At 49.3% G+C, this 41,919-nt stretch carries 34 protein-coding genes and 1 riboswitch; of the genes, 24 read left to right on the plus strand and 10 right to left on the minus strand.

The window, feature by feature from the left end; translation table 11 throughout:
• Nucleotides 1-108: 108 nt before the first annotated feature.
• The 3 genes from GCU44_RS20670 to GCU44_RS20680 all read right to left on the minus strand — a co-directional run bounded on the left by GCU44_RS20670 (nucleotide 109) and on the right by GCU44_RS20680 (nucleotide 4,181).
• Nucleotides 109-1,275, minus strand: coding sequence for a cysteine desulfurase family protein (locus tag GCU44_RS20670; RefSeq protein WP_154859240.1), 1,167 nt, complete (start codon nucleotides 1,273-1,275; stop codon nucleotides 109-111).
• A 33-nt stretch (nucleotides 1,276-1,308) separates the two neighbouring features.
• Nucleotides 1,309-2,967, minus strand: a complete 1,659-nt coding sequence (locus tag GCU44_RS20675) for a S8 family peptidase (protein WP_154859241.1) — start codon at nucleotides 2,965-2,967, stop codon at nucleotides 1,309-1,311.
• Nucleotides 2,968-3,122: 155 nt separating this feature from the next.
• On the minus strand, nucleotides 3,123-4,181 hold the full coding sequence (locus GCU44_RS20680) for an acyloxyacyl hydrolase (protein ID WP_154859242.1): 1,059 nt from the start codon (nucleotides 4,179-4,181) through the stop codon (nucleotides 3,123-3,125).
• A gap of 125 nt (nucleotides 4,182-4,306) precedes the next feature.
• Nucleotides 4,307-4,416: riboswitch (SAM riboswitch) on the plus strand.
• A 179-nt stretch (nucleotides 4,417-4,595) separates the two neighbouring features.
• Here GCU44_RS20680 and GCU44_RS20685 point away from each other — a divergent pair.
• From GCU44_RS20685 to GCU44_RS20705, 5 genes are all read left to right on the plus strand, one after another.
• Nucleotides 4,596-5,900, plus strand: a complete 1,305-nt coding sequence (locus GCU44_RS20685; protein ID WP_092169002.1) for an O-acetylhomoserine aminocarboxypropyltransferase/cysteine synthase family protein — start codon at nucleotides 4,596-4,598, stop codon at nucleotides 5,898-5,900.
• Between the two features lie 9 nt (nucleotides 5,901-5,909).
• Nucleotides 5,910-6,965 (plus strand): homoserine O-acetyltransferase family protein, encoded by a 1,056-nt coding sequence (locus GCU44_RS20690; RefSeq protein ID WP_154859243.1) that lies wholly within the window; start codon nucleotides 5,910-5,912, stop codon nucleotides 6,963-6,965.
• A gap of 20 nt (nucleotides 6,966-6,985) precedes the next feature.
• Nucleotides 6,986-7,375 (plus strand): VOC family protein, encoded by a 390-nt coding sequence (locus GCU44_RS20695; RefSeq protein ID WP_154859283.1) that lies wholly within the window; start codon nucleotides 6,986-6,988, stop codon nucleotides 7,373-7,375.
• Nucleotides 7,376-7,511: 136 nt separating this feature from the next.
• On the plus strand, nucleotides 7,512-8,291 hold the full coding sequence (locus GCU44_RS20700) for a glycerophosphodiester phosphodiesterase (protein ID WP_241685050.1): 780 nt from the start codon (nucleotides 7,512-7,514) through the stop codon (nucleotides 8,289-8,291).
• 7 nt (nucleotides 8,292-8,298) lie between these two features.
• Nucleotides 8,299-9,903, plus strand: coding sequence for an alkaline phosphatase family protein (locus GCU44_RS20705; protein ID WP_154859244.1), 1,605 nt, complete (start codon nucleotides 8,299-8,301; stop codon nucleotides 9,901-9,903).
• Nucleotides 9,904-9,937: 34 nt separating this feature from the next.
• Here GCU44_RS20705 and alr read toward each other — a convergent pair whose 3' ends face one another.
• From alr to GCU44_RS20720, 3 genes are read right to left on the minus strand one after another with little or no spacing between them, the layout of a single operon-like run.
• Nucleotides 9,938-11,095 (minus strand): alanine racemase, encoded by a 1,158-nt coding sequence (alr, locus tag GCU44_RS20710; RefSeq protein ID WP_154859245.1) that lies wholly within the window; start codon nucleotides 11,093-11,095, stop codon nucleotides 9,938-9,940.
• The gene (locus GCU44_RS20715) at nucleotides 11,089-13,086 is read right to left on the minus strand and encodes a hypothetical protein (RefSeq protein WP_154859246.1); all 1,998 of its coding nucleotides are present in this window, start codon (nucleotides 13,084-13,086) and stop codon (nucleotides 11,089-11,091) included. The genes alr and GCU44_RS20715 overlap by 7 nt, the downstream gene beginning before the upstream one ends.
• A 25-nt stretch (nucleotides 13,087-13,111) precedes the next feature.
• Nucleotides 13,112-14,332: an ATP-grasp domain-containing protein gene (locus GCU44_RS20720; protein ID WP_154859247.1), complete on the minus strand. Its 1,221-nt coding sequence runs from the start codon at nucleotides 14,330-14,332 to the stop codon at nucleotides 13,112-13,114.
• A 537-nt stretch (nucleotides 14,333-14,869) separates the two neighbouring features.
• Here GCU44_RS20720 and GCU44_RS20725 point away from each other — a divergent pair.
• From GCU44_RS20725 to argH, 8 genes are read left to right on the plus strand one after another with little or no spacing between them, the layout of a single operon-like run.
• Complete coding sequence (locus GCU44_RS20725) at nucleotides 14,870-15,571, plus strand: GNAT family N-acetyltransferase (RefSeq protein WP_154859248.1); 702 nt, start codon at nucleotides 14,870-14,872, stop codon at nucleotides 15,569-15,571.
• A gap of 45 nt (nucleotides 15,572-15,616) precedes the next feature.
• Entirely contained in the window at nucleotides 15,617-16,813 is a 1,197-nt protein-coding gene (gene argG / locus GCU44_RS20730; protein WP_154859250.1) for an argininosuccinate synthase, read from the plus strand.
• Nucleotides 16,806-17,768 (plus strand): N-acetyl-gamma-glutamyl-phosphate reductase, encoded by a 963-nt coding sequence (gene argC, locus GCU44_RS20735; RefSeq protein WP_154859252.1) that lies wholly within the window; start codon nucleotides 16,806-16,808, stop codon nucleotides 17,766-17,768. Before argG ends, argC begins: the two co-directional genes overlap by 8 nt.
• A 41-nt stretch (nucleotides 17,769-17,809) precedes the next feature.
• Nucleotides 17,810-18,967 (plus strand): aspartate aminotransferase family protein, encoded by a 1,158-nt coding sequence (locus GCU44_RS20740; protein WP_154859254.1) that lies wholly within the window; start codon nucleotides 17,810-17,812, stop codon nucleotides 18,965-18,967.
• The gene (locus GCU44_RS20745; RefSeq protein ID WP_154859256.1) at nucleotides 18,964-19,905 is read left to right on the plus strand and encodes a Rossmann-fold NAD(P)-binding domain-containing protein; all 942 of its coding nucleotides are present in this window, start codon (nucleotides 18,964-18,966) and stop codon (nucleotides 19,903-19,905) included. The genes GCU44_RS20740 and GCU44_RS20745 overlap by 4 nt, the downstream gene beginning before the upstream one ends.
• Before the next feature lie 11 nt (nucleotides 19,906-19,916).
• Complete coding sequence (gene argB / locus GCU44_RS20750; protein ID WP_154859258.1) at nucleotides 19,917-20,717, plus strand: acetylglutamate kinase; 801 nt, start codon at nucleotides 19,917-19,919, stop codon at nucleotides 20,715-20,717.
• Between the two features lie 25 nt (nucleotides 20,718-20,742).
• The gene (locus GCU44_RS20755; protein ID WP_154859260.1) at nucleotides 20,743-21,828 is read left to right on the plus strand and encodes a M20 family metallo-hydrolase; all 1,086 of its coding nucleotides are present in this window, start codon (nucleotides 20,743-20,745) and stop codon (nucleotides 21,826-21,828) included.
• Nucleotides 21,825-23,153 carry an argininosuccinate lyase gene (gene argH, locus GCU44_RS20760; protein WP_154859262.1) on the plus strand — a complete coding sequence of 443 codons (1,329 nt, stop codon included), beginning with the start codon at nucleotides 21,825-21,827 and terminating at the stop codon, nucleotides 23,151-23,153. The genes GCU44_RS20755 and argH overlap by 4 nt, the downstream gene beginning before the upstream one ends.
• Before the next feature lies 1 nt (nucleotide 23,154).
• On the opposite strand, the gene GCU44_RS20765 is transcribed toward argH, so the two are convergent.
• Both GCU44_RS20765 and GCU44_RS20770 read right to left on the minus strand, forming a co-directional pair.
• The gene (locus tag GCU44_RS20765; protein WP_154859264.1) at nucleotides 23,155-23,376 is read right to left on the minus strand and encodes a hypothetical protein; all 222 of its coding nucleotides are present in this window, start codon (nucleotides 23,374-23,376) and stop codon (nucleotides 23,155-23,157) included.
• A 120-nt stretch (nucleotides 23,377-23,496) separates the two neighbouring features.
• Complete coding sequence (locus GCU44_RS20770; protein WP_154859265.1) at nucleotides 23,497-24,777, minus strand: MFS transporter; 1,281 nt, start codon at nucleotides 24,775-24,777, stop codon at nucleotides 23,497-23,499.
• 297 nt (nucleotides 24,778-25,074) lie between these two features.
• Here GCU44_RS20770 and GCU44_RS20775 point away from each other — a divergent pair, with 297 nt between their 5' ends.
• The 4 genes from GCU44_RS20775 (at nucleotide 25,075) to GCU44_RS20790 (ending at nucleotide 29,274) form a co-directional block, all read left to right on the plus strand.
• Nucleotides 25,075-25,506: a hypothetical protein gene (locus GCU44_RS20775; protein WP_092168955.1), complete on the plus strand. Its 432-nt coding sequence runs from the start codon at nucleotides 25,075-25,077 to the stop codon at nucleotides 25,504-25,506.
• 12 nt (nucleotides 25,507-25,518) lie between these two features.
• Nucleotides 25,519-25,734 (plus strand): DUF3820 family protein, encoded by a 216-nt coding sequence (locus tag GCU44_RS20780; RefSeq protein WP_092168952.1) that lies wholly within the window; start codon nucleotides 25,519-25,521, stop codon nucleotides 25,732-25,734.
• A gap of 148 nt (nucleotides 25,735-25,882) precedes the next feature.
• A complete protein-coding gene (locus GCU44_RS20785) occupies nucleotides 25,883-28,204 on the plus strand; it encodes a TonB-dependent receptor (RefSeq protein WP_154859267.1) in 2,322 nt (773 codons plus the stop codon).
• 113 nt (nucleotides 28,205-28,317) lie between these two features.
• Entirely contained in the window at nucleotides 28,318-29,274 is a 957-nt protein-coding gene (locus tag GCU44_RS20790) for a DUF4625 domain-containing protein (protein WP_092168946.1), read from the plus strand.
• Between the two features lie 347 nt (nucleotides 29,275-29,621).
• Here GCU44_RS20790 and GCU44_RS20795 read toward each other — a convergent pair whose 3' ends face one another.
• Nucleotides 29,622-29,831, minus strand: a complete 210-nt coding sequence (locus GCU44_RS20795) for a hypothetical protein (RefSeq protein WP_154859269.1) — start codon at nucleotides 29,829-29,831, stop codon at nucleotides 29,622-29,624.
• 189 nt (nucleotides 29,832-30,020) lie between these two features.
• Nucleotides 30,021-30,539 (minus strand): hypothetical protein, encoded by a 519-nt coding sequence (locus GCU44_RS20800; protein ID WP_241685051.1) that lies wholly within the window; start codon nucleotides 30,537-30,539, stop codon nucleotides 30,021-30,023.
• Nucleotides 30,540-30,643: 104 nt separating this feature from the next.
• Between GCU44_RS20800 and GCU44_RS20805 the strand changes: the two genes are divergently transcribed.
• The 7 genes from GCU44_RS20805 (at nucleotide 30,644) to GCU44_RS20835 (ending at nucleotide 41,579) form a co-directional block, all read left to right on the plus strand.
• Nucleotides 30,644-32,236 (plus strand): ATP-dependent DNA ligase, encoded by a 1,593-nt coding sequence (locus GCU44_RS20805; RefSeq protein WP_154859271.1) that lies wholly within the window; start codon nucleotides 30,644-30,646, stop codon nucleotides 32,234-32,236.
• The gene (locus tag GCU44_RS20810; RefSeq protein WP_154859273.1) at nucleotides 32,226-34,670 is read left to right on the plus strand and encodes a ligase-associated DNA damage response DEXH box helicase; all 2,445 of its coding nucleotides are present in this window, start codon (nucleotides 32,226-32,228) and stop codon (nucleotides 34,668-34,670) included. The genes GCU44_RS20805 and GCU44_RS20810 overlap by 11 nt, the downstream gene beginning before the upstream one ends.
• A gap of 70 nt (nucleotides 34,671-34,740) precedes the next feature.
• Nucleotides 34,741-35,868 carry a PQQ-dependent sugar dehydrogenase gene (locus GCU44_RS20815; RefSeq protein WP_174238282.1) on the plus strand — a complete coding sequence of 376 codons (1,128 nt, stop codon included), beginning with the start codon at nucleotides 34,741-34,743 and terminating at the stop codon, nucleotides 35,866-35,868.
• Between the two features lie 80 nt (nucleotides 35,869-35,948).
• A complete protein-coding gene (betA, locus tag GCU44_RS20820; RefSeq protein WP_154859275.1) occupies nucleotides 35,949-37,616 on the plus strand; it encodes a choline dehydrogenase in 1,668 nt (555 codons plus the stop codon).
• A complete protein-coding gene (locus GCU44_RS20825) occupies nucleotides 37,616-39,094 on the plus strand; it encodes an aldehyde dehydrogenase family protein (protein ID WP_154859277.1) in 1,479 nt (492 codons plus the stop codon). The genes betA and GCU44_RS20825 overlap by 1 nt, the downstream gene beginning before the upstream one ends.
• A gap of 69 nt (nucleotides 39,095-39,163) precedes the next feature.
• Nucleotides 39,164-40,633, plus strand: a complete 1,470-nt coding sequence (locus GCU44_RS20830; protein ID WP_262885338.1) for a sodium:solute symporter family protein — start codon at nucleotides 39,164-39,166, stop codon at nucleotides 40,631-40,633.
• Complete coding sequence (locus GCU44_RS20835) at nucleotides 40,614-41,579, plus strand: nucleoside hydrolase (protein WP_154859281.1); 966 nt, start codon at nucleotides 40,614-40,616, stop codon at nucleotides 41,577-41,579. The genes GCU44_RS20830 and GCU44_RS20835 overlap by 20 nt, the downstream gene beginning before the upstream one ends.
• The last annotated feature ends 340 nt before the right edge of the window (nucleotides 41,580-41,919 follow it).

The following is a 41,919-nucleotide window of genomic DNA, read 5'->3' on the forward strand; positions in this document are numbered from 1 at the left end:
CATGAGTTCATCAACCTCATCTTTCAATAATTTAATAGTGTACCTCTTCATAGTTTCTTTTAAAGGTACAAAATTAATACGTCATATCATAATTAACTTAACACTAATTCAGTGTTCGGCTGGGGATCGTTCGTTTAGCTGGTTATGGGCTTCGCGAATGTAACAAATCGCTTGCTTGACATCGGTCAAGGTACTGCCCCTACCCAGTGAAAGCCGTAAGGTAGCAATAGCGGTCTGGGAATCCAAACCCATGGCTAGCAGTACATGGGACGGCTTGTCGGAAATACTGCTGCAAGCGGAACCGGAACTCACCGCCAGTTTTTTGTTGATTCGAAGCAGGAATTGCTTACCCGGAATTCCGCGAAAAGAAATGTTGCTGACATGGGGCAACCTGGAATCGACGGATCCGTTACGTTGGGCGCCGTCGATTTTCAGCAACGCGTGTTCCAGGGAATCCCGAAGTTGCATTAACCGCATCGACTCTGCATCCATTCCTTGCTGCGCTATTTCGGAAGCCTTGCCAAGGCCCACGATGCCGGGCACGTTTAGCGTACCACTTCGCCGACCAATTTCCTGCCCTCCTCCGGTAATCTGAGGTTCCAGACCGACACCTCCCTTGTTTTTTCGCAAGTACAATGCCCCTACCCCTTTGGGTCCGTACATTTTGTGGGAAGAAAGTGCCAGCATGTCTACGCCCAAATCACGCACATCAACCGGCACCTTGCCCACTGCCTGCACCGCATCTGTGAAGAATACGATCCCCCGTTCGCGGGCGACTGTGGCCATTTTGCGGATGGGATGCAGGTAGCCCGTCTCGTTATTGGCCAGCATGCCCGCGATCAAAACGGTATCTGAGGTGATGCTTCTTTCCAGCAAATCCAACGATACCGAACCATCCGGTTGGCTGGGAAGAATCGTTAGTGAACAACCCTGACTTTCCAGAGTTTTTAGGGTGTCCAATACCGCCTTGTGTTCCGTCGCAAAGGTAATCAGGTGATTTCCCTTGGACCTCAACCGGGCCACTGCTCCCCTCAAGGCCAGATTAATGGCTTCTGTGGCGCCACTGGTAAAAACGATTTCCCCGGCAGAAGCTCCGATCAATGAAGCTACTTGTTCCCGCGCATTTTCCACAGCCTCCTCCGCTACCCATCCGTAGGGATGTTGGCCGCTGGAGGGATTACCAAAATGTTCGGTAAAATAGGGCACCATTTCCTCCAGTACTGCGGGATGGCAGGGCGTGGTTGCATTGTAGTCCATGTAAATGGGGTAGTTCATACCATGTGCAGTTTTCCGGGTAATGCGGTACTTCTAGTCGTATTTGCTTCGCTGTGCCGCCAGTTGCAGGGCCTGGTAAGCGTTTACTACGCCTCCAGTAGCACTAAGCGTGTCAAATCCAATCAGCTCCTCTTGTCCCGGGAGCTGCACCTGCTCCGTTGTTGGCTTGTAGACGGATTGGATCAGGATTTCCCGAAGATCTTTGGGTTTCAAGTCCGGGTAGTACGCCCAAACCATGGCAGCAACACCGGCAACCGTCGGCGCCGCCATACTGGTACCGCTGTTGGTTTCGTATTCCGAGCCGGGAACAGTAGAGTAAATATCCACTCCCGGGGCAAATAGATCCACTCCCTCGTTACTAAAATTAGAGAAATCGGCGGCCAAATTATCCGAATCAATCGCAGCGGACGCACCTACTTCCAGCCAGGCATCAGAGGAACCCCTTCGTCCATACCAACGGTTGGGGAAGTTGTTGTCCGGATTGATTTCTTTGGAACTATTCCCGGCCGCATGGATCAGGAGAACGCCCTTTCTTCGGGCGTATTTTACGGCCTTGTCCACGTATTTTTTTCCCGGGGAATAGGATTTTCCAAAACTCATATTGATAATATGAGCGCCGTTGTCCACGGCATACCGAATGGCGTTTGCAATGTCTTTATCCCGTTCGTCACCATTGGGAACTGCACGGACCGGCATGATCAGCACGTGCTCTGCAATGCCGTCTATACCCAAATCGTTGCCACGTTTGGCCGCTATAATTCCGGCTACATGGGTGCCATGCGTAGCATCCGGACCGGTAGGGTCGTTGTTGCCGTAATATTTCTCTTTGTAATCCTCCGGGTCGTCTCCAACAATATCGCGGGGATCAAAATCGGTATTGTAGGCATAATTGGCCTGCACTTCAAAATGCTCTACGGCTCCATCCAGTACTTCCAAAATCTCATTGACACTAGGATCCGGCATATTAATCATCGAAAATAACTGCGAAAGCATTTCCAAGGCATTGCTGATTTCCTCCTTTTCGGACTCCATTTCGCTTAGATCTTTGAGCGTGAAGTCATCCAACCCGAATTCCTCCTTCACCAGCCTCGCCATGTTTGTGAAGCCATTTAGCATATTGCCGTACATGTTATAATTCATCTCGGCTTCTTTTTTGCTTTCTTCAAAATTTTCGTTGACCCGCTGCCAGTAGGCATATTCCTCGCGGTCTCTTTTTTTCACATCCTCCGCTGCCATCTCGCCGAATTTGGCTTTCAGTCGGTTGTATTCCCTGGTCAACTCGTGTGAATCTTCTTCCACATGGCTGCCATCGGCACCCCCAATAAAATTCCATCCATGGACATCATCGATGTATCCGTTTCCATCGTCATCAATGCCATTTCCCGGAATTTCCCCAGGATTTTCCCAAATCTTATCCTTCAGATCCTCGTGTACAATATCCACTCCCGAATCGATAACCGCCACTACCACGGTACGTTTTGCACGCTTTCCGGCTAAAAACTTTTCGTGGGCTTTTTCAGCTCCCGTCCCTAGATACCCGTCCTCGATCGGATCCAATAAAAACCAATTTGTCGGCGCCTCAAGGCTATCCTTTTCGCTAGGAAAAGTCGTTTCACCGAAGCTAATAAGCGGGAAGCCAAGACAGATTCCTGTCAGTAGTATCCAAAAAGAAATCATCGAATGTATTTTCATGAAAGTAACCGTGTATTAAAACGAATAAATAAAATTAATGGGATTTTTTATCAAATCCCTTACACCTAACGAAGGAAAGGTAGTAAAGATCCAATTTGCATCAAATTTCAAAAACGTTTACGGCAAGAATACCTTTTGTTTGGTAGCTTTTGTAGCTAAAACAGCCAACCCAAACGCAAGCCGATGTTTTCCGCCACATGGCCGTGGGCCTTCAGATCTACCCCCAAAACAAATCCCGTTGGAAACCAGTAGCTCAATGCATAACGTTGAAAGAAGCGGTGATTTTGGCCGATGAGCGCTGGGTCGGTCAAGTACAGGCCCATCCGCTGGCTGAAATCTACCCGTCCGAAAACCAAATGGTGCGAAAGAAAGGCAGCCGGAACAAAACCCTGGGTTTCTGCACGGGAAGAAAGCGACTGATCCCAGGAAAGTTCGGTCCCCAGCCCCAGCTGATTGATACGCGTCAGGGTATGGATTAGATCCATTGAAATTCCGAGTGCGGGTACCCTACCAGTGTCGGCGGGATTGTCCCTAAAGGTGCCAAAGCTTTCCAAAAGAAAAGAAAGGCGGTGTCTTAGCACGGGTTTTTTATGCGCAGGGAAGACAGGTTGTTCTAACCAATACCCGACCCCTAAACCAAAGCCCGGAAAATTCATGCCTCGATTGGGCTGTCTTTGCCCTCCATTGGAAATATGGTTGTAGTATCCGGATAGGAAAACCTCCCAGTTTTCGGACACCTGATAGGATACTTTCGGAGCCACTGCAAGCAAAAAGCTAAGCGGACTACTAAAAAAGGTGTTTTTCGGATTGCTATTTACATCGTAAACCTTCGTCAGGTAGGTCATGCCCAGGGTAGCTTTTAGGCGTAACTGCCAGTCGGCACGGCGCCAGAGTACCGGTTCAAAAAAACCAGAAAAGAAAAACGCATCTCCCAATACGGTCGGATTATTGAAATTTGTATAGCCCAACTCCCCTCCCCAGAGGTAAAAACAATTGCAATTCTCCCAGGTGGATTTCTCCAGGGATAGTTTTTCGTAGGACAAGCGGATTCCCTGCGGATGGCTTTGGGATATAGGAACCAACTCTTCCGAGTGCGGGAGAATCCAACTTGTTTGTCCTTCCATGGCGAATCTCGTGAGCCTTTGCCCCCGGGCGTCCGGAAAAACAACGAATCCGACCAGTAGAAATAGACCGATTGCTCGTGTGTGCCTCATCCGATTATCTCACTGATTTTCTGCGATATTGTTTCAAAAAAAGAAAAAAATTCACCAAATAAATTGGAAAATACTCCTTTCTGGGCTTATTTTGCTCCATCCTTTAACTTTTTAAAAGTGAAAAGGATTTATAAAGAAGAGGTAAGAGACAGGCTCGTAGACCCTCTGGCAACCTGGAAAATCCAAGGTGCCAATTCCTGCCAGGTGTGAATGGTTCCATCTGGGAATATAAATTCTACAAAATGAGGCCATTTCCGGTAAACCTAAAGGATAAAATTTCCACCAAACGTATCAAAAAATGGCTCCACGCGTGCTATCAGGGCACGGAGCGGTTTTGCATGCGTTTCTAAGCGCCAATTCATGCGTATTCATCCCATCATTTTCATAAAAACATAGACCTAAAACACAACAATCATGTCAAAAACGTACCGATTCGAAACATTACAAATTCACGCAGGACAGGAAGCTGACCCAACCACCAACTCACGGGCGGTTCCCATTTATCAAACCACTTCCTACGTATTTAATTCGGCCGAGCACGGAGCCAATTTATTTGCCCTGAAAGAATTTGGCAACATCTACACCCGGATCATGAATCCGACCACGGATGTTTTTGAAAAAAGAGTGGCTGCATTGGAAGGTGGAGTGGCAGCGGTCGCGACGGCTTCCGGACAAGCAGCCCAGTTTTTGGCCCTCAACAACTTCCTGACGGTTGGGGATAATTTTGTCACGTCTCCCTTCCTGTATGGCGGAACGTACAACCAGTTTAAGGTTTCCTTCAAACGAATTGGCATTGAGGCCCGATTTGCTGCATCCGATAAGGCAGCCGATCTGGAAGCAAAAATCAACGACAAGACAAAGGCGATTTACGTGGAAACCATCGGCAATCCGGAATTCAATGTGCCTGATTTTGAAGCCGTGGCCTCACTTGCGAAAAAATACGATATCCCATTGGTGGTAGACAATACCTTCGGTGCGGGCGGCTATCTTTGCCAGCCCATCAAACACGGGGCGACTATTGTGACCTCTTCCGCCACAAAATGGATAGGCGGGCACGGTACCTCAATTGGGGGAATCATCGTCGACGGTGGCAATTACAACTGGGGAAATGGTAAATTTCCTCAATTCTCCGAACCTTCGGAAGGCTATCACGGGCTTAATTTCTGGGAAACCTTTGGCGATAATAATCCGCTGGGCCTACCCAACGTGGCCTTTGCTATCCGTGCACGGGTGGAAGGCCTTCGGGATTTCGGTCCGGCCCTAAGTCCGTTTAATTCCTTTTTGTTGTTGCAAGGCTTGGAAACGCTTTCTCTACGGGTGCAGCGAACCGTCGACAATGCACTGGCCCTGGCAGAATGGCTGGAGCAACATCCAAAAGTGAAAAAGGTAAATTATCCCGGATTGGCTTCCAGCGCCTATCACGAGCAGGCAAAAAAATACCTCCCCAATGGCTATGGCGGGGTGTTGAGTTTCGAGCTGAAAGGTGAAAAAGAAGGAGCATCGGAGTTTATCAATAACCTCGAATTGATCTCCCACCTGGCGAACGTAGGAGATGCAAAAACGCTGATAATCCAACCTTCCGCTACCACCCATCAACAACTTTCCGAGGAGGAACAGCTGGCTGCGGGTGTTACGCCTACCCTGTTGCGGATTTCTTGTGGAATCGAACATGTGGAAGACCTAAAAGCAGACCTCAGCGCAGCTTTTGACAAACTATAATTTCATCAAATGAACCTTCAATCGCCGCATTTGACCATTGAAATGACCCGAGATATTTTTTATTGCAAGGAAGCACTCCCCTTGGAGTCTGGAGAAATATTGCCTGAGTTTCAATTGAGTTATACCACACAGGGACAGCTCAATGTCGAAAAAGACAACGTGATCTGGATCATGCATGCATTGACCGGAGACGCCAACCCACAGGAATGGTGGTCGGGCCTGGTAGGAGAAGACAAGTTTTACGACCCTGCCAATTATTTCATCATTTGCGCAAACTATCTCGGATCTTGTTATGGATCCACGCAGCCATTGAGTAGCCGTCCGGATACCGGAAAGCCGTATTATTACGATTTCCCAAACCTGACCACCCGAGACATTGCTGCGTCCCTGGACCGGCTGCGGCTGCATCTCGGCCTGGAAAAAATAAATACGGTGATTGGAGGTTCTTTGGGTGGTCAAGTGGCTTTGGAATGGGCCTATTCCCTGCAAAATCGCTTACAAAATGCCATTATCATCGCGTCCAATGCGAAAGCATCTCCCTGGATTATCGGTTTTAATGAGACGCAACGTATGGCCATCGAATCCGATGAAACCTGGGGAAAAGAACATCCAGACGCTGGAAAAAAGGGCCTGGAAACAGCTCGGGCGATTGGCATGCTCAGTTACCGGCACCCGCAAACCTTTGTCCAAAGCCAAAGTGAGACGGAAGAAAAAACAGACAACTTTAAAATAAGTAGTTACCTGCGTTACCAGGGGCAAAAGCTTGCCAATCGCTTCAATGCGCTGTCTTACTGGATTCTTTCCAAGGCCATGGATAGTCACGATTTGGGAAGAGGCAGGGGCGGTACCCCCAATGCCCTCGCCCGTATCCACTGCCGGGTACTTTCAATCGGTGTCGATACCGACGTCTTGTTTACCTGCGACGAATCCCGGTATATCGCCCGCTACGTAGCCAAGGGTACCTATCGGGAAATCAAATCCGCCTACGGACACGATGCCTTTCTGATTGAATACGAGCAATTACATTACATCCTGCAGTCCTTTTACCTGGAAAATAATCAATAATTGCCAAACAACCCCTCATGATTCCGTACAACCGTATCAAAGAAACCTGCCTTTACATCCCTAATCTGGATAAAGCGGTGGCGTTCTACAACGGCTTATTGGAAATGCCCCTCATTTCGAAGGTTGAAGGAAGGCATGTTTTTTTTAGATGCGGGGATTCGGTTTTGCTGTGCTTTTTGCCGGAAGTAACCGGAAAGGAGAGCAGCCTCCCTCCGCATTATGCCCATGGGAAGCAACACATTGCCTTCGAAGTACCGGAAGCCGATTACCTGGCTACCCGGGCGCTTCTTCGTGAAAAGGGCATCGAAATCACCCACGAACAAGACTGGGGCCGCGATCGAAATAGTTTTTATTTTGAGGACCCCTTCGGACACGTACTCGAAATCGTTCCCACTGGCATCTGGGAGTAGTCCTGGTCTCCTTTTCCATCCCATCGTTTTCCGGAAACCTTCTGCTCATCATTTGGTAACCGTTTATTTATCCCCAAGTATTGGTGATTCCCATTTCTTTTCGAATATTGCGTAAAAAACCAGCAACGTTATACCCATGGTACACCGCATTCTTCTTACCTTTCTGCTACTAGGAACCGTGTTTTTGCAGACTAATGCCCAACAAATGAACTTCCACCGCAATAAAGTAATCGCTCACCGGGGAGCCTGGAAAGCCGCTCCGCATCCTCAAAATTCGCTGGCCTCCCTGCAACAGGCAGTAGACATGGGCTGCGAAGGATCGGAATTTGATGTATGGATGACTGCCGACGGAGTGCTGGTAGCCAATCACGATGCGGATCACGAAGGAATGGTTATTGAAGAGGTAACCTATGCCGAGCTGCTAAGAAAACCATTGCCCAACGGAGAAAAAGTCCCTACTGCCGAAGAATACATTCGGCAAGGAATGACCCAGCAGGGAACCAAACTGATCTTTGAGATCAAACCATCCCGGATATCCAAGGAAAGAGGGCAGGAATTGGCGACAAAATCGGTGGAACTGGTGAAAAGATTAAATGCCGAAGAATGGATCGACTACATCACCTTCGATTATGACATCGGATTGCGCGTATTGGCGTTGGATCCCAATGCCAACGTGGCCTATCTAATGGGAGATAAAACACCGAAACAACTAAAAGATCATGGTTTTTTCGGTTTTGATTACAACATAAAAACCGTGAAGGAAAACCCACAATGGATCGACGAAGCACACGAATTGGGCTTGACAGTCAATGTGTGGACCGTCAATAAGGAAGAAGACATGCAATGGCTGCTGGAAAAAAACGTGGATTTCATCACAACAGATGAGCCGGAAAAACTATTCTCCCTGATCCATTGAGCCCATCATGAAACCCAATACTCCCGTATACCTGCACCTGCTACTGGGAAACCTACTGTTTCTCGCCTGCTGCATCGGGTGCCAGCCAAAGGTCCCCGAACGAAAAGTAACCCACGCCATTCTCATCGGTCTCGACGCCTTTGGGTCCCGGGGTTTCCAAAAGGCCGAGACGCCCTATATGAATCAACTGGTTGCAGAAGGCGCCATCGCCCCCTTTGCCCGGGCCGTATTGCCGACCAACTCCTCCCCCAACTGGACCTCCATGCTCACTGGTGCCGATCCGTTGCAACACGGGGTCTATGACAATGCCTGGGAATTAGACAAGCAGCGGTGGCCGCCCGTGCTGACAACCGACAGTGGTCGGTACCCCAGTTTGTTTAACTGGATGCACGAGCAACTACCAGATGCCAACATGCAGCTGTTTTACGAATGGGGAGGACTTGCCCGTCTCTACGATTTGGACGCCGCAAAGCGGGTATACAAAGGAAGCAGTGGAGACGATGTTTTTTCGAAAGCCGTACAGGCATTTTTCGAAGAAAAACCAGATTTTTTATTCATTGATATCGACGAAATCGATCATTTCGGCCATCAGGACGGGCACGACTCCCGGGCCTATTTTAACTCCATCTCGCATTACGATAGCCTAATTGGTGACTTTGTGCAAAAATTGGAAGACGCGGGTATCATGGACGAAACATTGATTCTGATTACCGGAGATCATGGTGGTATTGGCAAAGGGCATGGGGGAACCAGTCTGGACGAATTGGAAATCCCCATTATCCTATACGGAAAAGGAATCCAGCCCGGCCGAGTAATTGACAAGCCTTGCTATCAGTACGACGTGGCTCCTACCCTGGCATACGCCCTGGGGATAACCCCACCCAAAGCTGGCGTGGGAAGGCCGATTGTCGAAGCGTTTGATCCCTCGGTTCCTGCCGATTCATTCGCTCCCATGCCGCTGATTTTTCCTACCGGAGGATTTTTCAAACAGGACACGCTTCTGTTGGAAGTAAAATCGGATGCACCCCATGCAGAAATACGCTATACCCTGGATGGCACGGTTCCTACGGCTACCACTGGCACCGTCTATCAGGAACCCATCCACTTAAAGCGGAGCGAATTGGTTACGGCAATTTCGGTGGTCAATGGAGAGGAAAGCCGGCCTGAAATCCAACAATACCGCCTGACCACGAAGCCGGGCCGGGTCAATTGGGAATACCTGGAAGGTACGTTTTCCCGGGTCCCTGACTTCCAGGGCCTTGTCATACAAGCCAGTGGAAAAAGCTCGGAGATCAGCCTCGAAGAAATCCCACACCGGGAAGACCACTTCGCTGTACGCTATACCGCCACACTTGTGGTCCCGACCGAAGGTCAGTATACCTTTTACCTACAATCCGACGATGGAAGCCTTTTGTACGTGAATGGGGAACTGCTCATTGATAACGACGGCTCTCATTCTGCAGCGGAAAAAAGTAACACCCTTGAACTGGTTGCCGGCAAACAAGAACTGGAAGTTCGTTATTTCGAGGACATCGCAGGAGAAACACTCCAGTTGTTTATTTCCGGCCCCGGTATTCCCCGACAGCTGGTATCTGCAGACTTTTTTGAGTAAGTCCCGATAGTGAAATTGATCGGTGCGGTGCTCGTCAGCGAACCACCGTACGTGGAATGGCTGCAGGGAGGCGACTAAGCATCTCGTTGTTTAGCAATTGCGTGACATTGGTAAAGCTGGAAACGTTGATCACGTTATTGTTTTGCCGCCCGATCAATACCACTTCTTCGCCTACATTCACTCCTGTGATGTGGCTAATATCAACCATAAACAAGTTCATGTTAATCAAACCCACGATGGGTGCTTTCTTTCCACGGATGAGCACCTGCCCACGGTTGGATAAGGCCCTGGGGTAGCCATTGGAATATCCCAGCGGAAGCACCGCAATCGTCATTTTTTGTGTGGCCTGAAATGCGGTACCGTAGCCAATAAATTCCCCTTCATTCACTTCCCGAATATCCATCACATCTGTCTTCCAGCTGAAAATCCGTTTCAAAGAAGTATCGGCTTTTTTGTTGGTCTCGTGCAAATGGGAAAAATAGATATCCGGACTGGGCCAGAATCCATACTGGGCCACACCTATCCGAACCAGGTCGTAGACGGTATCTTTCATCGCCAATGCAGCCGCCGAACAGGCAATGTGCCGCAACTGAGGCAAGAATTTTTTTTCTTTGCACTGCCGGAGAAATTCCTTGTAGCGTTTGTGCTGCCGATCGATTTTAAATTGATTGCTTGCACTTTCCGCTCCACCAAAATGGGTACACAAGCCTTCAAAAATGAGCCAGTCGGTATTTTTTTTGAGGTAGGCAAGCGCTTTGGGAAACTCCTTGGTGTGCATTCCGGTTCGATTGGCGCCCGTTTCTACCTCCAGGTGTATTTTTGCTTTTTTCCCAACCCGCTTTGCGGCTTCCAATGCCTTCGGCAAGCGGTCAAAGTAATAGACAAAAAAAGCTATTTCATGAGATATTGCCCACTCCAGATCCTCTTCGTAGATGATACCCATGATCAGAATCTCACTTTCCAGCTTGCAAACCTGCAATACCTGTTCTGCCTCAAACGAGGAAGCCACGCAAAAATGATTGATTCCACAGCGTTCGGCCATAGGTACGAAGGACTCAATCCCGTGGCCATAGGCATTTGCCTTGACCACAGAAGAGAGTATGGGTTTCTCACCTATTTTTTTACGGATAAAGTTAACATTGCTCTTATAGGCACTTTGTTTTAATTCAATTCTTGACGAATGTTTTACCATTGTTTTTTAATTTCCAACCATGTATAAGATTTCCCCCAGCTATCTTTGGCCAACTTTCTGACTTTGTCCACTTCCTTCTGAGGAATTGTTTCCATTTTGGAAGCAGCTTCCAGGTTATTGTAATGAAAGGCATACACCCTGGCGGCAAACTGATAAATAGGCAGGGACGATTCTCCGTGAATTTCTCCCTTTCCGTACACTGAGGGCTTGATCTCCTGTCCCCAATCCTGTCGGCCTTCGTTGTTGGGGTTTAGGAAATAGGCGCGAACAACGCCGGAAGGATCCTCGTCCACCCGAAGAAGCGAGACGGCGTGGAAGCCCAGCATTTCGCCTTTGGCCGAGGTGATAAAAATCCCGACGGGATTGGGATATACCAGGCGGTGGCCACCGTTGAAACGTGGATGGCACATCGTGTAAAACACACGCACAAATCCATCAAAATCGACAATGGCATTTGAAAGGTAGTCGTAAGCGGAGGCAAATCCGATTTGGATCCATTGTCCGTACAATCCTGGATTTACCCATTTATGTGGATCCTCTCCCCGCCCGGACGCCCTTCGCATCATCTCGTTATACACCCTGTCAAGCATGGGCACCAGTGTTACGGATACCGCATCCAGGTGGTGATCCAGGTTTTGAACCAATCCGGCAGGCGTGGTGGAATAGCTGATTTCCTGACCCTCAAAACGGAAACTGAGATTATCGTATACCGCTGCCGTTTGTACCATATGAATCAACTTTGCCGGGGCATGCTGGCTCCACATGCTTATGCCCCGCGCACTCTGACATGTGGGGTTATTTCCCTGTCCTACCCCGAGCGGCTGTCCCAGAATGCGAAAAAGGGCTCCAATCAAGTACTGTTTGGGCGTTACTTTTTCGTGGGGTGTTCGGGTGGATTTCAGGATGCGACGGGCGACTTCGGGATGAACGGTGATCTTGGTCAAGTTGAAAAGACCGGAGCGAACCGCTTCCCGCGAAATAATACCATTCTCGAGCATTTTCGCCAGACCAAAAATACATTGGGCGTTGAAGGGATGAATTACCTGTAAAATCAAGAAACAGACAAAATCCTTGAACTCATTAAACCGCGCAAGACCGGTTGGATTCAGGCCCAAACAAACCGGTATCAATTCCTGGTAATCCTTTTTCACCAGGTGCACCAATAACACCGCCTGGTAGGTACTGACTAATCCGAACTGCAACATACTGTTTCCCAACGCACTGGCCTCTTCCTCGAGTGTTTCAATTTTCATTCGGTTAAGCGCTTTTCCATAAGCCAGGTGATCCTTTCCCGCTACTCCCGGGGAGGGTTTGTAAATCACTCGCTGGAAAGCCAATAGTTCCATATCGGCCGGATCATCCGGATTCAGCTCAATTTTCTCCTTCACCAACGCAATGATTCGACGCTGTTTTTCTGTAACTACCGGGCGCTGTTCACAAATAAGGGTTAACTCTTCTACCAACTTGGACTTTACTTTTGAAAGCTCAATTTTTTCCAAAATAAACTGGAAAAGTGCATGAACCTTGGTGAGTTCATGCGCACTCATGGCGAGGCGGGTCTCCTCTTGGGGTTCGTTGAAGACAAACTCCAAGTTGTGCACCAGTACTTCCTGGAGGTAGCTGTCCGCTTCCTCCTGCTGTTCCTCACTGCCTGCGATCTCTCCTTCCAGCAATGCAAGCATACGCAGCTCGCTCAGGAGTTCGATGGTAGAATTGGGGTGACCACTTTTGTAGGTGCCATTGACCAATTGGGGCACCAGCTTATCCGGGTGTTCCCAGGGACCGCCTTTGAAAATTCCTGCTTCGGTTAGGTCAGGAATGCGTTGGTAAACCTCACGGATTCCCTGTAGTGTCCCACACCAGGTATCCAATTGCCCCATAATTTTCTGGGCTTTCTCCCCTCTCGTCAGCGATGTAGCCGACTTATAATTCTCAAACAACTCGTCAAAAGACGCGAGATTGCTTTCTGAGATCACTCCTTCTTCTTGCATAAAATTGGTTTACTTAAACTCGATTCTAGTGATAAAAATCCACATTTTCGTAATGCAGCAATAATTCTGTCATCCGATCGGGATCCTCTCCCTTAAAATTGACTGTTCCAAAATGGTTGCCAAAGCCTTCCCGATCGCTAATTTTCTGGCTGCTTAATGGCGGTACCAGGTTGTGATCCAGAAAATAGGACTCTTCCTTCAATTCTTCTGGAATCACCAATTTGGAAATCTGATTTTTATGTGGGTAAATCATCACATTTCCATAGAACGTTTCGGGCCGCGCATCCAACGGAGGCAATAGTTGTTGCAATTCCTCTTCGGTAAGCTCGGGATCGTGGCACATAACGAACGCAGCCAGTGCATCAAAGCCATAGGCCTGACCGCAAAGTTCAAGAATGTGCCCGCCGGGAATCCGGCATGCCACCTCTCCAAAGCTCAATTCATCGTTTTCTGTCAAAAACCATTCGGGATGGATCATGCCGTATTGAATACCAAATAAATCAACCAGCTTTTGCATTTCTTTCAATATCTTCTCCCTTTTGGTATGTAGGTAATTTCCCTCGGGGATAAAGTTGGAGTACCCAAGCTTTACGTATTCGGTGATATTCATAAACCGGATTTTCCCACCGTGGATAAATGCCTCACAGCTGAATTCTCGTCCGGGCAAATGGCTTTCCGCCAGACAGGGGAATTCATCGTCCTGGCATTTGGTATCGATATCGGATTGTGAGCGCAGCAACCGGTGTCCGACCGTTCCCGCCGAAGCAAATGGCTTGATGTGAACCCAACTGTCCTCTTCTCCGTCAATTTGCAGGTTGGCCTGGTTGAGCCTATTCATGAAGTTTTTAACACCCTCTTTGTTGTATACCTCTTCAAAAAGTCCTACCCGCAATCCGCCGATCAACGCTTTTCTTTTCATCATCGCTTTGTTTCGAAAAAGGAAAGCCCGATTCAACACCCGGGGATCATCCCGGTACAGGGAATTCAGTGCCCCAGCCCATTCCACCGTTTCTTCAAAGAGAGGAACCGCCACGTCTGCACCGAAGGCATCCAATTTTACCTTTAAATCCAGCGAATTCGACGAATCGCTCCATTCATTAAACGCGTAAGAAACAAACGGAATGCTGTGCTCCTTCGCATATTCCTCAAAATCCGGGTAAGAAACTACCACATACGGTTTGTTGAGCTTTTGCATACTTTCTATGACGGGCAAACTCCAGCCCATTAATGCAAAACATTTTGCCATTTCGTTTTATCTGTTTGGTTCAACTAGTCCATGCAACAAAAAACAGGCTAAAGTCAATTTATAGAAAAATTTAAAAAAAACTTCCTAATAAAATGAATAAATGTCTTTAAATAATTAAAAATATAACCATTAATTTAAATTTATACCTTTAATTAATCCTGAGAAATTCAAGAAGCAAAACGACTGGCATTGCATAGAACAAGACCGCTGCATGGCCGACTGCAATATCTGGGTCCAAAATTTGTATATTTGATCAAATAAATAAATATTTGTATGGTTTAAAATGAAAAAAGAAACGCACATAGCATCCAACCCCTACCTGGCCCATACGAATCTTTTTGGGTATCCGGTTCTGTTTCCTTTAAAGACCTTTCGGACTGTTTTCAGGGCATAGTCCCTGTCTTATTTTTATGTATCCTACGTGGATGCATCCATTTCGAAAGCACGTATACACTCATTTCAACCAAACCTTCTTCGGGCTGTTCGCCGGAAAGCACTTCAAAATTGAAATGCGAATAAGCCCCAATCCATGTTGCCATGTCGAACCAGAAATTTACAATAAAACCCGCATCGGGAGAGCACGGTCATTACGCTGAGATCATTACTCAGGAAATGGAACGTTCGGCACAAGCCCGGGGTACAGGAATCGCCAAAAGGTCTCCCGAATACATTCGGACAAAAATGAATGAAGGAAAAGCAGTAATCGCACTTACCAAATCGGGAGAATGGGCGGGGTTTTGCTACATCGAAGCCTGGGGACACGGAAAGTTCGTGGCCAATTCGGGGCTGATTGTTGCGCCGGAATTCAGAAAGCACGGATTGGCCAGAGAAATAAAACGAGAAGTCTTTAAGCTTAGCCGAAAAAAATACCCCGATGCCAAGATCTTCGGGCTCACAACCGGGGCAGCCGTTATGAAGATCAACTCCGAATTGGGCTACTATCCGGTAAGTTATTCGGACCTTACCACCGATGACGATTTTTGGAAAGGATGCCAAAGCTGCGTGAATTATCCCATTCTCATGAGCAAAAACCGATCAAACTGCTTGTGTACGGCCATGCTCTACGAACCTAAAAGCGTAAAAAAGGCGGAGCAAAAGAAGCTTTCCTCGGAATTTAAAAAGAATCTCAGCCTTTTTGAACGATTGATTAAAATCAAACGGGCCATGTTTCTTAATATTGCCAAAGGAAAGCGAAATGCACTGGCGAAGGTCAAAGGAAAAGTAAATCAATCATCCTAAGTCAAAAGTTGCTCGCGGCGACGTTTGCAAACAGTAAGATACATTATGAAAAAAGTAGTTTTAGCATACAGCGGTGGATTGGATACCACATTTTGTGCCATTTATTTGAGTCAGGAAAAAGGCTACGAGGTACATGCGGTACTAGTCAATACCGGTGGTTTTGCGCAAGAGGAATTGGAACGTATTGAAGAGCGGGCCAAAAAATTAGGCGTAGCTTCGTTTAAAGTATTGGATGTAACCCAAACCTACTACCAGGAGGTACTCAAGTACCTGATTTTCGGCAACGTACTGAAAAACCAAACCTATCCGCTATCGGTCAGTGCCGAACGGATCCTACAGGCCAAAGCACTGGCAGAATACGCCAAAAGCATCGGAGCAACCGCTGTGGCTCACGGAAGTACCGGGGCGGGTAATGATCAGGTTCGGTTTGATATGATCTTTCAAACCATCCTTCCCGAGGCGGAAATCATAACGCCCATCCGGGACCTCAAATTGAGCCGGGAAGAGGAGATCAGCTACCTCAAGGAGCATCAGGTGCACATGAATTTTGAAAAAGCGGCCTATTCCATCAACAAAGGGATTTGGGGCACGTCTGTGGGGGGTAAGGAGACACTTACCTCGGATCAGGCCCTGCCGGAAGAAGCCTACCCTACCCAGGTGAGCAAAACCGATCCCGAAATTCTTCGCATTGGTTTTGAAAAAGGTGAGATCAACCGGGTGAATGGAGCGTTTTTCGCAGATCCGGTAGCCGCGATAATAAAAATACAGGAAATTGCCGGTCCTTTCGGTATCGGGCGAGACATTCACGTAGGCGATACGATCATCGGCATCAAGGGCCGTGTGGGTTTCGAAGCAGCTGCTCCACTTGTCATTATTAAAGCACACCAGCTGCTGGAAAAACACACCCTGACCAAATGGCAGTCCTTTTGGAAAAACCAGCTGTCGGAATTTTACGGAAACCACCTGCACGAAGGCCATTACCTTGATCCGGTGATGCGAAATCTGGAAGCATTTATGGCAGCGACCCAAACCTATGTAACCGGGGAAGTGAACGTTCAATTGATGCCCTACCGCTTTAGCATGATCGGTATTCATTCGGACCACGATCTCATGTCGGCAAAGTTTGGCAGCTATGGAGAGATGAATAAAGGCTATACAGCGGAGGACGTGAAAGGATTTACCCGAATTCTTGGCAATCAAACCGCTATTTTTCACAGCGTAAACCAGGAAAAGGATGATTAAAACCGGAATCGTTGGAGCCGCTGGCTATACCGGAGGTGAACTCATTCGCCTGCTCGTTCACCATCCCCAGGTGTCGTTGGAATGGATCCATAGCAATAGTCAGCAGGGCAAACCGGTGGTGGCCGTACATCCGGATTTAATTGGCGATTCGGAATTGGTTTTCACAAATCAGATTGATACCAAAGGTCTGGATCTGGTTTTTCTCTGCTTGCCCCATGGTGAAGCCCGGCCTTTTCTGGAGCAGCATACCTTTGGGCAAGAAACAGTCATCATCGATCTAAGTACCGATTTTAGGGACGAGTCGCAGGGCTTTGTCTATGGATTGCCCGAGGTGAATGCCTCCCGTATCAAACAGGCGAAGCGAATTGCAAACCCAGGTTGTTTTGCCACGGGTATTCAGCTGGCTCTGGCACCAGCAGTGAAGGAAGGTTGGTGCGCGGGCCCCTTACACGTCACCGGCATCACGGGAAGTACCGGCGCCGGCAAGAAACTTAGCCCCACTACCCATTTTAGCGAGCGGACCCAAAACGTATCGGTATACAAACTGTTTACCCACCAGCACCTGAAGGAAATCAACCAAACCTTTGGCCAGTTGGACTCCGATTTCCATGGACAGGTGTTCTTCGTTCCGTACCGGGGAAATTTTGCCCGGGGCATTTGGGTGACGGCGTATTTTCCTTACAGCGGCACAGAAGAAGCAGCCCTAGAAGCTTATGCCCATTTCTATAGTCAAGCTGCCTTTACCCATGTGACCCAGCAGGACCTGGACCTCAAGCAAGTAGTCAACACCAACAAATGCCTCGTCCACCTCAAAAAGGAAGCGGGACAGTTGGTGATTTACTCGACCATTGATAACTTGTTGAAAGGAGCCTCCGGGCAGGCGGTCCAAAACATGAACCTGGCCTTTGGGTTGGACGAGAAACTGGGATTGCAATTGAAAAGTGTGGCGTTTTGAAAAACGACGTCAGTACCAAATAAAAACTTAACCTTCGACCAATGAAGCCATTTGATGTATATCCATTGATGCAGGTAACGCCTGTAAGAGCGGAGGGCGTGTACCTTTGGGATGAGGACGGAAACCGGTACCTGGATTTGTACGGCGGACATGCTGTCATTTCTGTAGGGCACAGCCATCCTCACTTTGTGGCAAGTCTGCGCAATCAGCTGGAAAAAATTGCCTTTTACTCCAATTCGGTACGCATTCCCCTACAAACCGAATTTGCCACCAAACTGGGGCAGCTATCCGGATACGAGTCCTACGATCTTTTCTTATGTAATTCCGGGGCTGAAGCCAATGAAAATGCGCTCAAACTTGCCTCGTTTCGAACAGGAAAAGCAGGCGTCATTGCCTTTAAAGGAGCCTTCCACGGAAGAACGTCCGGAGCAGTGGCGGTCACCGATAACCCAAAAATTGTTGCCCCCTTTAACGCCGGACATCGGGTGTTTTTTGAAGAAATGGATGATCTCGAGGCGGTCGAACATCGCCTGAAAACCGAAGAGATCGCTGCCATTCTTATCGAAAGCATACAGGGCGTGAACGGCATTCACGTTGCTCCCCCTGACTTCTTGCAGGGGCTTTCCGCATTGGCCAAAAAATACGACGCCTGCTTTATTGTAGACGAAGTGCAGGCGGGTTATGGAAGAACCGGTAAGTTTTTTGCCCACCAATGGACAGCTGGACTGGAGCCGGACTTAATTCCGATCGCAAAAGGGATGGGAAACGGATTTCCCATTGGAGGGGTTTTGATCCATCCCGATTTTCAGGCCCGCCACGGGTTGCTGGGGACTACTTTTGGTGGAAACCACCTGGCCTGCGCGGCAGGGCTGGCGGTATTGGAAATCATCGAACAGGAAGATTTAATGGAGAACGCAATACAGCAGGGGGATTTCCTGACGGAAGCCCTGTCCACGGAGTTTCCTGCTATTTCTTCGGTGCGCGGCAAAGGCCTGATGATCGGGTTTGATCTCCGGGAAGAAGCCGCACCCTTCCGCTCCAAACTGGTCAAAAATCACCGCATCTTTACCGGCAGTGCCGCCAGCAAAGAAACCATTCGTCTCTTGCCTCCTTTGGGCATTCAACGGTCGGATTTACAGGAATTCCTCAGCAGTCTTAAACAAGTAACCGAACAAAAAGCCGACCCGATAAAACCATGAAGAACTTTACACAATTTGATACACGTACCCTCGCCGACTCCCTGATCGATAAAGCCCTGGCATGTAAAGCATCTCCCCTGGAACATCAGGAAAAGGGGAAAGGGAAGCGTCTGGGATTGATTTTCTTAAACCCCAGCCTACGGACCAGGGTGAGTACGCAACTTGCCGCTTCCAATCTGGGGGTGGAGAGTTTTGTACTAAACATGGACAAAGAAACCTGGGCTCTGGAGATGCAGGATGGGGTATTGATGAATAAAAACAAGGTGGAACATATCAAAGACGCGGCGGCTGTGTTGGGCGGCTATTTTGATTTTCTGGCCATTCGTGCATTTCCCTCCCTGACGAATAAAGAAGAAGATACCGAGGACTTTATCATCAATCAATTTATCCGCTACTCCGGCATCCCGGTGATCAGTTTGGAAAGCGCCATCCGACACCCCTTGCAAAGCCTGGCGGACATGGTCACGATTCGGGAGAATTTTCAGGAAAAAAGAAAGCCAAAGGTGGTACTCACCTGGGCTCCACATATCAAATCCATCCCACATGCCGTCGCTAATTCCTTTTCCGAATGGGCGCTGGGCTGCGGCCATGACCTGACCATCACGCACCCGGTGGGCTACGAGTTGGACGAGCAATTTACCCAGGGGGCGACCATTGAATACGACCAAAACAAAGCCCTGGAAGACGCCGATTTCGTCTATGTGAAAAACTGGAGCGCGTTCAATCCTTATGGGAAAATTCTGAAAGTAGACGAAAACTGGCTACTCAAAGAAAGTAAGTTCAAAAAAAATTCCAAGGCCAGGGTCATGCATTGCTTACCCGTGCGCAGGAACCTGGAACTCAGCGACGAAATACTGGATGGTAGCCGAAGCCTGGTACAGAATCAAGCCAAAAACAGAATATTCGCCGCACAGGCGGTAATCGATTCGCTGCTATAAATCCCCATACCATGGAAATCAGTGTTATCAAAATTGGGGGAAACGTCATCGACCATCCGGAAAACGCCAGCCGTTTCCTCCAGCTTTTTGCAAAATTTCCGGGAAAAAAAATCCTGGTTCATGGAGGAGGGGTGCTGGCCAGCCGGATCGGAAAGGCTATGGGTATCGAACCTCAAATGTACCGGGGACGACGCATTACCGACAGGGAAACACTGGACCTGGTCACCATGGTATATGCCGGACTAATCAACAAAAACCTGATTGCCGAATTGCATACGTACGGCCAGCAAGCCATCGGACTTACCGGAGCAGACGGCAATGCCATACAGTCGGTCAAAAGACCGGTAACGGACGTGGATTATGGCTATGTGGGGGACGTGGTGCAGGTAAACACGCAGCTATTGGAGTCTCTTTTGCAACCATCCATTGCACCGGTGTTTTCTGCGATAACGCACGACGGCAAGGGGCAGTTGCTCAACACAAACGCCGATACAATTGCCTCCGAGATCGCAACCGCTTTGGCCCGAAAACACAAAGTAAACCTCTACTACTGTTTTGATAAAACCGGCGTACTCATGGATGCCAACAACGATGCTTCACTGATTCCCCTTATCAACGAGGACATATACAAAGAATTACTGCGGGATCAGATCATTCATTCCGGCATGATACCCAAACTGGAAAACGCATTTAATGCACTGGCCAAAGGGGTTGTCCACGTATGGCTGGGCTTGCCGGAAAACCTGCTGCTGGCATCCAAAGGTAAAAATGCCGGCACCATCATTGAGTCCCAAAAGTACGGGCTATACTGAGCCCGCCACCTAAACAACTGCCTCATTGGAATCCATCGAACAACTGTATACCGAAGCCATTCACTTACTCAAAGACCTGATCCGCACCCCGTCGCTGAGCCGGGAAGAAGACGGAACGGCGGCGATTATCCGATCCTATCTTGAAAAAAAGGGAATTAACTGCCACCAAAAAGGGAACAATATATGGTGCTATGCGACGAAATACAACCCAAGTCTACCGACGGTCCTCCTGAATTCCCACCACGATACGGTCAAACCCAATCAGAGCTATAGCCTGGATCCATACGAGCCCCTGGAAAAAGAAGGGAAACTATTTGGCCTGGGATCAAACGATGCAGGAGGCCCCTTGGTCGCACTTATTGCTACATTTATATACTTTCACGAACAGCAACTGCCGGTAAACCTCCTGCTGATTGCGTCGGCCGAAGAAGAAATCAGCGGAAAAGGCGGAATCGAATCCCTGATCCCGGAATTGCCGGAAATGAGCCTGGCCATCGTAGGCGAACCTACACTACTAAAACTGGCGGTGGCAGAAAAAGGGCTGATGGTCATTGATGCCCGGGTAAAAGGCCGTCCCGGCCATGCGGCCAGAGAAGAAGGACTGAATGCCATTTACGAAGCCCTGGACGATTTACTGGCCATACGGGACTTTCGCTTTCGCAAGGTTTCTCCATACCTGGGACCCAGCAAGGTCTCGGCCACCATCCTACAAGCGGGCTCCCAACACAACGTGGTCCCCGACGTATGCACCTATACCCTGGATGTGCGGGTGACCGATGCCTACACGCTGGAAGAAGCACTGGAGGAAATCAGGCAAGTGGTAAAGGCCGACCTTCACCCCCGCTCCATGCGCTTGCGCCCGTCCCGAATCAGCCAGACACACCCCTTGCTGCTGGTGGCCAGGTCCATGGGATTGGAGACCTATGGCAGCCCTACCCTGTCAGACCAGGCCTTAATTCCCTACCCATCTGTGAAAATAGGGCCGGGAGATTCCGCGAGATCCCATACCGCCGACGAATACATCCATACCGACGAAATCAAGGAGGGTATTTCCCTGTACATTTCACTATTGGAAAATTATTTTTCCCACCTAATCCAGACAAACGCATGAAGCTTTGGCAAAAAGACAAAACGAGCAAAAAAGAAGTTGAAACGTTCACCATCGGACGTGACCCGGAGTTTGATTTGATCCTGGCTCCTTTCGACGTCACAGGCTCCATGGCACACGCCATCATGCTCGCTTCCATCGATCTATTGACTGCCGAGGAATTGGAAGTGCTAAAAAAAGGTCTCAAAGAGATTCGGCAGGAGATCGCAGAAGGAAGGTTTTCCATAGCACCGGGGGTTGAGGACGTACACAGTCAGGTAGAGTTTCTGCTTACCGAACGCTACGGAGACGTGGGCAAAAAGCTACATAGCGGACGATCAAGAAACGATCAGGTACTCGTAGATCTCAAATTGTACTACCGGCAGGCCATCCGCCAAACCATGGAGGAGGTTGAAAAGCTATTTGCGCTATTGTTGCGATTGGCGGAAAAGCATAAAGGAGACCTCATGCCAGGCTACACCCATACGCAGTTGGCCATGCCTTCCTCCTTCGGCCTATGGTTTGGATCAATGGCGGAGGGTTTGGCCGAAGACATGTACCTTTGGCAGGCAGCCTACGCATTGGTGAACCGCAACCCACTTGGGTCTGCAGCGGGCTATGGCTCTTCCTTTCCCCTGAACCGCACCCTGACGACCGAATTGCTTGGCTTTGCGGACATGCATTACAACGTACTGAACGCACAGAATAGCCGGGGAAAAACCGAAAAATCCCTTTCCTTTGCGATGGCCGCTACGGCAGGAACGCTAAACCGTCTCGCTACGGATGCGATCCTTTTTATGAACCAACATTTCGGGTTTATTCGGTTCCCCGACGAACTCACTACGGGCTCGAGCATCATGCCACATAAGAAAAACCCGGACGTGTTTGAATTGGTACGTGCCAAAACCAACCAGATCCAGAGCTATCCCCAAACCATCACCCTGCTATTGACCAACCTGAGTACCGGTTACCACCGGGACTTGCAATTGTTGAAAGAAACCATTTTTCCCGCGTTTGAGCAGCTACGGGATTGCTTATCCATCACCCAACTCATGTTGGAAAACATTTCCGTGCAGAAAGATTTGCTCGAAGATGAAAAGTATGCCTATCTCTTTAGTGTGGAAGAAGTCAACCGACTGGTACTCGAGGGAATGCCCTTCCGAGATGCCTATAAAAAAGTAGGACTGGATATTGAAAACCGGCAGTTTTCTCCCGGAAAAAGAGTCCACCATACCCACGAAGGCAGTATCGGAAACCTTTGTCTCAACGAAATCCAACAAAAAATGGAAGGTCTTACAATCGACTTCAAACCCGTACTGGATGCGGAAGAGCGTCTCTGGAAAGACTAAATCAGATAGAATCCCGGATCAGGTAAACCATGACGGAGGCCAACAAGTAGCCCCCCAAAAAGGATAAAAAATACGGCCAGGTCAAATCGTACTGGCGGTAGAGGGCTTTCTTCGCAGAATGGGTGATTTCGTTAAATTTTTTGAACCTTTTTACAGGGAACATGGACAAGAACAACAGTCCATAGCAAAGGGTAAATAACAGAAGCGCCACGAATGTTTGCATAATTTTCAATCGTTGAAACAAAGGTACGTGCTGTGCTAAAAAGGTCCAACACCTACCCTTGAAAAGGCCTGTTTTTTTTTAATTATCTGCTGAAGTCGATTCAAACCAATGTGTTAGTAATCAATGCTTTAAATTAAAGATGTTGAAAAAATCAAACCGGCGATGCCTACGCTTGAATTTGTATTTCATTTTAGCATAGGTATAATTCGGAACGATTCGAAATGAGAGCAAAATGATGACTAATAGAAGCACGATCGATCCGATAAACAGCGCATCGAAGCTGTAGCCAGCATCCACCACCAGCCCGTAGATAGCAGGACCTATCGCCGAACTAAGTACCATCACCGAGGCAAAGATGCTCCGTACCTTTCCAATAAAGCCCGCGCCAAACAATTCCACCTGAAGCGCCGAAATAATCGCATTTCCAAAACCCGCGGAAGCGCCCATAAGGATCATGTACGGAAAGATGACCAGGGAATCGTTTACCAACCAAATAAAGACGATGGCGATTAGAAAAGGAATCAGGTAAAATGGAAAAAATTTTCTCGCCGTATACTTATCAATCAGCGGACCAGCAAACAGAATGGCCAGGGAACCGGCGAGGGCATAAAAGGTAAGCCCAACGGCCATCCACTCCAGCGTCCATCCTTTAAATTCAGCAATGGCAAACTGGTAAAAAAACAAACCGGTTACGGTGAACGAAAGCACAAAGAGATTTGGTGCCAGCAACCAGAACTTGCCGGATTTCAAAATCTCCCATTGAGAAACTTCTTTGGTCAAAGAGACCGCTCCTGCGCTGCCGCCCTCTTCGTGAACGACCAATTTTTTTTCGTCGATAAATAGCTTTAGGTATACCGGAACCACGATCAGGACGATCAATGCATTCACCAACAGCGATTGCCTCCACCCAAACAAGTTGATCAGGCCTACCACCATGATGGGTAGCGCCGCCTGTCCTACCGGATGCCCCAGCGAAGCCAGGCTGATGGCCTTTCCCCTTCCTTTTAAAAAATACTTTGACATGCTGGTGATGGCAATGTGGCTGAACAATCCCTGTCCAGCGATGCGAAGTCCAAAAAACGCCAGCGGTAACAAGTACCAATGTTGGTTAAAACTCATCAAGACCATGGATAAAATGAAGATGACCGTGGCCATAAGCGTGTATTTCACCAGGCTTGTCTTATCGATGTATTTGCCCAACTGAGGCAATAGCAAGGCACTAGCGATGGTAGCGATCATGTAGTAACCACTAATCTGCGCGTTTTGTAACGAAAACTCCTCGATTAGATACGGCACATACAGGGCCAGCAGATACGTTTGTCCGTAGCCGGAAAGACTGGTCATCAGTAACCCAAAAGTCAGCAGTTTTTTGTTCTCCAATACAAAGTTCAAATAATTCATGAAGTGAGAAAATTTTGCTGGTGTGTAAAAAAAACAAGCATCCGAATGGCAAAGATAATTTGTAAAATCAGGGATTGCTAATTTTCACCCGAGGCAAGCTCCGTTCAGGGGAAAGATAATTTCCCCTCCCGTTCGTTTGCAGCGCATTTCCGACCCATTCTACTGCGGATATTCTCGGGAGGGCAGCTATCTAGAGCAACAAAAACGTAGCTTTCCCTCACAAAGACCATTTGATTGGCAGAATAGTCGCATTTTTTTCTTTATTTAGCCTTTTGAAAAATTGAAAATAAACAAACCATGACCACCGGATTTCAGCACCTTCATTCGTTTCTTGCCTACCTTGTTCTGGCGGGCTTGTTGTTTAGTATTTTCGCCGCCCTTTTTGGGGCTTTGGGCAACAAGGCCTTTAGTGAGAAAGACCGAAAATTCGGTTTGATTGGAATGATCCTCGCGCACGTACAGTTACTCATTGGCATTGTGTTGTACTTCCTCAGTCCGCTTGGTTTTTCCAACCTTAGCGGAGAAGCCATGGGGGACTCGATGAGTCGACTCTACGCCCTGGAGCACCCGCTGATCAATATTCTTGCCGTCGCATTGATTACCGTTGGATACAGCCGCGCCAAAAAACTAACGGAAAGCAAAAGCAAGTTTCGAAGCATCTACCTCTTCTATGGTATTGGATTCATCCTCATTCTCAGCCGTATTCCCTGGGATTCCTGGTTAAACTAATCGTTTAAACCAATGGATTCGAGCATTTTACTTGATCTGGTGTCCAAAAAAATGCCCTTTGGAAAATACAAAGACCGCCTGATCTGTGATATTCCGGAACATTACCTGATTTGGTTCAAGCGCCAGGGTTTTCCCGAGGGAAAGTTAGGCGTTTGGTTGGAAACCATGTATGAAATTCGGCTTAACGGATTGGAACACTTGCTGGACCGGATAAAACCCAAGCGCTAGTGTTTCCCAATTTCTGCCATACTGTTGCAATGATGGATTAATACTGGTATCTTCGTATCCTGTATTTCACTCGTATCATCCAATTCCACCATTCGTGCGGACACTCCTACTCTCAGGCTATTTATTCTTTTTCGTAACCCTTTATTCTTTGGCACAGGAAAAACGTTCCCTGTCCATAACGGGAACGGTTCGGAGCGAGCAGGGCGATGGTCTACCGGCCTTGATCGTTGTGCACGAGTTGGGCAAGGGAACGGCTGCTGATTTGGATGGTCGTTTTCGCTTGGAAGGCCTGAATCCCGGCAACTACCACTTGCACGTGACACACCTGGGATATAAGGCGCTGACTCGCACCATTACCCTGACCACGAATGACCTGGAACTTGACCTGCGGCTTTCCGAATCCGCCATTACCTTGCAATCCCTCACCATCGAAGCCAACCCCTTCAAAAATGGCCCGGTGGAACAATCCCAAACCATCGAGGTGGTGGATAGGGAATTTTTGGAAAAAAATAACGCCGGAACGTTTGCCAATGCCCTGGAAAAGTTGCCCGGCATCAGTACCATCAATACCGGGGTAGGCATCAGCAAACCGGTGATCCGGGGAATGAGCTTTAACCGCATCATGGTCAACGACCGGGGAATCAAGCAAGAAGGCCAACAGTGGGGCGCAGACCACGGGCTGGAGATTGACCCCTTTGATGTGGACCGGGTAGAAGTAGTCAAAGGACCCGCTTCCCTTATCTACGGTTCGGATGGGATGTCGGGGGTTATCAATATCTCTCCTGCCCCGCTGCCTCGGGAAGGGACCATTCAGGGCCATTTGATCAATAGTTACCGAACCAACAATGCCATGCGCAGCCATTCGGCGATGGTGGAAGGCAACGAAAAGGATTTTGTATTTAAAGGTAGGGTCACGCTGCAAGATTACCAGGATTACCGGGTACCTGCAGATCGATTCGTTTACGCTGGATTTGAATTACCCGTATTCGATTCCCGATTGAAAAATACGGCCGGAAAAGAAAGGCATTTCTCGTTCATGACGGGGTTGCGGAAAAATTGGGGAAAAACGACCGTTACGGTTAGCCGGTTTCACCAGAAAGCGGGGATTTTTACGGGAGCCGTGGGTATTCCTAACAGCTACAACCTCCGCCACAACGGCGAGTACGGCAATATCGAATTTCCAAGGCAAAACAATACACACCTCAAGGTGATTTCAAATACCACGGTGCAACTGAAAAAAAACTGGTTGGAAATTGATCTGGGGTACCAACGCAACCAACGAAGGGAGGAATCACTGCCACATATCCACGGTGTTGGTCCTACGCCGGAAGGCAATCTGGCACTCTACCTGGACCTTGACACCTACACTGCAAATGCCCGATTTAACCATTACATAAACGCCGACCACCAATCCATCATTGGTATTCAAGCCTCCTTTATGGACAATCGGTTTGGTGGCTTTGAATTTTTATTGCCCATGTTTCAGTCCTGGAACGCCGGCATGTTTTACTTTCACGAATACCGATGGAAGGAAAACGTCATCCTAAATGCAGGGATCCGACTCGATGGTGCCCGTCATCAGATACAGGCGCACGAACAACCCGTTTACGATGCCTCCCTCAACCCAACCGGGGAAACGGTGCAGCGAAACCCGGACATCGACCGGGACTTTGCCAACCTAAGCGGATCTGCCGGCATGTCCTGGATTTTCAATGAACACACGAATTTCAAAGCGAATCTGGGTAGCAGCTACCGCATTCCTACGCCCATCGAACTGTCCACCAACGGCATCCATCACGGCAATTTCCGGCATGAAATAGGAGATGCCAATCTCACAAGCGAGCGAAGCTACCAGGCAGACCTAAACTTTACCCATTCCCTGGAGAAGCTACTGGTTGGGTTCAGCCCCTTTTTCGCCTATTACCAGGATTATATTTACCTGGCACCTACCGGAAGATTCTCTACCCTTCCCGGGGCCAGTACCCTCTGGGAATACCGCCAAAACAATGCGGTGTTTGCCGGAGCCGAATTGAAGTTTCAATGGGCACCGATCCCAGGTGTGCAAGCCTCGCTGGCCGGAGAATACGTATACAACCAAAACCTGGATACCCGCTTGCCCTTGCCCTTAACCCCGCCGGCCAGTCTGCTAGGCAGCATCGAATTGTCCCTTCCTCAAACTACCCGGATCCTGGAAAATGGCTACCTATATTTGGAATACCGGCAAGTGGCCAGCCAAAACCGAGTGGACCGAAACGAACGCGTCACCGGTGGCTATGGCCTACTGCATGCGGGATTGGGATGGGAGTTACTGGTAGCAAAAAGCCCCTGGAAATTCCAGTTGAGTGGGCAAAACCTGCTGAATACGTATTATTTCAACCACCTTAGCCGCTACCGGCTGCTAAACCTACCCGAACAAGGGCGAAATATCAACCTCCACCTCAAAATCCCCATCACCCTAAAAAGTAATTGAGATTTTCTTCGCCAACTTTTAGGAACTGTTCTACGTTTCTTTTATTATTGCAACAACAATGCATCTGCAATAAAATTGAATTAGGTACTACCACTGTAATTGCTACTAGATTTATGAAAAAGAACGGAATACTGCTCTTCGCCTTTGCCTCTACCTTTTTTCTTGCCTGTGGAACCGGAGATGAGCCCCCTCAAGATTTGGAGGCCCCGGTCATCGACCATGCGGATGGGCACGACTACATCGAACCCGAAAATGGCGAAATTTTCAGTGAAACAGCTGATCACACCCATATACGGTTTTCGGTAGAAGACGCATCCGGTATTGGGCAGGTACGGGTCAATATCCATGCTAATTTTGACGGCCACAGCCATGCCCGAATGAAAAACGACTTTGTTCGTTTGGACGTAAATGACATTTACAGCCCCGAAGCGTCGAACCCGGATTTTCGCTTTCCGGAGGGAAGCACACGTATCAATATTGACGGAACGGGTACGGACATTTATTGGACCGGGGCTAACTCCCGCCTCTCTGACCCGGTGATTGCCGGATCGTATGATTTTTCGATTGAAGCGACCGATGTGCATGGCAACCAAACCGGATTTGCCGATGGTAGTAGTTACCTGGCAACCATACAGATCCGCACGCCTTACGCGCCTGCTATCGACGTCACCAACCTCCACGATGATGAGTTAGAAGGAGCAGCCGGTTCGCCACTCGATGTACAGGGTACCGTCAGCAAAACCGATCATACACTAAGTGCGCCGATCGCGTTTCTATGGGTTCGTTTGATGGAGGAACACGAAGACCATGGAGGCGGAGACGATGGACACAACCATCGAATCGCCGATGAAGAGTATTTTTACGAAAAAATGTGGGGAACTTCTGCCTGGTTGGAAGAAGGAAGCGGACCCGATTTACCCCATAACGAAATGATCGACCTGTCCAAGGTCCTGACTGGAGACGATGCCATTATGGTGCCTTCCGGAGAAGACCACCTGGACTTGGTTATTTTGGCCGAAGATACCAATGGAAATACCACTGAAATGAAATTTACCGTTCACATTGAGTAGGATAGAATCGATAAAATGTGAGAGAAAGTAGCCTATTGATGAGGAGAATAAGCGGCAATCATTTACTTCATCTTTTACCAAAGCCACCGGAAAGTTGCCGGTGGCTTTTGGTTCCTGAATCGTACTATACCTGCCCGTGGGACAAAGAGACCGACACCTATCCGAATGGAGAACGCACCTCGCAACACGTGCGTTACAGATAACGGCGCTTTATAGTTTTAATCACCTGTAGGTAACTGGCGCCTTGTTCTACAATTAAAAAAAAAACGCCTTCAGTTGGAGGCGATTTTTTTTGTTAGATAACGTTGGTTTAGCTTTGGTATGTATTGTAGTCTGTAGGTATTAAATCAATTATCAAAAATTTGCGTATGTGGCAGGTCCATTGCGTGTTTGGATACGTCCTGTGCAAATCCAGCGAACAATTCCTGAAAGAATGCCACCATTTGTGCCGTTCTGAAACCAACAGCCCCATCCACCTCTACGGACACCGATGCGCCTTGATGACTTAAAACAAGAAATGCGAAAATTATAAGTAGGTATTTGGCTGATAACTTCATAACAATTTCGTTTAATAATATACAAACACACATTAAACAAAAATGTTTTTCAGTAGCTAAATTATTTGCGGCATTACCTAAAAACCGGTGTCGATTAACCAGCCAAATTTACCAATAATCAGCTAAATAAACCCAATTTAAGGGAAAACCGGACGTTTTTGACCGGTTTTCACAGCTAAATAAATTTGATTAATAATTAGGGTAGGAAGGTGAACAAAGCGCTAATTTATTGGAATTGAAATTCTCGAGTGAGGTATCGTTGCTGCCAATATTGCCACTTACCAGGATGATGTCGTAATCCGGCCCCTGATCGGCCAGGTGGATCTTGATGTGCCCGTCAAAATTTTTAAGGGACTCAAAGTCGATCGCTTTACCGTCAGTGAGTTTGCCAAGTTGAGTCCGGCTTTCTAAGGTGCGGCTGTCAATCGGGCTCAGTACTTGCGCAATGGACGCGTCTGCTTCGTCAAAACTCCCAAAGTGTAGGTGTGCAGTGTAGAAATAGGGATCCATGGATCGTACCCCATCCAGCTGAATTAGCAATTCAACGTTGGCATCTTCTTTCAATTCAAAAGTAGCTGTACCTTCGAACGCATAATCCGCACTTTGATAAAGCGGATAGGTAACAGCCGCTATTTCCGGTAGTTTTTCTTCCTGCTGACATCCGGCAAATGCCAGCAACAGACTTACGATAAACGGGATTTTTTTCATTTGTTAGTAGTTTACTTACTCATTTTCTAAACGAACAAATAAAAATATTGGTTTATGAAACACCTGAATTTGTGAAAATAAGTGAGGAAAATCATAAAAACCACATGAAGCGCTTTTCGAACCTGATCGCTCAACTCGATCAAACCAATAAAACAGGGGATAAACTGGGGCTTTTGCAGGCCTATTTTGCCGAGGCGCCGGATCAGGACCGCTTGTGGACGCTGGCACTTTTTACGCACAAACGACCCAAAAGAACGGTGACAACGCGGCAACTCCGGGACTGGTGCTGCGATAGGGCAGGTATCCCGGATTGGCTATTTGAAGAATCCTACCAAACCGTAGGCGATCTGGCCGAAACCATTGCCTTGGTTTTGCCAGATAATACCGAGCGTTCCGAGCGGTCCTTGCACGAGTGGATTCAATTTCTGGAAAAGCTCAAGAGCCAGGACGAGGATTCCAAAAAACGTGAAATAGCAAGCGCATGGAATAAACTAAACCGCGAAGAACGGCTGGTTTTTAATAAACTCATTACCGGGGGATTTCGGATCGGTGTGAGTCAGCAGCTGATTACCCGGGCATTGGCAAGTACCTTTGATATGGAAAAATCCGCCTTGGCCCACCGCATCATGGGGAATTGGAGCCCCTTGGAAACCACATTCACCGATTTATTGTTTGAAGCGGACCTATCTTCGGATCGCTCCCGCCCCTACCCCTTTTACCTGGCTCATCCACTGGAAGGAACGGAAGCCTTACCAGGCAGCCGCTCGGATTGGCTGGCCGAATGGAAGTGGGACGGTATCCGCGGGCAACTGATCCAGCGAAAGGGAGAGGTTTTTATCTGGTCCAGAGGGGAAGAATTGATAACGGATAAATTCCCGGAGTTGGAGCAGATGGGGAAGAATCTGCCGGAGGGAACGGTACTGGATGGAGAGATCATGCCCTTTGAAAATGGGAACCCGCTTCCTTTCGGATTGCTTCAGACACGTTTGGGTAGAAAAAACGTAAGTGCGCGGCTGCTTCGAGAGGCTCCGGTGTCCTTTATGGCGTACGACCTGCTCGAATGGAAGGGACAGGATGTGCGTCACTGGGAATTGTGGAAACGACGAGAGACGTTAGCGGCATTGATCCATTCCATGCCCAAGGAAAACCTGGAGCTCTCCCAGGTGCTCACCGACTCAAACTGGGCGGAATTGGCAGCACTGAGGGAACAATCGCGGTCGGTAAAAGCAGAGGGGTTGATGTTGAAAAGAAAAGACGGCAGCTACCAAACCGGAAGAAAACGGGGCGGTTGGTGGAAATGGAAAATTGATCCCCTGACCGTCGATGGAGTGATGATTTACGCACAGAAAGGCCATGGACGCCGGGCCAACCTGTATTCCGACTACACCTTTGGGGTTTGGAACGGAGACACACTGGTTCCGTTTGCTAAAGCCTATTCCGGGCTGACAGATCAGGAGATGAAAGCCGTGGATGTCTATGTAAAGAAAAATACCCGGGAACGGTTTGGCCCGGTTCGAACCGTGACACCAGGTCTGGTCTTTGAGATTGCCTTTGAGGGTATCCAGGAAAGCCCCAGGCACAAGTCAGGTATCGCGTTGCGGTTTCCCCGAATTCACCGCTGGCGACGGGACAAATCCATTGAAAGTGCCAACACCCTGGAGGATTTACAGCTTTTATTGGAAAAATATGGAAAGTAACTGGGCAGAAAAGTGGTTCGAATCGAAGGGATGGACCCCGTTTGATTTTCAGCACGCCTGTTGGAAGCACTATTTACAAGGACAGAGTGGCCTGCTCAATGCCCCAACCGGATCCGGCAAAACCCTGGCCCTATTCATGCCGGTACTGATGGAATACCTGCGTGACCATCCCACTACCTGGCAAAAACCGCAGAAAAACGGCTTGCAAGTCATCTGGATCTCTCCGCTACGGGCGTTGGCCCAGGACATTCAACAAGCGATGACACGGGTCTGCGAAGAAATTGGCCTGCCCTGGCGTATTGGCGTAAGGAACGGAGATACAGGAACGGCAGAGCGGCAAAAGCAAAAAAAATCCATGCCCGAATGTCTGATTACCACGCCCGAAAGCCTGCACTTGCTACTCACCCAAAAGGGCCATCCGGAACTCTTTAAAAACCTGAAAGCCATCGTTGTGGACGAATGGCACGAACTGTTGGCCAACAAGCGAGGGGTCCAAGTACAACTTGCGCTCAGCCATATCCGTACGCTAACCCCCAAACCGCTCAAGGTTTGGGGTATTTCGGCGACCATTGGCAACCTTTCCCAAGCCCACCGGGTGCTGTTGGGCGAGCAGCAAGCCGAGCTCATTGTGCGCTCGAAAATCAAAAAAGAAATTCATGTCGTATCCGTCTTGCCAGATGAAGTGGAGCGCTATCCCTGGGCGGGGCATCTCGGCAATAAACTGATCCCGAAAATCCTTCCGGTGATCGAAGAAAGCCAAAGCGTGTTGTTGTTTACGAATACCCGCTCCCAAACCGAAATCTGGTACCAAAAAATTCTGGAGGCGAAACCAGAATGGGCAGGCATCATGGCCATGCACCACGGTTCCCTGGATCCATCCGTGCGGGCTTGGGTAGAGCAAGCACTGCATGAAAAGAAACTCAAATTGGTCGTGTGCACCAGTAGCCTGGACCTGGGTGTGGATTTCCGGCCGGTGGATACCGTCATTCAGGTGGGCGGCCCCAAGGGCATAACCCGCTTTGTGCAGCGCGCTGGCCGGGCCGGGCATCAGCCAGGAGCCACCAGCCATATCTATTTCGTCCCTACCCATTCCCTGGAACTTATCGAGGCGAGCGCATTAAGACAGGCCATACAGCAAGACCATTACGAAGAGCAAGTCCCGTTGGAAAACTGCTACGATGTGCTCATCCAATTTTTGGTAAGCCTCGCACTGGGTGAAGGTTTTTTTCCGGAACAAGTATTTCCGGTCATCCGAAATGCCTACGCTTTTCGCAATTTAAGCAAGGAATCCTTCGAGTGGATGTTGGAATTTATCACGGTAGGGGGCCGGGCCTTGGGTAGCTACGAGGAATTTTCAAAAGTGGAGATCCTGCCCGAAGGCCTGTACCGGGTAACGAGCCGAAAAATAGCCATGCGGCACCGACTATCCATGGGTACGATCGTCAGCGATCCCATGATTCAGGTAAAATTCCTGCGCGGGGGATACATAGGCTCGGTCGAAGAAAGCTTTATTTCCAAACTAAAACCGGGGAACGTTTTTTGGTTTGCCGGCCGAAGCCTGGAGTTCGTGCAAATCAAAGAGATGAAAGCGCTGGTACGCCGATCCACGAAAAAAACCGGTACCATTCCCCGCTGGATGGGAGGGCGCATGCCCCTTTCTTCCCGACTGGCAGAATTGATTCGGATCGAATTGCACAAAGCCGCCGATCACCGGGAAGATTCCATTGAGCTACGCACCATCGAACCCATCCTGGCGCTACAACAATCCTTGTCCAGAATTCCCGATCGGCAGTCCCTTTTGATCGAAACCTGCAAAAGCAGGGAGGGCTACCATGTGTTTTTCTTTCCCTTTGAAGGCCGGTTTGTGCACGAAGTATTGGCAGCCCTACTGGCCTACCGTATTAGCGTCAGCAATCCGATAAGCCTGAGTATTGCCATGAATGACTATGGCTTTGAACTGCTGTCTGAAAGCCCCATCCCGATAGCGGAAGCGCTGGAAGAAGATTTATTTTCTTCCGATCAGCTAATGGACGACATTTTCGCAGGAATCAACGAAAGCGAAATGGCCCGGAGGCGTTTTCGGGAAATCGCGGCAATCGCCGGACTGGTGTTTCAGGGATACCCTGGCAAAGGCATACAAACCCGGCATTTGCAGGCAAGCTCGGGGATTCTTTATGGCGTGTTTGAAACCTATGACCCGGAAAACCTGCTGCTCAAGCAGGCAAAAAACGAAGTGCTGCACGTGCAGATGGAAAAAAGCCGGCTGGAAAAGGTCATCGAACGCATCAACTCGCAAAAGATTCACCTCGTTACCACCCCGAGAATCAGCCCGTTTGCCTTTCCCATTATGGTTGACCGCCTTAGCCGAAATAGCCTCAGTTCGGAGAGTATCGAAGACCGGGTACTGCGTTTGCAGGCCGAACTACTGGCTTAACATTTGTTTAGAAGCTATTTTCCGGTTAAATTGGACTTTTATTTAGCTATAAAATTCAAATCTATCCTTTATGAAATCACTATTCCTTTCCGTATTGATGGTCAGTCTGTACGTGGCCTGTATGGGCCAAACCCCTCCCAATGGTCCTGAAGTAACTGATCCTCAATGGGACAACTATACCGTCGAACCGGTAGTAGAAGGACTAAAATTACCCTGGGGAATGGCTTTTTTACCGGACGGCGGCCTGCTGATTACTGAAAGGTCCGGAGAATTGATTCATTTTAAGAATGGAACGAAAACCGAAATCAGCGGCGTGCCGGAGGTATGGGCCAAAGGGCAGGGCGGATTGCTCGATATCGCGCTCCATCCGGAGTATGCCAGCAATGGTTGGCTATACCTCTCCTACTCTTCTGACGAAGGACCAGGAAGTGGCGCACATACCGCCATCAGCCGGGCACAGCTGGACGGAACGCGACTAACCAATCTGGAAGTACTGTACAAGGCCACGCCGAATACCGAAAAGGGGCAGCATTACGGATCCCGGATCGTTTTTGACAGAGACGGCTACTTATTTTTTACCATTGGTGAGCGGGGTGCCCGGGATGAAAACCCTCAAGACATCACCCGGGATGGTGGGAAAGTGTACCGATTGCACGACGATGGAAAAGTACCCGACGACAACCCATTTGTCAACACAGCGAATGCCAAAAAAGCAATTTATTCGTATGGACACCGAAACCCTCAGGGAATGATTGTACACCCCGAAACGGGTGAAATCTGGGTGCACGAGCACGGTCCCAGGGGAGGTGACGAGATCAATGTTGTAAAAAAAGCGGCTAATTACGGGTGGCCCGTAATATCCTACGGTATCAATTACAACGGTACCGTATTCACCGAAGAGACATCCAAACCCGGCATGGAGCAACCCCTGTACTACTGGGTACCGTCCATTGCGCCAAGTGGGTTTGCCGTGGTCACCAGTGACCGATACCCTTCCTGGAAGGGGGATTTATTGGTCGGTTCGTTGAGTTTTGCCTACCTGGAAAAACTAACGCTGGAAGGCACTACCGTCACCAAGCGAGAAAAGGTGATCGACGGTATGGGTAGGGTGCGAAACGTCGTAATGGGCCCCGACGGCTATATCTACGCCGGCATCGAAGGGAAAGGAATCGTTCGGGTAATGCCATCGGGTAACTGATCGCAAACAAGCCAGTCCGGCAAATTCCCGACACCCGACACCTGGGAATAAAAATCGATTTGTACAAAAAACTAGTAAGGTTGAATAACACGTATGATTTTATCATTATTGGAGGTGGCTCTGCCGGAAGCGTACTGGCCAATAGACTAAGCAACGAACCCGAAAACAACGTACTCGTCATTGAAGCAGGGAGAATGGACCATGCCTGGGATTTTCGCATCCACATGCCGGCAGCCCTCACCTACCCGCTCTCCAATAATTTCTACAATTGGGGCTACGAATCCGACCCGGAACCCTACATGCACAACCGTAGGATTTACCAGCCCCGGGGCAAGGTACTGGGAGGCTCCAGCTGCATCAACGGCATGATTTACATTCGCGGAAACGCACTCGACTACGAAAAATGGGGCGCGATGGACGGATTGGAAAATTGGAGCTATGCGCATTGTCTTCCGTATTTCAAGCGGATGGAAAACCGGCTCATCGGCGGGGATACGTATCGGGGCGTGGGCGGACCGCTGCATCTCACCACGCCTAAATGCGACAACCCTTTGTTTGATGCCTTTTTTGAATCCGTCCAACAAGCGGGCTACCCGCTGACCGATGATGTCAACGGGTACCAACAGGAGGGTTTCGGAAAATTTGACGCAACCATCTATAAAGGGAAGCGCTGGAACGCCGCAAGGGCCTACATTCACCCGGTAAAAAACCGAAAAAACCTCACCATTTCCCTCAAATCTACCGTTTCTCGCATCTTGTTTGAAGGAAATCGGGCCATCGGGGTAGAATTTGTGAAAGGAAAAGAAAAGCAGGTAGTTTATGGAAATAAAATCATTTGCAGCGGAGGAGCCATCAACTCGCCTCAGGTCCTTCAGCTCTCTGGTGTAGGCAACGGCGATGAACTCAAGAAACTGGGAATTCCCGTAGTAGCAGACCTGAAGGGGGTGGGAGAAAACCTCCAGGACCACCTGGAAGTCTACGTGCAATGGGCTGCCAAAAAGCCGGTTAGCCTCTACCCTTCCCTTAAATTTTACAACCAGCCCAAAATCGGGCTGGAATGGCTCTTCAACAAAACAGGAATTGGTGCCAGCAATCATTTCGAAGCCGGCGGTTTTATCCGTGGAAACGCGGAGGTGGCCTACCCCAATCTGCAGTACCATTTCCTCCCCATCGCGATACGTTATGATGGCTCCGCTCCCAACGAAGGACATGGATTTCAGCTCCACGTGGGCCCAATGAATACCGATGTACGGGGACATGTGAAAATCAAGTCGGCCGATCCCAGTGAATACCCCAGTATCTTGTTCAATTACCTGTCTACCCGGCAAGAAAGAAAAGAATGGATCGAAGCCATCCACTGTACCCGAAACCTGATCAACCAAGCCGCTTTCGACGAGCTGCGCGGCAATGAATTGTCGCCCGGGCCCTCGGTTGAAACGGATGAAGAGATTCTGGACTTTGTGGCGCGGGAGGGAGAAAGCGCCTACCACCCCAGTTGCACCTGTAAAATGGGCTACGATGAGCTATCGGTGGTGGATGCCGATCTTAACGTACACGGGCTCGAAAACCTACGTGTGGTGGACGCCTCTGTCATGCCGACCATTACCAACGGGAATATCTATGCCCCGGTAATCATGATCGCCGAAAAAGCAGCCGATAGTTTACTGGGAAACAGTCCCGAGCCAGCTCAGGAAGTTCCCTATTATACGCATTCTCCGGAAGTAGAAAAAAATCACCTTTCGCATTAATGGCAGTTCAACCTTTTTTCATCAATGGCTCCTGGGTAACCGGACAAGCCGGGCTGGAGCGCGTAATCATCAACCCTTTTGACCAACAAGCCATTGCCACGGTGGCCGAAGGTGACCGGACCGATGCCCGGGCAGCGATCCGGAGCGCCCGCAAAGCGTTTCAGGGAGCCGACTGGGAGCAGCTATCTCCCACGGAGCGAGGGCGATTGCTCTATCAACTGGGAGAGCGCATTGCTGCCGAAAAAGAAAACCTGGCGCGTCTGGAAACGCTCAATACCGGCAAGACCTATACCGAAAGCCTGTGGGACATGGACGATATCGCCGGTATCTTTCGCTACTATGGAGGTTTGGCGGACAAGCACGCAGGGGAAATCATCGCCAGTCCAAATCCTCACAGCCACAGCCGGCTGGAAAAAGAACCGGTTGGCGTGGTAGGCATGATTTGTCCCTGGAATTACCCCTTGCTGCAAGCAGCCTGGAAAATTGCCCCGGCCCTCGCTGCCGGCTGTACCCTGGTGATCAAGCCCAGTGAACTCACACCCTTGAGTACCCTGGAATGGACCCGCCTGGCCGAAGAAGTGGGCTTTCCAAAAGGAGTCATCAATACGGTGACCGGCCCCGGTTCCACGGTTGGCGCCGAGTTGGCCGAAAGCCTGGAAGTGGACATGATTTCCTTTACCGGAGGTGTGGTTACGGGTAAAAATATCATGCAGGCGGCCGCTGGAAACGTGAAGAAGGTAGCCCTGGAATTGGGAGGGAAAAATCCCCACATCCTGTTTGAAGACGGGGATTGGGAAACAGCCATCGATTTTATTTTGAACGGGGTCTTTTTCCACGCCGGGCAAATTTGTTCGGCAGGAACCCGGGTGCTGGTACACGCCTCCCTACACGATCGGGTAGTTGCCCATTTGGAAAGCAGAATCCGGAATATCCGTTTGGGCGACGGGATGGAAGAAAGCACCCAGATGGGGCCACTTATTTCCGCCGATCAGCGTCAAAAAGTAGCCCATCACGTACAAAGAGCCATCCAAGAAGGGGCGGTGTTGGTTTGTGGCGGACAACAGCCGGACAACGATCCCAAATTGGAAAAGGGCTTCTTTTATTTACCGACCCTGCTTATCGGATGCAGGCCGGATATGCCTATTGTACAGGAAGAAATCTTCGGTCCCGTGGTCCATGTGGAAAAATTTGAGACGGAAGCGGAAGCGGTAGCTCGGGCCAACGACACCATTTATGGCTTGTCGGGAGGCTTTTGGTCGCGCGACCCGGATCGAATTTCCCGGGTTTCGAAAGCACTTCGGTTTGGTACCGTATGGGTCAATGACTTCAACGTTTATTTCACCCAGGCTCCCTGGGGAGGCTACAAACAATCGGGGCTGGGAAGGGAACTAGGTACCACCGGCATGGAGGAATTTCAGGAAATCAAGCACATCTATCAAAACTTCAACCCCCAACCCCTCAACTGGTTCGGGAAATAAACCTCCAAAACTATCGATACCACAAGTCTCGGCATATTCGTCACCGTTTTCTTTTACCTGATCATTTTACTGACCGGCTATTACGCCAGTAGAAAAGAATCCGGAGACAGCAGTTCCGAAGGCATGCTCCTGGCAGGACGAAAAATGCCGGCCTGGATCGGTATCTTTACAATGACGGCTACCTGGGTGGGAGGCGGCTACATTATCGGAACCAGCGAAGCGGTATTTGACAGTGCCCGCGGATTGGTTTGGGCGCAGGCTCCCTGGGGTTATGCGCTTAGCCTGATTCTGGGTGGCTTGTTCTTTGCCCGCAAAATCCGCAGTTTTGGATTCACCACCTTCATCGACGTATTCGAACGGAAATACGGAAAACAAACCGCCGCTATCCTGTTTATTCCTGCCTTGATTGGGGAGATTTTCTGGAGTGCAGCCATCTTGGCGGCTTTGGGGATTACCTTTGCAACCATCTTCGGGCTGGACCTGGAAACCTCCATTCTGGTTTCCGCCGCCATCGCCGTTGGCTACACCATGCTGGGCGGGCTTTGGTCAGTAGCCTATACGGACGTCGTACAATTGGTGTTTATCCTCCTTGGATTGGGGATCAGCATTCCCTTTGCTTTGGATACAGTCGGTGGATTAGACCAGGCACTGGCACAATACGATCAGGCCATTCGTCATGGGTTTCGGCTTTTTCCTTCGCTGAATGCATTTACGGGGAACGATCCCAGCTGGGGTAATGAAATCTGGGTATGGTTGGATTTTGCCCTGTTGCTCGTGATGGGGGGCATCCCCTGGCAAGTTTATTTCCAACGGGTTTTATCTGCCAGCTCCGACCGATCCGCCATTCGCCTTTCCATCTATGGGGGAGTTTGCTGTGCCCTGATGGCCATTCCGGCAGTGCTAATCGGGCTCGCCGGAGTAGGGTTTGATTGGAGCAGTTCGGCCTTGGGTGAGGCACCGGAAGCAACCATGGTACTGCCCTATGTACTGCTGGAAATGACGCCGCCTCTGATCGCCGCGTTGGGTTTGGGTGCCGTAGCAGCTGCCGTTATGTCCTCGGTAGATTCTTCGGTGCTTTCTGCCGCTTCCCTATTTACCTGGAACCTGTACCGGCCCCTGCTGCGTCCCGGCTGCAGCGATAAGCAAATCAAGGCTACCATCCGATGGGCCATCCTTGGAATCGGAGCACTTGCCACCTGGCTGGCCCTGACCCTTCAAAGTGTGTACGACCTTTGGTACCTCTGTGCTGACCTGGTGTATGTCATTCTGTTTCCGCAACTCCTGCTGGCCTTGTACGATAAAAGAAGCAACCGAAAGGGAGCCTTGACCGGTATCGTTGTCGGCTTAGTGCTGCGGTTTGGCGGCGGTGAACCCATTTTCGGAATCCCTCCCTTTTTACCCTATCCCATGGAAGATCCCGTAGCGGGTATTCAGTTCCCATTTCGTACCTTTGCCATGGTGAGCAGTCTGCTTTGCATCCTGCTCGTTTCCCGTCTTTTTCCGGAAACCCAACAATCCCATGAAATCGCTAAAAACTAACCTGCTTGTTCTGACTTTGTTGCTTTCCCTGGCCTTTCTGCCCGCCTGGGGGCAAATAAATGTCATTTTGGATACCGATCTGGATTCGGATGTAGACGATGTGGGCGCCCTGGCCATGCTGCATACGCTGGAAGTAAACCATCGTATAAAGATTCTGGGGATTATTGTCACCAGCGACGATACCCATGCCGCTGCCTGCGCCGCTGCGATCAATACCTTTTACGAACGGCCGGAAATTCCGGTAGGCGTGGAAAAAGGAATCCCCCTCCGGAGTTTCTCCCGCTATACCAAAGCGCTGGCCAGCGAATTTCCAACCGGCGACAAGCAACCGTTGGATGCCACCGTTTTGTACCGGCAGCTATTGGCAGCAGCCGCAGATCAAAGCGTGGTGTTGGTCAGCATTGGACACCTGACCAATATCCGGAACCTGCTCGAATCGCCCCCGGACAGCATCAGCCCCCTGACTGGCAACGCGTTGGTTCGCCAAAAGGTACGACTCTGGTCCTGCATGGGTGGGCAGTTTCCAGAAGGAAAAGAAGCCAATTTCTACCGGCCTGACCCCGAATCCACCCGTATTGCTGTGGCCAATTGGCCGGGAGACGTGGTGTTTGCCGGTTGGGAAATTGGCAATACCATCATCACGGGTAGTGATTTTCTAGAGCACAGCCTGCCCGATTCGCATCCGGTACACCGGGCCTACGCCTTGTACAACTCGTTTTTTGGTCGGCAAAGCTGGGACCAGGCGGCCTTGCTGTACGCACTTTCGGATAAACCCTTTTGGGAACTGAGCGAACGGGGAAAGGTAGTGGTCTACGAAGACGGCTCCAATGCCTGGGAGGCAGACCCCGCTGGCAACCACCGGTACCTAAAAGAAAAAACAGCTCCTCAGGAAATCGCAAAAATTCTGGACGCACTGATGGTGGGCATGTACCGACCGGGATATTAGCAAGTACCTAATAGCCTCCGCCAATCTAGCGGGGAGGATTTTTCAGTGATTTTAAATGGATTCGTTTGATTTCCTGAACGCTAGGTTAGTATTCGGCAACTGGCCTGTAAAAAGTTTAATTCCTCAGACCCCTCCCTCCCAACGCTGGTCGGAATCGCCAGGTTACTACCTTATTCTCTTGGAAATTTGTCTAAAATGGATTCCATTTGGCGATTGCAAAGAAGACTCGGCATGGCCTAACTCATATTCCTCAAAACAGCAATGTAGTTGCTATGAATCGGGCTTTATTGGACTTTGAACGGGCAACCCTTTTTATATTTTTCATCTCACTTTAAATAAA

Source organism: Cyclobacterium xiamenense (assembly GCF_009467825.1).
In the GTDB taxonomy this organism is placed as follows: Bacteria; Bacteroidota; Bacteroidia; order Cytophagales; family Cyclobacteriaceae; genus Cyclobacterium; species Cyclobacterium xiamenense.

Excerpts from the sequence above, each read along its gene's own strand:
- GCU44_RS20670 (WP_154859240.1), bottom strand. The coding sequence starts at position 1,275 with ATGAACTACCCCATTTACATGGACTACAATGCAACCACGCCCTGCCAT.
- GCU44_RS20675 (WP_154859241.1), bottom strand. The coding sequence starts at position 2,967 with ATGAAAATACATTCGATGATTTCTTTTTGGATACTACTGACAGGAATC.
- GCU44_RS20680 (WP_154859242.1), bottom strand. The coding sequence starts at position 4,181 with ATGAGGCACACACGAGCAATCGGTCTATTTCTACTGGTCGGATTCGTT.
- GCU44_RS20685 (WP_092169002.1), top strand. The coding sequence starts at position 4,596 with ATGTCAAAAACGTACCGATTCGAAACATTACAAATTCACGCAGGACAG.
- GCU44_RS20690 (WP_154859243.1), top strand. The coding sequence starts at position 5,910 with ATGAACCTTCAATCGCCGCATTTGACCATTGAAATGACCCGAGATATT.
- GCU44_RS20700 (WP_241685050.1), top strand. The coding sequence starts at position 7,512 with ATGGTACACCGCATTCTTCTTACCTTTCTGCTACTAGGAACCGTGTTT.
- GCU44_RS20705 (WP_154859244.1), top strand. The coding sequence starts at position 8,299 with ATGAAACCCAATACTCCCGTATACCTGCACCTGCTACTGGGAAACCTA.
- alr (WP_154859245.1), bottom strand. The coding sequence starts at position 11,095 with ATGGTAAAACATTCGTCAAGAATTGAATTAAAACAAAGTGCCTATAAG.
- GCU44_RS20715 (WP_154859246.1), bottom strand. The coding sequence starts at position 13,086 with ATGCAAGAAGAAGGAGTGATCTCAGAAAGCAATCTCGCGTCTTTTGAC.
- GCU44_RS20720 (WP_154859247.1), bottom strand. The coding sequence starts at position 14,332 with ATGGCAAAATGTTTTGCATTAATGGGCTGGAGTTTGCCCGTCATAGAA.
- GCU44_RS20725 (WP_154859248.1), top strand. The coding sequence starts at position 14,870 with ATGTCGAACCAGAAATTTACAATAAAACCCGCATCGGGAGAGCACGGT.
- argG (WP_154859250.1), top strand. The coding sequence starts at position 15,617 with ATGAAAAAAGTAGTTTTAGCATACAGCGGTGGATTGGATACCACATTT.
- argC (WP_154859252.1), top strand. The coding sequence starts at position 16,806 with ATGATTAAAACCGGAATCGTTGGAGCCGCTGGCTATACCGGAGGTGAA.
- GCU44_RS20740 (WP_154859254.1), top strand. The coding sequence starts at position 17,810 with ATGAAGCCATTTGATGTATATCCATTGATGCAGGTAACGCCTGTAAGA.
- GCU44_RS20745 (WP_154859256.1), top strand. The coding sequence starts at position 18,964 with ATGAAGAACTTTACACAATTTGATACACGTACCCTCGCCGACTCCCTG.
- argB (WP_154859258.1), top strand. The coding sequence starts at position 19,917 with ATGGAAATCAGTGTTATCAAAATTGGGGGAAACGTCATCGACCATCCG.
- argH (WP_154859262.1), top strand. The coding sequence starts at position 21,825 with ATGAAGCTTTGGCAAAAAGACAAAACGAGCAAAAAAGAAGTTGAAACG.
- GCU44_RS20765 (WP_154859264.1), bottom strand. The coding sequence starts at position 23,376 with ATGCAAACATTCGTGGCGCTTCTGTTATTTACCCTTTGCTATGGACTG.
- GCU44_RS20770 (WP_154859265.1), bottom strand. The coding sequence starts at position 24,777 with ATGAATTATTTGAACTTTGTATTGGAGAACAAAAAACTGCTGACTTTT.
- GCU44_RS20775 (WP_092168955.1), top strand. The coding sequence starts at position 25,075 with ATGACCACCGGATTTCAGCACCTTCATTCGTTTCTTGCCTACCTTGTT.
- GCU44_RS20780 (WP_092168952.1), top strand. The coding sequence starts at position 25,519 with ATGGATTCGAGCATTTTACTTGATCTGGTGTCCAAAAAAATGCCCTTT.
- GCU44_RS20790 (WP_092168946.1), top strand. The coding sequence starts at position 28,318 with ATGAAAAAGAACGGAATACTGCTCTTCGCCTTTGCCTCTACCTTTTTT.
- GCU44_RS20795 (WP_154859269.1), bottom strand. The coding sequence starts at position 29,831 with ATGAAGTTATCAGCCAAATACCTACTTATAATTTTCGCATTTCTTGTT.
- GCU44_RS20800 (WP_241685051.1), bottom strand. The coding sequence starts at position 30,539 with ATGAAAAAAATCCCGTTTATCGTAAGTCTGTTGCTGGCATTTGCCGGA.
- GCU44_RS20805 (WP_154859271.1), top strand. The coding sequence starts at position 30,644 with ATGAAGCGCTTTTCGAACCTGATCGCTCAACTCGATCAAACCAATAAA.
- GCU44_RS20810 (WP_154859273.1), top strand. The coding sequence starts at position 32,226 with ATGGAAAGTAACTGGGCAGAAAAGTGGTTCGAATCGAAGGGATGGACC.
- GCU44_RS20815 (WP_174238282.1), top strand. The coding sequence starts at position 34,741 with ATGAAATCACTATTCCTTTCCGTATTGATGGTCAGTCTGTACGTGGCC.
- GCU44_RS20825 (WP_154859277.1), top strand. The coding sequence starts at position 37,616 with ATGGCAGTTCAACCTTTTTTCATCAATGGCTCCTGGGTAACCGGACAA.
- GCU44_RS20835 (WP_154859281.1), top strand. The coding sequence starts at position 40,614 with ATGAAATCGCTAAAAACTAACCTGCTTGTTCTGACTTTGTTGCTTTCC.